The following is a 56,640-nucleotide window of genomic DNA, read 5'->3' as shown; positions in this document are numbered from 1 at the left end:
GGGTGAATCGAAGGTGCAGAACCACAGCCCTGGGGGCACCCTCGACGAGAAAATCCTGGACACCGCGCGGACCGTGTTCGAGACCTACGGCGTGCGCCGCGCGAACATCGAAGACGTCGCCGCGCGCGCCGGGGTGAGCCGCAGCAGCATCTACCGGCGCTTCCCGACCAAGGTCGATTTGTTCGAGCACGTGGTGCGGCGCGAGGCCGAACAATTCTTCGCCACCTTGGACCGGGCCACCGCCGGATGCAACCCGCGGGAGGCCGTGATCGAAGCGTTCGCCCTGGGGGTGCGCCTGATCCAGGACTCGCCGCTGTACTCCCGGATCGTTGAAAGCGAGCCGGAGCTCTTCGGCCTGTTTTCCCGGTCCCACGTCTTCCCGATCCGCCAATTCGCCGACGGCATCGCCCGTACCCTGCGGCGCTGCGGGAGCGACATCCCGGATCCCGACCTGGCCAACATCTCCGACATCCTGCTTCGGGTCGCCCTGGGCATCGTCGTGTTTCCCACCGACCGGCTCGACACGTCGGACCCGGCGGCCGTCCGCGACTACGCCGCCCGCTACCTGGTTCCGATCGTCGGTCGCTAGCGGGCTTCGCCTTGCCTGTGACTTGTCGGGGCGCTGAATTAGCCTGATAGCCGTGCCTGGGTTTTCTGGGACACCGCGAACGCGATACGCCAGCTGCGGCGACACGGACATCGCCTACCAGGTGTTCGGCGACGGACCGATCGACCTGGTGCTGCTGCCCGGGCCGTCCATTCCGATCGACTCGGTCGACGCCGAGCCGTCGATGTACCGCTTTCAGCGGCGGCTGGCCTCGTTCGCCCGGGTGATCCGGCTCGACCAGCGCGGGATCGGGCTGTCGTCGCGGGTGCCGTCGGCGGACGTGATCGGGCCGCGATTCTGGGCCAGGGACGTGATCGCGGTCATGAACGCGGTGGGCTGCGAGCGGGCGACGGTGGTGGCGCCGGGCTTCACGTCCATGACCGGGCTGGTGTTGGCCGCCGAGCACCCCGACCGGGTCCACAGCCTGGTGATCATCAACGGCGCGGCCCGCACCCTGTACGCGCCCGACTACCCGATGGGCAGCCGGGTCGACACCATCGACCTGTACACGACCGTGGGAATCGACCCGGACGCCGTCGACCAGGGCTTCGACATGCTCGGCATCATCGCCCCCAGCGTCGCCCGCGACGACGCGTTCCGCGCGTGGTGGGACGCGGCCGGCAACCGCGCCGCCTCGCCGAGCATGGCCCGCGCGATGATCATGGCCATCCGGCAGGCCGACGTCCGCGAGACGCTGCCGCGCATCACCGCGCCGACGCTGATCCTGCACCGCACCGAATCGGAGTTCACGCCGGTCGCCCACGGCCGTTACCTCGCCGAGCACATCGCCGGATCGCGCCTGGTGGAGCTGCCGGGCGACGACACCCTGTACTGGGTGGGCAACACGGCGCCGATGCTCGACGAGATAGAAGAGTTCATCACCGGCATGCGGGGCGGGTCGGACGCCGAGCGCCTGCTCACCACGATCGTGTTCACCGACATCGTCGGCTCCACCGAGCGGGCCGCCCTGCTCGGCGACGGCCGGTGGCGCGACCTGCTGGACAACCACGACACGATCATTCGCCACGAACTCCAGCGGTATGGCGGGCGCGAAGTGAACACCGCGGGCGACGGTTTCGTGGCCACCTTTTCCAGCCCCAGCGCCGCGCTCGCCTGCGCCGACGACATCGTCGACGCGGTACGCGTGCTGGGCATCGAGGTGCGGGTGGGCATTCACGCCGGCGAGGTCGAGGTGCGCGGCGCCGCGAAAAACGACCTCGCGGGCATGGCGGTGCACATCGGTGCGCGGGTCGGCGCGCTGGCCGCACCCGGCGAGGTGCTGGTGTCCTCGACGGTGCGCGACATCGTGACCGGCTCGCGGCACCGGTTCGCCGACCGCGGCGAGAGCGCGCTCAAGGGCGTGCCCGGCGAGTGGCGGCTGTACTCCCTGGTCCGCGAGCGCGCCGCGGTCCGGCGGTAACGCATCCCACATCCGCGGGCGTCGAGCGGCCCGGCGCCCCGGCGTAGGCTGCCAGCAGGGCGCGTCACAGCCGGACCGGCGCCGTCGCCGCGTTCGATTTCCCTTGTGACGCTTGGCTATTGGACAGAGGAGTGCGCGTGACCGACGTACACGTTTCGCTTTCGCCCGCATTGCGCCGGGCGGTGGACCTGCTCGCCGATCCGCCGGGGGAGCCGGACGTGAGCAAGGGCTACCTGAACCTGCTCGACGACGGATCGGACGAAGAGGCGGTCGCCAAGAACACCGGCCCGATACAGGCGGCGTGGGCATCGCCGATCGGGTCGATGCTCTACGACAACGCCCAGGCCCTGTCGCGCCGGCTGATCAGCGCGTGGCAGCTGCCCATCGAGTGGCTCAGCATCCCGCCCGGTGGCGTCGCGCTGGACGTCGGCTCCGGCCCGGGCAACGTCACCGCGTCCCTGGCGCACGCCGCCGGCCCCGACGGGGTGGCGCTGGGCATCGACATCTCCGAACCCATGCTCGCCCGCGCGGTGCGCAACGAGGCCGGCCCACAGGTCGGCTTCATCAAGGCCGACGCCCAACGACTTCCCCTGCGGGACAAGACGATCGACGCGGTGATCTCCACCGCCGCGCTGCAGCTGATTCCGAACCCCGCGGCGGCTTTGGCCGAGATGGCCCGGGTGCTGCGAGACGGCGGCAGGCTGGCGGTCATGGTGCCCACCGTCGGGTGGGCCGCCCGGCTGTTTCAGCTGCTGCCGAACGTCGGCGCGCACGCGTTCGGCGACGACGAAATCGCAGACATCCTGGAACAAAACGGATTCGTCAGCGTGCGGGTCAAGAACTACGGCACGTTTCAGTGGGTGCGGGGCCGGAAGGGCTGATCATCCCGCCTGGGCCTGCGCGGCGAGCCGGTCGATCGACTCGCGCAACATCTCGGCGGTCGTCGAACGCGCCTTTTCCATCCGCGTGCTGTCGGTCAGCCTCGTCCAGTCGTAGGTGTGGGTCACGCTGGTGAGCGTCGCGTTGATGGGCTGCAGCTCCCAGCGCCACAGATGCCCGGGCGGCTGCTTCTTCGGTTCCGCCGGGCACCAGGCGATCTTGCTGCCCTCGATGAATTCGACGACATGGTTTTCCCGCACCGCGCCATTGGTCAGGGTCGTTTTGAAGATGTCGCCCACCGCGTGAACCCGCTGCCCCGGGGCGGCGGAGGCGAGGTTGTCGTTGCCGTCCCAGCTGGGCTGGCGGGAGGGGTCGGCGATCAGCTCGAAAATGCGCTCGGCGCTTGCCGAGATCACTCGGGTGGCGCTGACGACGCGTTCGTCGCGTTCAGATTGCATGCCGCTATCCAAACACGCGGGCGCCGACGGTGCTCCTACCCCAACCGCAGGGCCTCGACCGGCCCCGACAGGGCGCCCTTGACGTAGCGGGTGTCGGCGTCGGCAAGCACCTCGGCTTCGCCGCGCTCGATGCCGTCGACGATTTGCCGCGCCACGTCCCGAGGGTCGTTCTTGGGCACGTCGAAGTCCGTGGCCATATCGGTTGCGGTGAAGCTCAGGTGCGCCCCGGTGACCGCGGTGCCCTGCTTGTCGAGCTCGATCCGCAGCGAGTTCGTCGCCGACCAGAGCGCGGCCTTGGAGGCGCCGTAGCCGCCGGAGCCGGCGAGCCAGGACAGCACGGAATGGATGTCGACGAGCGACCCGCCGCCGTTGTCGGCCAGGATCGGTGCGAACGCCTTGGCCACGCGCAGCGCGCCGAAGAAGTTCGTCTCGAACACCGCCCGCACCTCCTCGATGTCGCTGCCGAGCAGGTCGCGGGCACCGAAAATGCCCGCATTGTTGACGACGATGTTCGCGTCCGGCGCCGCAAGAGCCAGCGCCGCAACCGAATCCGGTTCGGTGACGTCGAGTTCGACACTCACCACGCGTGGGTCGTCGCTCGGTTTGGGCGCCCGCGCCGTGGCGTACACCTTGGCCGCGCCCCGGCGCAGCAACTCCTCCACGATCGCCTTGCCGAGCCCGCGCTGACCGCCGGTGACCACGACGGTCGACCCCTTGACGTTAACCATGACCGCACTCCTTGACTTAGGTGAAACAACTTTGCCTCTGTCACCGTAGTTGACCGCGGTGACATAAGCAAGTAAATTTTGGCTATGTCTGCTGCATGGCCTGCGTCACAGCGCTACGGGCTCGCCACGGCGCCCGGCGGGCTGGGCCTGGTGCAGGACTTCCTCAACACGCGAGGCATCGGCGACTACGGGCCGGACCTGCTGGCCGACGCCGCCGCCGCGGCGGGCTGGCTGGCCGACGCCGCGCGCGCGTGGTCCTCGCAGCGCGGGCTGGACGTGCAGCCGCCGGCACTCACCGACGCCGACGCGTCGAGGCTCCGCGCCCTGCGGGAGGCGGTCTCGCGGCTGGTCGGCGGCGAACCGCCCACGGGCACCGCGGCGTCGTTTCCGGCGTCGCTGACGCTGTCGAGCTCCGGCGAGGTGATGCTCGAGCCCGCCGGTTCCGGGTGGCGTTGGCTCGCCTCGGCGCTGTGGGGACAGATTCTGCTCGGTCAGCGCGACGGCCTCTGGGAACGGGTCAAGCGGTGCCGCAACCACGAGTGCGGGGCAGTTTTCTACGACCGCTCCAAGAACAACAGCGGGGTGTGGCACGACGCCAAGACGTGCGGCAACGCGGCGAATCTGCGCGCCTCCCGGGCGCGTCGGCGCGAACGCGAGCGGTCGGCGACGGGCCGCTGAGGCGTCATCGTCGGCGGCGCGCCATCAGCAGCGCTCGGCGCCCCTGGGCATGATCCGGTCTTGGGGATTCGCCTGGCGCGGCTTGCCGTTTCTCAGCACCGCGGCCAGCGCGTCGCGGGCACGCACTTTGATCGGGGTGACGACGTCGAGATTGGTTGGGTTCTGGGTGATCCAGGCCTGCAGTGTTGCCACAATCTTCCGTCCTCTTCGGTTCGGCCGAAAAGCCGACCACTCGATTGCACAGCTGTCGCTTTACGGGGTTGCCGCGCCGCGGTAAACATCACGAAAAGCCGGCTGTGTCATGAGGCACATTGTCCGCGGTCAGCGCCGCCCGTCACACCTGCGCAGCGGTTCAGGCCGTCGCGGCGGCTCGCTCGACGTCCAAGAGCTGCTCACCCCGGCGTTCCTCGTCGTAGGCCTTGCGGCCGCCCCGCAGGCCGAACAGCCGTTTGGAGATCAGCAGGTAGACGACGGCGGCCACGTTGATCGTGAACGTGACCAATCGGGTCATCGTGATGCCCTTGGCCAGGTCGTGGATCTCCAGTGGCAAAAACACCGAGGTCGCCACGACCGCGAAGTATTCACCCCAGCGCTTGAGCAACCACAGGCCGACGCCCTCGACGACCTCGATCAGCGCGTAACCGGCCAGCATCAGGGTCAGCAGGGCCAAGGTGGACGGCTTGGTGGCCAGCGCCTTTTCGAGCTCGTGAACGATCGTCATCTGGTCGACCTTGAATCCGGCGGCGCGGAAGATCGGCAGGTCGCGGTCGAGGGTGGCCTGGATCGCCCCGCGCGCGCCGCGGAATTTCCACACGGCGTACGCCGCAAGCGCGATCACCACCGCACGGAGCACGCGTTCGAGCGCCAGCGCGCGGATGATGATCGCCTGGCGTAACGCCTTGCCGCGCAAGATCATCGGCGCGTCCTCGGCGCGGCCGCGGCCGTGCGGCTCCCCCACGGTGAATTCGCCGCAGCGCAGGCATCGCCACACCTGGCCCAGCCCGGTGGAGCCGCTGAGCCGGTCGGCGAGCGCCTGCTCGTCGGGTGCGTAGGTGACGTGCCCCGCCAGCGCGCAGGTGACCAGTTCCCAGCGGTTGATGCCGCGATCTTTGCGCATGGCCGATCATCGGATGCCGCCGGTGCGCGATGCAAGGGGGCGCGCGCAGAGCTCAGAAGCGGGCCTTGCTGCGCGGCCGGGCGGCGGCCGGGCTCACCGCCCCCAGCAGGCCGGCGAGTTCGGCTACCGAAATCTGGTCCAGGCGAGCGACGGCGGCGACGATGTCGGCGCGCAGCGCGGCGTCGCAGAAGGGTTCGGCGAGCCAGTCGAACTTGTCGACGACGCGCTCCCAGGACAGGGGCGTGGTGGGTGACCCCTCGTAATCGGCCTGCTCGCGGCTGAATTCCCGGCCGTCGCGCGTGATCACCCGGACCCGCGCCGCCGTGCGCCGCGGGTAGTCGGCGGTCAGGTCGGCGGCCGGCTCGACGTGCACCCGGGCCAGTAGGTCTTGGACGTCGGAGCGCCGAACCCGTTCGGTCTCAAGCTGTTCGGGGCCCACCCCGCCGTCCAGCAGGGCCACGGCGCTCAAGTATTTGAGGTTGTAGTCGGCCTGCTCCTTGATCAGCGGGTGATTTTTGTCGCCGTAGGCGCCGCCGCCGGCGAAGTCGTATGCGCTTTGGAAGGCTTCCAGGTGCACGCGCGCGACGTCGCCGCCGCGCAGTGCGTGGTCGGCGCGAATCGCCAAGACGGCGTCAATGATGGGTTGGCCGTGGATAAGTGAGCAGTACTGCTTCAAATACGTCTGCTCGACGCACGTGAGTCCCCGGTCGGCGGTGTGAAAGTCGATCGGCTGGTCGAAGAGCTGCGTCAGGCCGTGCGGGCCTTCGAATAGCGACTTGGGGCCGGTGATGCCCCGGGCGGCCAGCATCGTGGCGTACACCGCTCGCATGCCGGTGATCGCCGGGGAGATGCCCTTCCAGTTCGAAACGGGTTCGGCGTGCACGGTGGCCAGCGACACGTTGTCGGCCGCGGCGGCCGCGATGGCGTTGGCGGTGGCCTCGGCGTCCAGTCGCAGCAGCTTGGCCGCGCCCGCCGCGACCGACATCGCCAGTTGCAGCGCGTGGTTGAGCCCGCGCGCCATCACGGGAACCTGTGCGCTGAACCGGCATTGCACCTCGTAGGCAACGGCCAGCGCCAGCAAAAACTCCGCGCCGCCGGCGCCGACGTGCTCGGCGACGGCCAGCACCGCGCCGAAGTTGTCGGCGGGGTGACACAACCCGCCGACCGTGAGATAGGTGTCGAGCAGGTCGGGGTAGCGCACCAGCACCGCGTTGAAGAAGGCCGCCTGGTCGACCGACGCCCGCCCGCCACCGACAAGGGTTGCGGTGGGGATCCCACTGAATTGCGCGGTGTGCTCCCGAGTCGTCGCGACGAGCTCGCCGTCAAGCGAGCCGACCGCGCAGGCCACGCTGTCCAGCACGTTGCGTTTCAGCAACTCCCGGTGCCGGTCGCTCAGGTCGACCTGTCGGGCGCCGACGACGAACTCGGCCAGGTCGTCGACAATATGGTTGTGCGCCATGGCTTTTCGTCCTTCCTCGTACCCCCACTGAAGCGCCGCCGCCCGCCGCTGTCCAGGACCGATCCCTTAGCAGTGCTCGGCCGGGCTTCCTATCGCAGGTCGACGGCCGATTCGAGGACGCCGCGGTGCGGGTCGCCCGCCGGGACCCACCAGCGCTCCGCCGGAGGCGCGAGCCAGCCGCGGCCGCGCGCGACCGCCAGCAGCGCCTCCACCACACCGCCGGCGCCGGCCCGGTCATCGTCTTGGCGGTGCACCAACGACCACGTCCACAGCGGAATCGGTTCGGCGACCGGGCGCCGGCCCAGGCTGGGCGGGATCACCGCGGTGTGGCGCTTCGGCGAGGCGAGCACGGGGGCGCCGATCTTGCGCACATGGGCGTAGAACGCGTCGCCGGTCACGCCCCCGTCGTCGATCTCGACGATGCGCGCGCCGGTGTGGGCGGCGAAGCCTTCGGCGAACCGATTCCATGACGACCATGCCGATTCGTCGGCATCGACGAGCACCCGGAGGTCTTGCGCGGCAACGGGTTCGGCCGAGCCCGCGCCGGGCGCGACCGCGTGTAGGGGCTCGGCGCGCAGCAGGTGTGCCGTCAGTCCACGCCGCTTGACGTGCTCGGCGGTGACCCAGGCCAGGGCGATGTCGAGGGTGCCCTCGGCCACCCGCTCCGCCTGAGTGTGCGACGGCAGCACCCACTCGTCGATCCGCAGCGCCACCGCGGGCCCGGCCAGGCTCTGGATGTCATCGGGCAGCCAACTGACGTAGCCCAATCGCACCGCGGCGCTCAGGGCGGCCGCCCGCCGCAGCCGATGCTTGGCGTCGTCGGCGAGCGACAGGATCCGGCGCGCGTCGCCAAGCAACGACCGTCCGGCTTGGGTGAGTTGAACGCCGCGACGGTCCCGCACCAGGAGCTCGACGCCCAGTTCGCGCTCCAGCGCGATGATTTGCTGCGACAGGGCGGGCCCGGAGATGTGCACTCGCCCCGCCGCGCGCCCGAAATGCAGTTCCTCGGCGACGGCCACGAAGTAGCGCAGCTGCCGCAGTTCCATGTGGTGAGCTTAGGGGCGGCCGCGCTAGACGGCCCGGTCGACCGTCCGTTGCGATTCGGTGATGGCGGCGGTTTGGTCGGTGAGTTTCTTGCCGATGACGCGGATCTGCCGCGCGCTCAACTGGCACAGCGGATGCACGGCGACCATCATGTCGACCCGTTGCCGACGGTCGAAAACCGGTGCGGCGATGGTCACGACGGGCCGTTTGCGGCGGCCCGGGTTGTCGTCGGAAAGAAAGCCGATGGTGGTGAACTCGACGAGCAGTTGGTCGATGATGTGCCGCACCGGGGTCGGCATCTCGTCAATATCCAGCGTGGCGACCATTTGGACGGCCTGGGCCAGCGCGGGCGTTGTCCAGTCGATGTCGAATCCGCGTTCGCGGGTGCGCTCCAGGACGCGCTCGAGGCGCTGGATGCGATCGGTGTCGTCCCCCGCGCCGCGGCGGATCCACGCCCGTTGTTCCTCTTCGGTGTCCCAGGCGGCGAGGGCGACCCCGAACGGCGGGGCATACGGGATCCGGTCGCCCGGGATGCCCGCCGGCTGGGACGCGGGGTCGCCCTCGAACGCGGTGACCACCAACGAATCCCCGAATCGCTCGACCACGGAGGTGGCGTAGCCCACCTCGCGGGACAGCCGCAGCGCCGCGGTACGAGCGGCATGCGCGAGCGGGCGGGCGGTGTCGGTGCGCGCCGCGACCACGCCGAGCGCCGGGCCCAGGCTGAACGTCTTGGCGACGGGGTCGCGGCTGGCCCAGCCACGGTCGCACAGCGTCTTCAGGATCGCGTGCGCCGTCGCCTGCGTCAGGTTCAGCTCGCGCACGATGTCGGAGAAGCGCAGCCGCAAGTTCCCGGACCGCGCCAGGAGCTCGACCACGTCGAGCACCCGGGCGGTCGGCGCTGACGGCGATCCGCGGATGTCTTGACTCCTTCACGACGGGGTTCGTACAGCGACAGCGAGCATTCGAGATCTTATATCGATTATTCGAGACTATAAACGGCGCTGACGCGTTGCGCGTGTTCCGAACCGTTTTCACCGACGACTCCGCCGCGATGGGTCCTGCCGGCTAGCCGGGCGCGCGCCAGGAGACCAGTGCCCGCCCGTAGAGCAGCCGGCGGACGCGTGCCCCGGGCAGCGTCGCCCGGACGTGGGTGCGCAGCTGGTGCAGGGTGTCCGGCGGCGGCCACTTGATCGGCGCCGTGTGTTCCCACTTTCCCTTCACGCGGTTGACGACGCCGCATGCCACCCAACTCGTCAAGTGCCACAAGCCGTTTCGGAGCGCGGGCCGCACGAAGGTGACCACCTCGAGCCTTCCGCCCGCGCCGACCAGGTCCGCCAACCGTTTCAGGGCCGCGCGGGTGTCGTCGAGGTGGTGCAAAGCCGCGTTCGACAGGACGGCGTCGAAACCCGCGCGGGGCAGGTCGGCCGTCATGACATCGCCGTGCAGCCACCGGACGGGCGTCGCGGCGAACCGGTCCCGCGCGCGTCGCAGGACGGGGGCGTCGACATCCACTGCGACGACCTCCTGCACCCGCCGGGCCAGGCGGGCGGCGAGGAACCCGTCGCCGCACCCGACGTCGAGAACTCGCCGGGCACCCGACGGAACCTTCGACTCGAGCAGCGCGTCATAGTGGATGTTGATGTTCCACGGGTGTCCTGCGGGCGGCACGCCCCGAAAATATCCGAACCTTGCCAGCTATCTTTGAACCCGCCCGCGGGGTCCGCCGACGCGCCGCGCGCGGCTCGGATGCCGCTGACGGTGGCGCCGCAAGCGGCCCGAAAACCCCACCACAGGCCACCACAAGGTTTGCCAAAGTTTTGGATGAGCTGGCCCAAACTTTTCCCGTCGCCCGCGCTGGCCAGCAAAGACAGGCGGTGGCACCGTCTCCCTTCGGCCCTGAGCGACGTTGCTGGGTGGCCGATTCGCCGGGTAGCGTTGGAAGGCAATTCGCGACGGCGACCGACCGAAGCAGTCCCCGATTTTTCGGCACCCCTCGATGAGATGAAGGATGACGATGCTGGCCACAGACCGGCCCGCTGCCGCGGTCTCGACGACGTCGCGCGCGCGGCGGCTCACCCTGGCCCGCTCGGCCGTGATCACCGGGACCTTCATCGCACCGGCCGTGGTGATCAGGATCGCCGGCCTGCATCTCGACCCGGTCGCCGCGCTGTTGGTCTTCGGCGCGGCGGTGGTGGCTGCCAGCTTCCTGCTGGCGTGGGCCGCCGAAGCCGCGCAGATCGACGTCTCCGGCGGGCTGGCGATCGCGGTTCTCGCGCTGGTCGCGGTGCTGCCCGAATACGCCGTCGACCTCTACTACGCGTACGTGTCCGGTCACAACCCCGAATACACCCAGTACGCCGCCGCGAACATGACGGGATCCAACCGGCTGCTGATGGGTTTGGGCTGGCCCGTCGTGGTGTTGGTCGCCATCCTGGCGGCCCGCAAGGCGGGCGCCCCCAAACCGACCGGCCTGGCCCTGGAACCCGCCAACCGCGTCGAGCTCGGCTTCCTGGTGATCGCCGGGGTGGGCGCGTTCGTCATACCGGCGAGCGGCGAAATCCACCTGGCGCTCGGTCTGGCGTTGCTGGCCTGGTTCGGCTTCTACCTCTACAAGATCAGCCATGGCGACGTGGAGGAGCCCGAACTCATCGGCACCGCCGCGGCGCTCGGTGAGCTGCCGGATCGTGGCCGGCGCATCGCCGTGGTCGGGCTCTTCGCCGTGTCCGGGGCGGTGATCCTGCTGTGCGCCAAGCCGTTCGCCGACAGCCTGGTCGCCGCGGGTACCGAGCTGGGCATCGACCGATTCCTGCTGGTGCAATGGCTGGCGCCGCTGGCCTCGGAAGCCCCGGAATTCATCATCGCGGTCATCTTCGCCACCCACGGCAAGGGCACCGCCGCGATCGCCACGCTGATCTCCTCGAAGGTCAACCAGTGGACGCTGCTGATCGGCTCGTTGCCGGTGGCTCACTTGCTCGGCGGCGGCGGGTTTTCTCTGGCGCTCGACGCCCGCCAGGTCGAGGAGGTGCTGCTCACCGCCGCCCAGACGCTGATGGGGGTGGCGCTGATCATGGCGCTACGTTTCCCCAGGGGCGCCGCCTGGGCCCTGTTGGGTTTGTTCGTCGTCCAGTTCCCTATCGTCTCGACACCGGGGCGGTTGGTGCTGTGCGGTATTTACGCCGCGGTGGCGATCGCCGGTCTGGTCGTCAACCACCGCTACCTGATCGCCACGGTTCAGGCGCCGTTTGTCGGTCGGGCGATCCGGCGCACCGGCCACCCGCACCACGCGGAAGACGGCCCCTGACCCGGGTCGCGGCCGGCTTGTATAGCATCGCGGGTTAATTAGCCGACTTTCGGATTTGGAGCGCCAGTGGCCCGGGAAGTGCTGACCGTCATCGGCGTGGGCGGCATGGGTCGGGCCATTGCGCGGCGCCTCGGCGCCGGCAAGACCGTGCTGCTGGCCGACTACAACGACGCGGCGCTGGCCTCGGCGGCCGAATCGTTGTCCGCGGACGGCCACCGCGTGGAATGTCGTGGCGTCGACGTCGCCTCGCCGGAATCGGTTCGCGGGCTCGCGAAGTGCGCGGCCGCCCTCGGCGACGTGACGCAGGTGGCGCACACCGCGGGCGTGTCCCCGTCGCAGGCCGCGGCCGACGCGATTTTGGCCGTGGATCTGTTGGGCACGGCGCTGGTGCTCGAAGAATTCGGAGCGGTCGTCGCGGCAGGAGGCGCGGGCGTCGTGATCGCCAGCATGGCCGGGCACTTGTTCCCGCCGCCGACCGCCGAACAGGAACGCGCGCTGGCCCACACCCCGGCCCGTGACCTATTGGGGCTGGACTTCGTCCACGCTCACAAGCTCGCCGAACCCGGCATCGCGTACGGGATCGCCAAGCAGGCCAACCACATTCGCGTTCGCGCCGCGAGCGCCCACTGGGGCCGGCGGGGCGCCCGCATCAATTCGATCAGCCCCGGCGTCATCTCCACGCCGATGGGTCAGCAGGAACTGGCGTCCCCGGTCGGCGACGGCATGCGGGCGATGGTCGCCATGTCCGCGACCGGTCGCCTGGGCACTCCCGACGACATCGCCTCGGCCACCGCGTTTTTGCTCGGTCCCGACGCATCCTTCGTCACCGGTACCGACCTGCTCGTCGACGGCGGCGTCGTCGCGGCGCTCAAGGCCGCCAGCCGGCCCGAGCGCACTCAGACCAGGTAATAGAGCTCGGCGCGCTCGGGCTCCGGCGGGAACGGATGCTTCGGTCCCGGATCGGCAAGCCGGTTGCGCGCGTAGCGCACCGCCTTGAGCGTCGCCGAATACTGCTCGTCTTCTTCGGGGAAGACGTGCTCGGCGGGGAACCACCGTTGGAACCCGACGTTGTTCAGAACGCCCAACGTATCCGGTCGCACCCCGGCGAGCAGGACGGTGACGCCGCGAGCGGCCTGTTCGCGCAGGAAGTGCTCGATGCGCTCGATGCAGACCACGTCCGGATGGCGCACGCGCTTGAGGCGCAACACCGCGAACGCGATGTCGTCGTCGGCGATGCGCCGGTCGATCTCGGACAGGTAGCGTTCCAACTCCGGTGCGGCGCCGAAGAACAGCTCGCCCTCCAGGTCGTAGATGACGATCGCCGGATCGGCCGGATCGCCCGGGATACGTTCGCGGACAACGCGTTCGGGCGCGACGATCAGCTCCGTCGCCCTGAGTTTGGCGGCGCGCGGCACGAACAGCAGGATCGACAGGATCACGCCGAGCAGGACCGACTTGTCGAGATCGATCGCCACCCCGGTGAACGCGGTGACGAGAACCAGGCCGGCGTCGTAGCGCGACGCCTTGAGCGTGTAGATCAGGCGCCTGAAATCGACCAGGCGCGCCGCCGTGACGAGCAGCAGCCCGGCCAGCGCCGCCTGTGGAACGTAGCGCAGCAGGGGCGCGAACAGCAGCAGCGCCGCGGCCACCGTTGCCGCCGAGACGATTCCGGAGAATCGCGTGCGGGCTCCGGATTGGAAGTTGATCGCCGAGCGCGACAGCGAGCCGGAGCCCGGGAGGCTCTGGAAGAAGCCGCCGGCAAGGTTGGCCAGGCCTTCGGCCATGATCTGCCGGTTGTAGTCGATGGCCTGGTGGGTCTGGTGGGCGATGGCTTTGGCGATCGACAGCGCCTCGATGATCCCGACGAAGGCGATGGCCAGGGCGCCGGTCGACAGGTGCGGCAGCCAGTCGGTGTGGACTTCCGGAATGTGCGGCGCGGGCAGGCTTCGCGGGATCTTGGCCGCCACCGACACCGCCGTGCGGCCGTTGGCGCCGAGGACCGACCACCCCGCGACGTAGGCGATGAGCGCGGTGACGATCAACACGGCGAGCATGTCGATCTGCGGCCACCGGAAACGCTGCACCAGCCGGCGCAGGATCACCGCCAGCGCTACCGCGACGGCGCTCAGCGTCAGGGCGCGGTAGTTGACGTGGTCGCCGCGGGTGAGGGTGAGCCAGACGCGATGCAGCACCTGCATGTGGCCGTTGCCTTTGTCCTTGACACCCAGCGCGTTGCCCAGTTGCCCGACGGCGAGCAGAAACGCGGCGGCCGCCATGAATCCGATGATCACCGACTCCGATATGTAGCGGGTAAGGTTGCCCAGCTTGAACAGGCTGATCACGATCTGAAACCCGCCCACCAGCACGGCCAGCAAAAACAGCCCTTCGAAGAGTTCGGTGCTGTTCTCCGAGTCGATGAAGGCCAGCGCCGTGAACACCAGCAGCGAGATGGCGCTCGTCGGGCCGTTGATCAGGTGCGAGGACGACCCGAAGATCGATGCCACGACGGTCACCACGATCGCCGAGTACACCCCGAATCTGGGGTCCACGCCGGCGATCAGCGCATAGGCCATCGCCTGGGGAAACGAGATGGCGGCGACGGTGAGACCGGCGATCACGTCATGCCGGCCCTTGACCGGGTCGTAATGGAAGGCAAGGCCCACGGGGTTGTCGTCTTTCCGCTACGTTCCCGACGCCACCGGCGCCGAGACGGTGTCGAGGATGCCGTTGGTGCCGAAGAACTGCTCGCGCGCGTCGTTCCAGTCCTTGGCGATGGCGCCGATCCCGAACAGCGCCACGGGCGGCAGCCGATCGGCGTGCCGGGCAAGGATTTCGGGCTTGAACGGTCGATAGCCGAATTGCGCGGCCAGCTCCTGCGCCGCATCGGTGAACAAGTAACCGAGGTACGCCCTGGCATAGGCGGCGGTCTTGTCGGTGAGGTTGGCGTCGACCCAGGCCACCGCGGGCTCGGCGAGGATGCTCACCGGCGGGTAGACGAGTTCGAGTTCGTCCCGGTTGGCGGCGACCTCACGCAGCGCCTCGTTCTCCCAAGTCAGTTGCGCGTCACCGATCTTCGCCAGCGCGAAGCTGTCGGCGGCGCTGCGCGCGCCGGCGTCGGAGGCCGCCACGTGGTGCAGCAGGGCCCGCAGGTAGTTCGCCGCCTGGGCCTGGCTGCCGCCGCGGGTGGTGACCGAACCCCAGGCGGCCAGGACGCTGAGCTGGCCGTTGCCCGAGCTGCGCGGGTTCGGCGTCACCACCGCGACGTCGGGCTTGATCAGGTCGGGCCAATCATGGATGTTCTTCGGATTGCCCTTGCGGACGACGAAGACGATGGTCGACGTGTAGGGAACCGAATTGTTCGGCAGGCGCCGTTGCCAGTCAGCCGCGATGAGGCCGCGCTTGCTGAGCGTTTGGACGTCGCTGATCAGCGCCAGCGACACCACGCCGGCCTTTTGGCTGCCGTCCAGCACGCTGCGCAGCTGACGTCCGGATCCGCCGTGAGACTCCTTGATTTCCACGGTGATTCCGGTGCGCGCACGATACTGCGGGACGAACTCGCTGTCGATTGCCGCGTACAGCTCGCGTGTCGGGTCGTAGGACACGTTGAGAATCTGGTTAAAGCCGGGGGCGGGAAGGTTCTTGATCACGACCGCGGTGGTGGCCAGGACGATCGCGACGACACCGATGACGTTGAGCCAGCCGATGCGGGCCGGTAGGCGGAGTCGCTCGAGCGCCGGACGCACTTGTACCATCCGGGCGTCCTCTCGCGGCAATCACTCCAGACGGTTCCCGTCCGGCTCGAACATTTTGGGAGATGGTAACGATCGCGCCGGCTTTCGACAGCCATGAGAATCAGCCTGAAGATAAGTGACCGGTGCCGTAGCCGTGTGACTGCCGGTGCAATGCAGCCACTCCCGCGGCCGCAGCCGCCAGGTGCGCCGGGCGTATTCCAGTTCGGTATAGGGCCATTGGGTCACGATGCGTCCGGTGGGCGAACGGAAATAGCTGTCGCACTGGGTCCATACGGTGCGCTCGAGGTCCGCGGAAAGCCGCTCGTTGTAGCGCTTTTCGGTCTCGGGCCGCACGACGACGTAGCCCCCGCGGCGCGCCACCCGGCTGACCGCGCTGGCGATCAATCGCGCGCCGGCCTCGTGGATGTAGACGATCGAATTGCCGCCCTGATTGGTGTTGGGCCCGTAGAGCATGAAGAAGTTCGGGAACCCGCCGACCGCCACGCCCAGGTAGGCGCTCGGCTCCGCGCCCCAGCGCTCGTGCAGCCGCTGCCCATCCATCCCGATCACCTCGATGCCGGACAGGTAGCGCGCCGCCTCGAACCCGGTCGCCAGCACGATCGCATCGGCGTCGACCGTTCGGCCGGCCGAGGTTTTCACCGACGTCGCACCGATCCGCGAGATGGGCTCGGTCACCAGATCGACGTTGTCTTGCTGCAACGCCCGATAATACTCGTCGCCCAGCAGCACCCGCTTGCAGCGGAAGGGATAGTCCGGGGTGAGGGCGCGACGCAGTCGCTCATCGGCGACGGTGCGCTCCAGAAACGAGGTGGCGACGTGCGTGCGCGCGGCGACCACCGGGTCGTCGGCGAAGGTCGCGGTGTTGTCGTGCTGGAATTTCCAGATCCGCCACCGGGTCAGGCGCGCGGCCAGGGGGTTGCGCCGGAACCGCGCCAATTCCGTTGCCGTATAAGGTCGGTCGTCCTTGGGCACCATCCACGGCGGGGTCCGCTGGAACACGGTCACGCGACGGGCAATCTTGGCCAGTTCCGGAACGACCTGCACGCCGCTGGCGCCGGTCCCGATGACCGCCACGTCCTTGCCGGCCAAATCGACGCGGTGATCCCACCGGGCGGTGTGCAGCAGCGGCCCGGCGAAATCGCCCAGGCCCTCGATGTCGGGCAGCCTCGGCGACCCGAACAACCCGACGGCGCACACGACGACGTCGGCGGCCAGGGTGGCGGGGCGCCCGTCACGGTCCAGCCGGCACTCCCAGGTCCAGGTGTCCGGGTCCCAGCGAACCGTGCGCACCGTGGTGCCCAGCATCAGGTGGCGGCGCAGGTCGAAGTCGTCGGCCACCGACTCGAGGTAGGCCAGGATCTCGGGCTGCCGGGCGTAGGTGCGGCTCCAATGTTTGTTCGGCGCAAACGAATACGAATAAAGGTGGCTCTGGATGTCGCACGCGGCGCCGGGATAGGTGTTGTGCCGCCAGGTGCCGCCCACCCCGTCGGCGCCCTCGATGATCACCAGGTCGTCGATGCCGGCGCGGCGCAACGCCACCGCCGCGCCGAGGCCGCCGAAGCCCGCGCCGATGATCGCAACCTTGGGGGACCCGCGGCGCCGCGTCGCCGCGCGCAGCCGCCCGATCGCGTAGCGCCGGCGGGCTCGCCGGCTCGTCACCTGCGCCCCCGGATCTCGAGACCGTCCAGGTCGCCTTGCGCCCGCCACGCCGCGAGGAGGTCGGCATACTCGGTCGGCGCGCCGATGAAAAAGCTGCCCTGACGGGTCTTGGCGTCCGCCTTGCCTTCCCGGTTGTAGTAGCCCGGGGTGCAGGTGGCGGCCCGCTCGGCGGTCGCCGCCGACCGCGCCACCACCATGTCGACCCACGCGGCTTCGGCGGCGGGCGAGGCCTCGAGCTCGGCGACGCCACGTTCCAGCGCCCACGCGATGATCCACGCGACGTGGCTGGCCTGAACGTCGAGCAGGTACGGGAAGTTCACGGTGAGGCCCGCCTGGGCGATGCTCTCGATGAAGCAATTGGGAAAGCCGTTGGTGCACAAGCCCTGGAACGTCCGGACGCCGTCGCGCCACCGCTCGGTGAGCGTCACGCCGTCGCGGCCGATCAGCTCGAACCCGGTGCGCCGGCAGTAATCGGTGCCCACCTCGAAACCCGTCGCGAAGATCAGGCAGTCGAGCTCGTAGGAAACCCCGTCGACGACCACGCCGGCCGCGGTGATGCGCTGCACGCCGCGCCCTCGGGTGTCGACCAGCGTGACGTTGTCGCGGTTGAACGTCTGCAGGTACGTGTCGTGAAAGCAGGGCCGCTTGCAGAAGTAGCCGTACCAGGGTTTGAGCGCCTCGGCGGTGGCGCGGTCGGCCACCAGCTCGTCGACCCGCGCGCGAATCTCCTCCATCTTGGCGAAGTCGGCCAGCTCCACGTCCTGGGCCGTCGGGCCGGCGCCGTCGTGGCGCATGACGGGAAGCTTGCGCGTGATGCTGGTCCAGGCGTCGGCGACCAGGTCCTCCTCGGCCCGGCCGCCGGCCGTGAGGATCTGGAAGTTCTCAATCCGCCGTCGCTGCCAGCCCGGCCGTAACGCGCTGGCCCACTGGGGATCCGTGGGCCGGTTGGCGCGGACGTCGACGGACGACGGCGTGCGCTGGAAGACGTAGAGATGGCCAGCCGCGGCGGCCAGGTGCGGCACGCACTGGATCGCCGTGGCACCGGTGCCGATGATCCCCACGCGCTGACCGGCCAGCTTTTCCAGGCTCTCGCCGGTGTAGGCGTAGTCCCAGCGGCTGGTGTGAAACGCCGGGCCCCGAAAAGAGCCGAGGCCCTCGATGCCGGGTAGTTTGGGCGTGGCCTGATACCCGTTGGCCATGGACACGAACCTGGCCCGCATCTCGTCGCCATGGTTGGTCCGAATGATCCACCGCGAATCGCCTGGCTCCCAGCGTATCTCGCGCACCTCGGTCTGCAGGCACGCGTCGCGGTAGAGGTCGTAGCGCTCGGCGATGCGCTGGCAGTGGGCGAAGATCTCGGGCCCCTTGGCGTACTTCTCGGTGGGGATGTAGCCCAGCTCTTCCAGCAACGGCATGTACACATAGGACTCGACGTCGCAAGCGATCCCGGGATACCGGTTCCAGTACCACGTGCCACCCACGTCGGCCGCTCGGTCGATCAGCCGCACGCTCGCCACGCCGAGCTCGCGAAGCCGCGCCCCGGTCAACAGCCCGCCGAAGCCGGCGCCGACGATCGCCACATCGACCGAGTCGGTCAGGGGTTCTCGAGCGAAATTCCCGTCCGCCCACGGATCCTCGGCGAATCGGGCGAAGGCGCCCGCCGTCTGCACGTATTGCGCGATCCCGTCGGGCCGCAGCCGCCGCGCCCGCTCTTCGGCGTACTTCCGGCGCAGCGCTTCGACGTCGAACGCCGCTCCCACGGTTTCGGTCAAGGTCTCGGCTTTCTGCTCGTGAGGAGCACTCTATAATCAATCACTTGATCACATCAAGCTGGACCGCGCCCGCCGGCGCATCGACGCTGCGTTCAGCGCGCCGACCGGCGCCGCGGCCGCGCGCTGGGAGCAGTCTCGACGGTCGGGGCTCCCAGCAGCGTCCCGCGCACCAGGCGCTTGGCCGACCCGAGCGCCGCGTGATACTCCTCGGGAGGCAGCGTGGCCGCCAGCTCGGTGAGCCCATAGACCAGCGCATAGACCGCTTCCACCGCTCCCCGGCCCTCGGCGTCCCCGACGATGCCCTCGATGATCTCGCGGAACGCCTGGAAGTCCGCGCCGCCCACCGGCCGGGAGTCGACAGCCGGCGCGTTCTCCGCGCGGATCGCCCACTCGAACGCGGCCAGGTCGGGATATTCCCGCATCAGCCGGCCGGATTCGTCGAGTACGGCTTCGATCCGTTCGACGGCGCCGCCGGGACCGCCGGCGGCCGCGCGCAGCCGCGGCAGGGCGACGTCGGTTCTGGCCGCGACCGCCGCCTCGATCAGCTCGGCCTTGGTCGGAAAGTAGTTGTACAGGCTGGCGCTGGTGACCTTGGCGGTGCGCGCGATCTCCCGGATCGTCGCCCGGGGGTAGCCCACCCGGGCCACGCAGCTCATGGTGGCGGCGATGATGCGCCGGCGGGTCTCCTCGCCGCTCGCGCCGACGGGGCGGCCCCGCTGTGCCCGCGTCATCGTGCAGTACCCACTCCTCGTTGTCCGGAGACGGCCGGGCCGCCGCGGCCTCGAGTATATGATCGTGCGATCGATTACTCGGGCCGCCCGCGCGCAAGCGCGCGGCGGGTGACGCGGTGACCGCCGCGCCGTTGGGGCGCCCGGTGGGGGCCGACGGCGAGCAGACCCGCGTCCGGATCACCGAAGCGGCGATGCGCTGCGTCGCCGAAGTGGGGTATTCGCGGGCCACGATCCGCGCGATCGCGCGGGCGGCCGGCATGACGAGCGGCAGCCTGTACCACTACTTCCCGACCAAGTCCGCGTTGCTCAATGCCACCGTCTCCGGCATCGACGCGCTTGCGCGGCCACGCCTGCGCGCCGCCGCGGCACGGGCCGACGACGCGGTGGGCCGGCTCGAGGCGGTGCTGGACGAATGGGACCGGTTGATGCGCGAGTATCCGTACCTGGCCGCGTTCGACCGGGCGATGCGCGCCGAGAGCACCGCGCGCACCCGCGGCGGGCGCCCCCGATACCCGGGACTAAAAGCGTTGCGCGACATCGTCGACGAGATCGTCGGCGACGCCGCGGCCCGCCAGGCGTTGCCACCCGACACCGATCCCCGCGCGGCGGTCGACGCGATCCACGCGCTGATCCGCGGCCTGACCGAGCAGGCGGCCAGCCTGGCGCCGGCCGCCTACGCGGCCACGCTGCGCTCGGCCAAGGAGTTGATCAGGGGCACGCTGTTCGCGCCTTGAGCGAATCCCCCAGCGTCCACAGCGCCACGCCGATCAACACGAGATCCTTAAGCAGGAACTGGCCGGGCAGCGCCGACAACACCGGAACGCCGACCGCCGACGCGCGGGGCCACAGCGGCCGCACCGCAATGAGAAGCGCCGCAACGATTTCCATCGTTCCCAGCCCGCGCGCGACAGTGCTGACGCTGAAGACGTGATAGATCCAGCTCATCAGGGGGCTGTGCTCGATGAGCACGCGGGATTCCATCTTCGCGTACTTGCCGAAGCCGATCCAGGCCAACACGACCACCAGGCCGCAGCGACGGATCAGGTGTCCGGATGCGTTCGGCAAGTCGGCCGCGCGGATGTCGGGACAGCCGCTCGGCGAGGAGGCGCGTCCCCGCCGTCGCGGAGATGTCGGAGCGGGAAAACCGCGTGGTCATCCGCTGTCGGCCGTACGCGAGCTACGCGTCGCCGCCGCGCCACCTGCATCGCAACGACCAGGTCGACCAGCTGTCCCACCGGGTCTCGGGTGTAATCGCCTGGGACGCCGACGATCCGTCATGACCGCGCGTAGCGGTCGCGCAGCTTGGACAGCGTCGCCTCAATGCCCGCGGCGTTGGCCTTGCTGAAGCCCATCAGGTCGTAATACCTCAGCGCGTTCTTGACGGCGCCGGCGTCGCGGTAGTCGAACGTCTCGGTGACGCGTGTGCGGGTGGGCGACAGCGACTCGAATCGCCACCGCCAGCGATGCCCCAGCGGGTGGCGCCATTCGACCAGTTCGTTCGGCTTCAGCTCGGTCACCGTGCTGGTGATGCGGTAGGGCAGGCCGAACATCTTCATGCTCGTCGAAAACTTCGCTCCGACAGCCATTTCCGCCGGGGCCTTGACGTTGCTGACGACGGTGCCCGACCCGTCCAATTCGCTGTGGCGCCGCGGATCGGCGGCCATCGCATAAAGCTCGGCGGCCGGCGCGTCGACTTCGACCGACCGACTCACTTGGCGGGGGCCCGCGTCGACGACGGTGACGGTCATGTCTGGCTCCTTCCGGCAGTTCGGCAGTTCGGCAGTTCGGGGCCGACGCTACGCCTCGCCGAGTCGCGCTGTGCGCCGATTTCGGGGTGGGCCACCTCTGACCGGAGCCTGACCGGATCTGACGCGTTCTCGCCGCTCAGGCAGAATCGTGTTGCCCGTGCGCGGCGACGACCTGACGGGAACCCCCAGGGAAACGCGTATCGAGGACGCCTATGTGCGAGTGGCCTGCGGAAAGGAGCGTCGTGACCACGAGCGAGTACCAGGTGAGCGGGATGAGTTGCGGGCACTGCGAGGCCGCCGTCCGATCCGAGGTGGCGCGGATCGCCGGTGTGCACGCGGTGGACGTCAGCGCGCAAACCGGCAGGCTCGTCGTCACGAGCTCGGCGCCGATCGAGCAGGAGGCGGTGCTGGGAGCGGTCGACGAAGCCGGCTTCGCCGCGGTCCCGGTCGCGTAACCCGAAGCGGACCCCTCCCCCGACGACCGCCCCATGAACAGCATCGAGCTCGAGATCGCGGGGATGACGTGCGCCTCGTGCGCCGCGCGCATCGAGCGGAAGCTGAACCGGCTCGACGGGGTCGACGCGAGGGTCAACTACGCGACGGAAAAGGCCACCGTGACGGTGCCGTCCGGGTACGACGCGCGGGCGCTGATCGCCGAGGTCGAAAAGGTCGGCTACACCGCGGCGCTGCCGCGAGGTCGTCCCGAGGCGCCCGACGACGCCGAGCTGGCGTCGCTGCGCTCGCGGCTGGTCGTCGCGGCCCTGCTCGCCGGCCCCGTGATCCTGACGGCGATGGTCCCCGGCCTGCAATTCCGCTACTGGCAATGGGCGTCGCTGGCCCTGGCCGCGCCGGTCGTGCTGTGGGCGGGGCGGCCGTTTCACGCCGCCGCCTGGGTCAACCTCAAACACGGCGTCGCGACGATGGACACGTTGGTCTCGATCGGGACGCTGTCGGCGTTCCTGTGGTCGGTGTACGCCCTGTGCTGGGGCGCCGCCGGGCGGCCGGGCCTGCACCACGGCTTTCGGCTGACCGCCGCGCCCGGTGACGGCGCGTGCCACGTCTACCTGGAGGTGGCCGCCGGCGTGACCCTGTTCGTCCTGGCCGGCCGGTACTTCGAGAAGCGCGCCAAGCGGCGGGCGGGCGCCGCGCTGCGCGCCCTGCTCGAGCTCGGCGCCAAGGACGTCGCGGTCCTGCGGGACGGCGCCGAGACGCGCATCCCCGCGACAGAGCTTGCCGTCGGCGACGAGTTCGTGGTGCGCCCCGGCGAGAGGATCGCCACCGACGGGACGGTGCTCGTCGGCTCGTCGGCGGTCGACGCGTCGATGGTGACCGGGGAGGCGGTCCCGGTCGAGGTCGGGGCCGGCGACGCCGTCATTGGCGCCACCGTGAACGCGGGCGGGCGGTTGGTCGTGCGCGCCACCCGGGTCGGCGACGACACCCAGCTCGCCCAGATGGCCCGGCTCGTCGAGGCGGCCCAATCGGGCAAGGCCGACGCGCAGCGGCTGGCGGACCGCATCGCCGCGGTGTTCGTTCCTATCGTTCTCGCCGTCGCCGCGGCCACCCTCGCGGCGTGGCTGGCCGCCGGACAGCCCGTGACTCTAGCCCTGACGGCCGCCGTGGCGGTGCTCATCGTCGCCTGTCCGTGCGCCATGGGCCTGGCGACGCCGACGGCGCTGCTGGTGGGGACCGGCCGCGCGGCCCAGCTCGGCGTGCTGATCAAGGGACCGGAAGTGCTCGAGTCGACCCGCAAGGTCGACACGATCGTGCTCGACAAGACCGGCACGGTGACGACCGGCCGGATGACCCTCGTCGACGTCGTTACCGCGCCGGGCACCGACCGCGCGACGCTGCTGCGCTACGCCGGGGCGCTGGAGGATGCCTCCGAGCACCCCGTCGCGCGGGCGATCGCCGAGGCCGCGACCGCCGAGGAGGGGACGCTGCCCGCGGTGCTGGACTTCGTGGCCGTGCCCGGTGAGGGCGTTCGCGGCCGCGTCGAGGGCCGCGCCGTCGCCGTCGGCCGGGAGAGCCTGCTCGCCACCTGCGCCGCCGACCCCGCATTGTCGGCGGCCAAGGCCCGCGCCGAAGCGGAGGGTAAGACCGTGGTCGTCGCCGGGTGGGACGGCCGCGCCCGGGGGATCCTGGTGATCGGCGACACCGTCAAACCCACCAGCGCCGAAGCCGTCCGGCAGTTCGAGCTGCTGGGGTTGACGCCGGTGTTGCTGACCGGCGACAACGCCGCCGCGGCGCGGCACGTCGCCGCCGAGGTCGGCATCGGACGGATCCTCGCGGAGGTCACCCCCGCCGGCAAGGCCGCCGCGATCGCGGGCCTGCGGTCCGAGGGCAGGGTCGTCGCCATGGTCGGCGACGGGGTCAACGACGCCGCGGCGCTGGCCGCCGCCGATCTCGGGCTGGCGATCGGCACCGGCACCGATGTCGCGATCGAATCCGCCGACCTGACCCTGGTGCGCGGCGACCTGCGCGCCGCGGCGGACGCGATCCGGCTTTCCCGCCGGACGCTGCGCACCATCAAGACGAACCTGTTGTGGGCCTTCGGCTACAACGTCGCCGCGATCCCGGTGGCCGCCCTCGGCCTGCTCAACCCGATGCTCGCCGGCGCCGCGATGGCGTGCTCGAGCGTGTTCGTCGTCGGCAACAGCCTGCGGCTGCGGGCCTTCGCTCGCACGACTGGCTTTGATCCTGTGGGATAGTTTGATCTGGCTTGCCCTCGCCATAGGTAAGCGCCACCAGTCAGCCTCGCGGAACGAATCGGATTTAGCGAAGGTCACGACCGTTGCCCCACTTCGTCGAACAGCTGTCACTGCTGCACGGCTGGCTGCCGCTGACCCTGCAGGCGCTCACGCTGCTGGTGGTCCTGGCCGCGATCGGGTGGCGCCGGCGGCGCTGGCGCGGCTGGCCCCTGGCGGTGGCGCTGGGCGCCGCGGCCGCGATGACGGGGCTGGCGTATTGGTACATCACGTCGATCGGTGTGGCCGGGGATCCCGCGCCGGTGTCGCTGTGGCTGTGGATCGCGACGAGCGGGCTGGCGCTCGCCGTGCTGTTGCTGGGCTGGCCGGGCGCCCGATGGTGGCGACGGTGCCTCGCGGTGCTGGCCGTCCCGCTGTGCGTGCTCTGCGCGGCCCTGTCGCTGAACGCCTGGGTCGGTTACTTCCCGACCGTGCTGGCCGCGTGGAACCAGCTGACCTCCGCGCCGCTGCCCGACCAGATCGATCGCCTGCGGGTCACGGCGATGCAGCTCAAGGGCACCAAGCCGACCAAGGGCGTCGTGGTGCCGGTGACGATCAGCCCCGACGCGTCGCACTTCCCCCACCGCGAGGAACTGGTGTACCTGCCCCCGGCGTGGTTCAGCAGCAATCCGCCGCCCCGGCTCCCGGCCGTGATGATGATCGGTTCGGCGTTCAACACCCCCGCCGACTGGCTGCGCCCCGGCGGCGCCTTCACCACCATCGACGACTTCGCCGCCCGCCACCACGGCTTCGCCCCGGTGCTGGTCTTCGTCGATGCCACCGGCACCTTCGACAACGACACCGAATGCGTCAACGGCGCACGCGGCAACGCTGCCGACCACCTGACGAAAGACGTTGTCCCCTTTGTGATTTCGAACTTCGGGGTGAGCGCCGACCGGGCCAATTGGGGCGTCGCCGGATGGTCGATGGGCGGCACCTGCGCCGTCGACTTGACCGTCATGCACCCGGAGATGTTCAGCGCGTTCGTGGACATCGCCGGCGACGTCCGCCCCACCGTGGGGGGCAGCAAGGAGCAAACCCTTGCCCGCCTGTTCGGCGGCAACACCGATGCGTGGGCCGCGTTCGACCCGGCGACCGTCATGACCCGCCACGGCCGCTACACCGGGGTCTCGGGTTGGTTCGACGTGCCGGCGTCCTCCGGCGCGCGCAACGTCGCCGAGGAAGCCAATTCGACCCTCAGCGCCCCGACCACCGACCCGATCGCCAACCCCGAGGGCCAGGACGCCGCCGCGACCTCGCTGTGCGCCGTGGCGACGGCCAACGGGATCGCCTGCGCGGTGGTGACACAGCCCGGCAAGCACGACTGGCCGTTTGCGGCGCAGGCGTTCGCCGCGTCGCTGCCGTGGCTCGCCTCGACGCTGGGAACCCCCTACGCCGAGCCCGTCAGTTTGCCGCAATATCGCCCCGGGGCGCCGCATTGAGGTATGCCTGACCGTTACCTTTTCGAGGCCGAGTTCACAGCTGACGCTGCCGTGACAGATCCTGCACATCCGGGGTGCTGGTGATACCGTTCGCTGCTGTGACGACGGAGTTTGGCTGCGGCGGTGTCCGGGGTGCCGGATCGCGTGTGCCGACGTCGCACCGCAAACGGTCCGCCCACAGACGCGGCGGGTTTTTCGTCCCCCCGTTCACGTCCCCGTTCGGGGGTGCCTCCGACCGAGGTGCGCCGGAGCTGAGCCGGCGTCGCTTTCTCGGCGCGCTGGCCGCGGCCACCGTCGCCGGGGTGGGCGCCGCGCGTGTGGTGGTCGACCCGCAGCCCCGGACGTTCGCGCAGGCTCCGCCGGCCGGCGCGGCGGCAGCCGCCGGTCCGACGGCGCCGTCGGCCTTGCTGGGGCCGCCGCCGCCGAGCGCCCGCATCCCGCTGCCCGGCGGCGGCGCGCTGACCAAGATCCCCGGCGATGGCGACCTGCTGGCGTTGACGGTCGACGACGGCGTCAACAGCGAGGTGGTGCGCGCCTACACGCAGTTCGCCAAGGACACCGGGGTGCGGCTGACGTTCTTCGTCAACGGCGTCTACGACTCCTGGACCGAAAACCGGGCGATGCTTCGGCCGCTCGTCGACTCCGGACAGATCCAGCTGGGCAACCACACCTGGTCACACCCGGACCTGACCACCCTGTCGAAAGGCGAGATCGCCCAACAGCTCAGCCGCAACGACGATTTCCTGAAGAAGACCTACGGCATCGGCGCGAAGCCGTACTGGCGCCCGCCGTACGCCAAGCGCAATGCCGCCGTCGACGCGGTCGCCGCCGACCTCGGATACACGGTCCCGACGCTGTGGTCGGGGTCGTTGTCGGATTCCACGCTGATCACCGAGGAATACATCCTGAAGATGGCCGACGAGTACTTCACCCCGCAGTCCATCGTCATCGGGCACCTCAACCACCTGCCCGTCACGCACGTCTATCCGCAACTCGTCGAGATCATCCGGGAACGAAACCTGCGCACGGTCACCCTCAACGACGTCTTTCTCAAGACCCCGTAGCCGGGCTACAGGGAATCGACGACCTCTTTGGCCTCGCGCAGCCCCGCGCCGGTCATCTCGCGGAACAGCTTGATGGCCGCGATCGCGTTGCCGGCGCGGGCCAGGGCGACGACTTCGGCCGGGACCCCGCCTTCCAGAGGCGCGGGCGCGGTGTCGCTGCCGAATATCGGGCATTCGACGCCGACCCGTTCGGACAGCAGGCGCACCTGCTGCTCGAGCAGCGCAAGACGGCGGTAGAGGTGGGCGTCTTCGATCACTCGACGATTATGTCGTCACGCGCTCCGCAGCGCTCCCTATCCGGCCGGCAGGATGTTCTGGTTGATGCGAAACACGTTGCCCGGGTCGTATTGCGCCTTGATCTCGCTGAGCCGCTGATAGTTCGGACCGTAGGTCGCCCGGACCCGCTCTTGCCCCTCGTCCATCATGAAGTTGACGTACGCGCCGCCGGCCGAGTACGGGTGGATGGCGTCCCAGTAGTCGACCGCCCATCGCTTCACTGATTCCGCGCTCGCCGGGTCGGGGTCGACACCCGCGATGACCTGGGAGAAGGTGACGTCCCGGTACGCCCACGGGGTGTCGGTCCGGCCGACGCGATGGACCGCGCCGTCGATCGGGTAGAGGTGCATCGTCGAGTGCATCGTCGGTAGCTCGGCGGTGAAGTGGGCGTGGGCGTCGACGGCGGCGTCCGGCACGGTCCGGATGAAGTCGCCGCGCCAATACCATTGCAGCCCTTTGGGATACAGGTCGTCGAAGGTTGACTGCAGCGCCGGATACGGGGCGGCGACGAGGCCATCGAACGCCGGCTGCATCTGCCGGACCGGGGCGAACGCCTCGTGCGCCCGGTCGGGATCGCCAATGTAGCACCACATCACGGCGCACGCCTTCTGGAGGTGGAACGCCTCGGGGAACGGCGCGGCCGGCGGGACGGTCATGCTCGCGAAGAACCCGTAGAGGTCGTCATCCTGGGCGGGCAGGAAGTCGCGGTACCACCGCAGGATGTCGGCGGTGGCCGACGCCGGCCAGGCGGTCGGACCGCAGATCACGGTGTGCACCGGGTGCAGCCGGAACGTGAAAGACACCACCACGCCGAAGTTTCCGCCGCCGCCGCGCAGCGCCCAGAACAGGTCGGGGTGCTCGGCCTCCGACGCCGTCACCACCCGGCCGTCGGCCAGCACCACCTCGGCGCCCAGCAGGTTGTCGATGGTCAGGCCGTGCTTGCGCGTGAGGTAGCCGTGGCCGCCGCCCAGGGTGAGGCCGCCAACCCCGGTGCTGGAGATGATGCCGGCCGGCGTCGCCAGGCCGTGGGCGTGGGTCGCGCGGTCCACCTCTGCCCACGTCGCGCCGCCCTGCACGCGGGCGGTGCGCCGGTCGGGGTCGACGTCGACGCGGTTCATCGGCGCGAGGTCGACGACGAGGCCGCCGTCGACGGAACCGAACCCGGGCCCATTGTGGCCGCCCCCGCGCACGGCGACCGCCAGGTTGCGGCCGCGCGCGAATTCCAGCGCGCCCGCCACGTCGGCGGCCGATGCGCAGCGCACGATCACCGCGGGCCGCTTGTCGATCATCGCGTTGTGCAGCGCCCGGGCGTCGTCGTATCCGGGATCGCCGGGCAGGATGGCTTTGGCCCCGAATCGGCCGCGCATGTCCTCGGTTGCGGTGGTCAGGCTCATGGCCGGCACCTCCTCTAGCTGCGTCGCGGGTCTTGCTGCCGCAACGCTACGAGGCGCCGAGCCGCCGCGTCATGACCACAAAAAGGCATTTCCGAGGTCCCCCAACGATAGTCAGTTCTGACTATCGACCGGCCAGACGTGCGCGATTACGGTGATCCCATGGCTGATCCCACGGCCCAGTGGGTGCCGCCACCGCTTCCGGCGGAATTGCTGGCACGTCGCCGCGGCCCGCTGGTCGGGCGCGACGCGGAGCTGGCCGCGTTCGAACGCGCCTGGGAGCGCGTCGAGGGCGGCAACCGCCAGGCCGTGTTCATCGGGGGTGAGCCCGGGGCCGGCAAGACCCGCCTGGCCGCCGAGGTGGCCGGAACGCTGGCCGACCACGGCGTCGCCGTGCTCGTCGGCAGGTCGACGGCCGACGAGGACGTTCCCTACGCGCCGTTCGCCGAGGCGCTGGACCGCCTGCTGAGCGCCGCCCCGCCGGCTTCGATGGCCGGCCCGCTGGCCGGCGTGGGACCGCAGCTGCGGCGGCTGTCCCCGCACGTCGACCGGCATCTGCCCGACAGCGAGCCCGTGGCGGAGGTCGGCTCGCCGCGGCAGGCTCTCTTCGACGCCCTGACCGGCTTCCTGCGCCGGCTGGCCGCCGACCGGCCGCTAGCGCTCGTCCTCGACGACCTGCACTGGGCGCAGCTGCCCACGCTGGCGATGCTCGAGCACGTGCTGACCGCGTGCGCCGACGTCCGGATGCTGGTGGTGTCCACGTTCCGAACCACCCAGCCCGACCGCTCCGACGAGCTCGCCACCCGGCTCGCCGAGCTGCACCGGTTCGACGGGGTGCGGCGGCTAGACCTCGCGGGCCTGGACACCGAGGCGATCGCCGAATTCGTGGGCCGCACCCAACAACTGGCGCCCGCATCGGCGCGCACGGCCGCGGCCCTGCTGCGCGACAAGACCGGCGGCAACCCGTTCTTTTTGACCGAGCTCGTCAACGACCTGGAAATGCGGGGCGGGTTGGCCATGCTGAGCGTGCAGCGCACCGTCCCGGCGTCGATCGGCGATGCCATCGCCCTGCGGCTCGCCGGGCTGGGCGCCGGCGTCCGGGCGGTGATCGAGCAGGCGGCGGTGCTCGGCGAAACGTTCGACCTGCCCGCGCTGATCGCGACCTGCGAGGGCGACCTGACCGCGACGCTGGCCGCGATCGATTCGGCCGAGGCCGTCGGGCTGGTGCGGGCGGTTCAGGACTCCGACGGCGAGTTCGCGTTCGTGCACGCGCTCACCCGCGAGGCCGTGCTCGGCGGGCTGGCGGCGTCCCGGCTCCGGATCCTGCATGCGCGCGCCGCCGACGCGCTCGAGGGCCGGACGGACCCGTCGGTCGTTCCCCGCCTGGCCAACCACTACCTGCGGGCGCACGTGCTCGGCTACCACGCGCAGGCGCTGCGGTACGCGCACCAGGCCGCCCGGATGGCCGAACAAAGCCTGGCCTACGAGGACGCGGCCAGGTGGTTCGAGCGGGCGTCGTCGCTGCCCGAGATCAGCCGCACCGATCGGGCCCGGCTCGACCTCGATGCGGCGGCCAACCACGTGCGCGCCGGCGACTTCGCGCGGTCGCACGCCATCTACGAACGCCTCAGCACGATGGACGAGCCGCTGATCCGACTGGGGGCGGCCATCGGTTACGAGGAGGCGAATTGGCGTCGCGGGCAGTCCGATTCGCGGGCGGCCGACCTGCTGGCGTCGGCGCTGGAATCCTGCGGACTGGATGTCGACGACCCGCACTACGTGCAGGCGCTCGGCAGTTTCGGGCGCGCGCTGGCCTTCGCCGGCGAGGCTTCCCGGGCGCGCGAGGTCAGCAACCAGGCGATCGACCTCGCGCGAGGCGCCAACGATCCGGCGGTGCTGATGCACACCCTCAAGACCAGCCTGTGGCACGGGCTCACGCCGGAGCTGTGCGAGGTCCAGGCGGAGCGTTCGGCCGAGGTGTCGCGAATGGCGTTGGCGCGCCGCGATTACGAGGTGCTGGGGGCGGCCGCGCACTTTCGCGCCATGGTCAGCTATCTGGCCGGCCGGCCCGACGACCTGGCCGCGTCGACCGCCGACATGCGCCGCGCGGGGCAGGCCTGCGGACAACCGGTGTTCGGTTTCGTCGGCGCGTGCGTCGAGCAGGCGCTGGCCTACCTGCGCGGCGATTTCGCCGGGGCCGAACGGTGGGCCGACATCGCGTTGCGCACCGGCGATACGTTCGACGCGGATGACACCGAGGGCTCCAACGGGGTGCAGATGTTCATGATCCGACGCGAAACGGCGGACCTGAGCCGATTCGCCGGATTCGTCGACGGCACCGAGACGTTCGCGGGCCGCTGGGTGCCCGGGCTGCTCGCGCTGTATACCGAGCTCGACTGCGAAGCCGGCATGACGCGCGCGCTCAATCACCTGCTCAACCGCAACCTCGGCGACCGGACCAACGAGGCCCAGTGGCCCATGGAGCTGGTCTTCATGGTCGAGGCGGCGCTGGAGCTGGGCAACCGGGAGGCGCTGCGCGCGCTGCGCCCGTTCGTCGCCCGCTACGCCGGCAAGAACCTGGTGGCCGGGCAGTTCGTCGCGCTGTTCGGCAGCGCCGACCGGTATCTGGCGAGGATGGCGGCGCTCGACGGGGACGGCGACGCGGCCGAGCGTTGGTTCGGCGCGGCGCTCGAGATGGATCGCCGGATGGGCTCGGTGGTTCACGTCAGCGAGACGCTGGCCCGTTACGCGTTGTTCGCGGCGTCGCGGGGCCGCACCGAGGAGGCCCGGCGCCTGGCCGACGAGGCCCACGCCGTCGCGGCGCCGATCGGCCAGAAACGCGTTGTGGCACTGGTCGATTCGTTGCCGGCGGCGGGTGCCGAGGGCCCGGACGGTTTGACCGAGCGGGAGGTCGAGGTGCTGCGGCTGCTCGCCGAGGGGCTGAGCAACCGGGCGATCGGCGAACGCCTCTTCATCAGCACGAACACGGCCGCCAACCACGTGCGCAACATCCTGGTCAAAACGGGCGCCGCGAACCGCACCCAGGCGGCGATGTATGCGGCCGACCACGAGCTGCTGGGCTGAGCTCCTCAGATGTCGGACAGGGCGCCGTCGGGCGTGACGCGGTCGCTCATCTCGATGACGACGTCCGCGGGCAGGCCGGCGCGCGCGGCGGCGGTCCGGATGGCCTCCGGCGACGGCGCCTCGTAGAGGCAGTACGTCTTTCGTTTGTCCGCCGACAAAAACGAATACAGCCAGCGGACGCCCACCTGGTCGTTGATCCGATTGATGCCGTCGGCGATCTCGAAGTTCGGCTCCAGTTCCTCGGCGAATGTTCGCTCGACCATGAATATGGGCACGACGGACTCCTCTTCATTGCCTTGGGGTCGAACCTACGCCGTCCGCTTCCGATGTTTCGCTGGAGAGTAGTGCCTGCAAGGTCTCGCGCAGCTCGCCCAGTCGCTTCCGCCCCAGGACCCGTTCCCACCGTCTCTCCAAATCGATTGCATTGGAACGCATGACGCGCAGCGCTTGCCGGCCGCGCGGGGTCAGCTCGATGATCCGGGCGCGGGCGTCGACGGGATCGGGCACCCGCGTGACGTAGCCATGCCGCTCCAGCGCCGCCACCGCCTGGGCCACCGCCTGCCGACTCACGCCCAGCCGGTCGGCCAGGTCCGACGCGTGCAGGCCCCCGCCCACCAGCGGCACCAGGGCGACGGCCTGTGCCGGGCGGATCCCGTCGAGGCCGGCAGCGGCGAAGGCCGCCCGCAACCGGGGCGCCCCGGACGCGGCCACCAGATTGACCAGCGCCGGGACGGTCGGTTCCCACTCGGCGTCCGCAAGCCGTCTCATGGTCATGAGTGTGCCACCCCGCGCCACTTTGACAAGTTGCTTGTCAAAGTGGGCCGCGGCTGCCACGATGGCCTCATGCGATCTCGCTTCGCTCGTTTACTGGTCGCCTGCCTGCTGCCGATACTGGCCGTCACGGTCGGCGGCTGCCTCGGCGGCAGGTACGCGTCGGGAGCCCCTGGCGCGCAACCGATCCCGGACGGCCAGTCCACCCAGACCATCCAGGTCGGTGGGGTCGGCAGGACGTTTCACCTGTACCGCCCGCGGGGGCTGAGCGATGCGGTGCCACTCGTGGTGATGCTGCACGGCGGCTTCGGCAGCGGCGCGCAGGCCGAGCGTGCCTACCACTGGGACAGCTAGGCGGACACCGGGCGCTTCCTGGTCGCCTATCCCGACGGCCTCAACCGCGCCTGGAACGCCGGCACGTGCTGTGGCCAACCGCAGCGCGACGACGTCGACGACGTCGGGTTCATCACCGCCATGGTCGGCGCCATCGAGCAGGAGATGCCCGTCGATCGCGCGCGTGTCTATGCCACCGGCATGTCCAACGGCGCCATGATGGCGCTCCGGCTGGGATGCCAGACCGACACCTTCGCCGCGATCGCCCCGGTGGCCGGCACGCTGCTGACCGACTGCTCCCACGCGCGGCCCACCTCGGTGCTGCAGATCCACGGCACCGCCGACGACCGCGTCCCCTACAACGGCGGACCCGGGAAAGCGTTCGCGATCAACGGCAATCCGCGCGTGGACGGCCCGTCGGTGGAATCGGTCAACGCCACCTGGCGGTCGATCGACGCGTGCGGTCCGCCGACCTCGAACACCGCCGGCAGCGTGACCACCCAGGCGGCCGGGTGCCCGGAGGGGCGCACCGTGGAGCTGATCTCGGTGGCCGGCGCGGGCCATCAGTGGCCGGGCGGCGAGCCCAGCCCGCTGACGGAGGTCGCGGGGATCCCCGCCCCCTCGACGGCCCTGAACGCCACCGACACGATCTGGGCGTTCTTCACCCAGAACCACCGCTGAGCGACGCGCGCCCGATCAGCGTTCGCTCAGCATCGCGTCGATGAGCCGGTGCAGCACCTCGCCGGTCTCCCGGCGGGCACGTTTCGGGTCGTCGGCGGTGGCGATGGCCATGGCCGCCTCGTCTAAAGCGCCGATCAGGACGTGGGCCAGCGGCCGAACCGGCTGATCGGCCAGCTGGCCCGCCTTGATGGCCTCGGCCAGCAGCTGTTCGGTCATGCCCAGGCTGTAGCGCTGGGCGACGTCGCGGAAGGCGGCCCAGCCCAGCACGCTGGGCGCGTCGAGCAGGATCAGCTGACGCACCTCGGGGTCGCCGGAAACCTCGAGCCAGGCGTCGACCGCGGCGCGGATCGCGTCGGCGGGCGAGCCCGCCCCCGACCGGGCCACGATGCCGGCCATCCGGGCCATCACGTCCTGCTCCACGGCCTCGACGACCGCCCCGAAAAGCGTTGCCTTGTCGGCGAATTGGTGATACATGGCGCCGCGGGTGACACCCGCGGCCGCCGCGATCTCGGGCGTGCCCACCTCGGCGTAGCCCCGCGCGCCCCAAAGCTTGCGCGCGGACGAGATCAGCGCGTCACGCGTCGCCGCGGAGCGCTCTTCCTGGGTCCGTCTCTTGCTTTCCATGCATCCTGTTGGTAACTTACGAACAGACAGCCTGTTTTTAAGTGTATCTCGAAAGTGAGAGCAGCTATGTCGACGATCGACATTAATGCCGGAACCATCCATTACGAAGCAACCGGCCCCGAGGACGGCAGGCCCGTCGTCTTCGTGCACGGATACATGATGGGCGGCCAGCTGTGGCGCAAGGTCAGCCGGCTACTGGCCGATCGTGGCCTGCGCTGCATCGCCCCGACCTGGCCGCTGGGCGCGCACCCACAAGCGCTGCGCCCCGCCGCCGACCGAACCATCGCCGGGGTGGCCGGCATCGTCGCCGACACACTGGCGGCGCTCGACCTCGAGGACGTCGTGCTCGTCGGCAACGACACCGGCGGGGTCGTCACTCAGCTGGTGGCCGTGCACCATCCCGAGCGGCTCGGCGCGCTCGTGCTCACCAGTTGCGATGCCTTCGAACACTTTCCGCCGCCCATCCTCAAGCCGGTGATTTTGGCGGCCAAGTCCAAGGCCGTGTTCCGGACGGTGGCCCAGGCGATGCGGGCACCGGCCGCGCGTAAGCGCGCGTTCGACGGCCTGGCGCACAGCAACATCGACGCGCTCACCGAGGAGTGGGTGCGCCCGGGCCTGTCCGATCCGGCCATCGCCGAAGACCTGCGCCAATTCACGCTGTCGCTGCGCACCGAGGTCACCACCGGCGTCGCCGCCCGGCTGCCCGAATTCGTCAAGCCCACCCTCGTGGCCTGGTCGGCCGACGACGTGTTCTTCCAACTCGGGGATGGCGAACGGTTGGCGGCCGCCATCCCGAACGCGCGCCTCGAGGTCATCCAGGGAGCGCGGACGTTCTCCATGCTGGACCAGCCGGAGCGGCTGGCCGACCTGCTTTCGACGATCGCGGTGCCCGCCTGACGACCCCGAGGGCCAAGGCCAGAGGGCAGCTGCGGGCCGACCAACCGCCGACGGAGGATTTCGTCAAGGCGTTGGTGCACTGCATTTTTCACGGTGCCGGCGCGCGCGCCGCTGAAACCGCGGCGGCCGTGCTCATGCGGCGATGCTGCCGCCGCCGTCCACGCGCAGTATCTGACCGGTGATGTATCCGGCGCGCTCGTCGAGCAGAAAGCAGACGGCGTGCGCGATCTCGGCCGGCGTGGCAACCCGCTGGAGCGGGATGCTGGCCAGCAGCCCGGCCTCGCGCTCGGAGCCCACGGGGCTGCGCTGGCGGTACATCTCGGTTTCGGTGGGCCCCGGGGCCACCGCGTTGACGGTGATCCCGGTCGAGGCCAGTTCCTTGGCCCAGATCCGGGTGCACGCCTCGAGTGCGGCCTTCGCGGCGGCGTACGGCGTGCGCTCGGGTGTGCCCAAGGTGGTCAGGCTCGTCACGTTGACGATGCGCCCCCAGCCCGCGGCGCGCATGCCCGGCAGCGCGGCCTGGGTGACCTGAACCGCGGTGCGCACGTTGAGGTCATAGGTGCTGAAGAGGTCGTTCTCGTCGATCGAACCGATGACCCCGAAGCGGGCGAAACCGGCGTTGTTCACCACCGCGTCGACCCGGCCGGCGTCGATGACGCTCTGCAACGTCGCTGCCGTGGCCGCGCGGTCGGCCAAGTCGACCTGATGAAAGGGCCCGGGGAAGTCGGGCCGAGCGGTCCGGGCGATGCCGATCGGCTCATAGCCTTCGGTGGCAAGCCGGTCGGCGACCGCGCGGCCAATGCCCTTCGATGCACCGGTGATCAACACTCGTCGCGATCCCATCAAAGTCCCTTCCGTGTGGCGATGAAACTGGTAGGCGGGTCTTGCCGCCGCGAGATCCAACATCCGGGTGATCCGCGCAGTTCCGGTTCATCAGCCGTATTTCCCACAAAAAGCGACGCCAGCGAAACGCCGCGGCGACGGGTCGGGCGGCATTCCTCGGTCGCGTTAGGCTCGCGATCATGCAAGACGCGCTGCAAGGCCGACGGATCCTGGTCACCGGCGGGGCCAGCGGTATCGGCGCGGCCGCCGTCGGGGCCCTTGCCGCGGCCGGGGCCGAGGTCGCGGCCACCTACCACCGGACTCCACCGCCGGACGGCCTGGAGGCCGCGTGGCTGCGGTGCGACGTGCGCGACGCGGACGCGGTCTCGGCCATGGTGCGCCAAGCGGTCGAGCACCTGGGCGGCCTGGACGTCCTGGTGCACGCCGCCGGCCTGTGGCAGGCGGGGATACCGGGCCACATCGGCGTCGATGACATCTCGTTTCTGTTGGACACCAACGTCAAGGCGACGATCTTGACCAATCAGGCCGCCTACGCCGTGATGAAGGACCAAGACCCCAAGGGTGGCAAGATCATCAACTTCGGGTCCTCGGAAGCCGTTATGGGCAGCCCGATTTCGGCTGTCTACGCCGCGACCAAGGGCGCGGTGCAGGCGTGGACCCGATCCGCCGCCAAGGCCTGGGGCGCCGACAACGTGACGGTCAACGCCCTGGCCCCGGCGGTGCAGACGGCCGGCGCCGAGCGACTGCGGGAATTTCTCGGTCCGGAGGCCGGCGCCCTGATCGACCAGCAGATGCAGATGATGATCCCGCTGGGCGGGACGCTGGGTGACCCCGCCCGCGACCTCGGACCGATGCTCGTCTTTTTGGCCGGGCCGGGCTCCGGCTTCATCACCGGCCAGCTGTTGGCGGTCGACGGCGGCCTGATGATGGTCGGCGGATGACCGGCGACACGATCCAGGCGCTGCTGCGAAAGCGCTTGTCCGACCCCGCGGTTGCCGTGGTGCACGAGGACCTGCGCTGGACCTGGCGCGAGTACCTGGCGAAGTCGACGGCGCGGGCCGCCGCTTTGCTTGCGGCCGCCGACACAGACCGGCCGATGCACGTCGGCGCCCTGCTCGGCAACACCCCCGAGATGCTGGCCCAGATGGCGGCGGCGGGCCTCGGCGGCTACGTGTTGTGCGGGCTGAACACCACCCGGCGCGGTGCGGCGCTGGCCGCCGACGTGCGGCGAGCGGATTGCCAGTTCGTCGTGACCGACGCCGAACATCGGGGGCTTCTCGAGGGTTTGGACCTCGGGCAAGCGCGGATCCTGGACACCTCCGCACCGGAATGGTCCGGGTTCGTCGCGGGCGCCGGCGACCTGGCCCCCCATCGCGGGGTCACCGCGACCGACGCGTTCATGATGATCTTCACCTCGGGAACCAGCGGAAACCCCAAGGCGGTGCAGGTGTCCCACCTGATGGCCACCATCGCCGGGGTCAGCCTGGTCGGGCGCTTCGGGCTCACCGAGCGCGACGTCTGCTACGTGTCGATGCCGCTGTTCCACTCCAACGCCGTGGTCGCCGGTTGGGCGCCGGCGGTGGCCTCCGGTGCCGCGATCGTGCCGGCGAAATTCTCGGCGAGCAACTTCCTCGCCGACATCCGCCGTTACGGCGCCACCTACATGAACTACGTCGGCAAGCCGCTGGCCTACATACTCGGCACCCCCGAACGAGACGACGACGCGGACAACCCGCTGCGGGTGGCCTTCGGTAATGAGGCCAACGACAAGGACATTGAGGAGTTCGCGCGCCGTTTCGGCGTTCAGGTCGAGGACGGGTTCGGCTCGACCGAGAACGCCGTCATCGTGATCAGGGAACCCGGAACCCCGAAGGGCTCGATCGGGCGGGGCGCCGAGGGTGTCGCGGTGTACGACAGCGAGACCGTCACCGAGTGCGCCGTCGCGCGCTTCGACGCCAACGGGGCGCTGCTCAACGCCGACGAGGCCGTGGGCGAATTGGTCAACACGGCCGGATCGGGCTTCTTCACCGGCTACTACAACGATCCCGAAGCGAACGCCGAGCGCATGCGGCACGGCATGTACTGGTCGGGCGACCTCGCCTACCGCGACGCCGACGGGTGGATCTACCTGGCCGGCCGCACCGCCGACTGGATGCGGGTGGACGGCGAGAACCTGGCGGCGGCGCCGATCGAGCGAATCCTGTTGCGCCACGGCGCGATCAACCGCGCGGCGGTCTATGCCGTCCCCGACGAGCGGGTCGGTGATCAGGTGATGGCCGCGATCGTCCTCAACGACGGCGGCACGCTCGATGCCGATGAATTCGAAGCGTTCCTCGACGCGCAGCCCGACCTGTCACCCAAGGCCCGCCCGCGCTACGTCCGCATCGCCGCCGACCTGCCCACCACGGCGACCCACAAGGTGCTCAAGCGCCAGCTGATCGCCGAGGGCACGGCGGTGGGCCCGAGCGAAATCCTTTGGGAGCGCGCGGAACGCGGCACCGCATACCGGATCGCTAGCCCGGGCCTCGCGGTGCCCGGCGCCGAATCTGCCCCTTCGCCCGCCGCACCCGCGTGACGGGATCCCTCGCTGTGCCTTTGGCGATCTCGTCGCGCAGCTGGGCGATGTTGGAGATTTCCGCATACAGTCCGCGGATGGCGTAGTCGAGGACGGCGAGCGGAAAACGCTGGCCCGGGTCGTCGACGATGCCGAGGTCCCGGGACCGCTGCCGCGACCACAGCGCCTCGTCGAGCCGCGCCCGGGTCGCCTCGAGATGCCGGTCCAGCGTGTCGATGACCCGCTCGGGATCCTCGCCGCGGGACAGCCAGGTCTTGAGGATGACCGGATGCTTGATGACGACCCGGTCCTGACCGGGAAAGTGTTGGACCCACCGGCGCAGCGCGTCGATCCCGGAATCCGTTGTCTCGTATAGGGTGATGGCGCGCTTGCCCGATTGCGCCGCGGTCTGGCTGACCATCCCCCGCGCCAGCAGCCGGTTCAGTTCGCGCCGCACGTGACTCACCGAGGGCGACCAGTAGAAGTGGCCGACCGACAGCTCGGCGCGCATCTTGATCTCGCCGGCGGTGAGCCGTTCGTCGGTGGCCGCCAGCACGCCCAGGACGAGGTAGGCGGTGATCGGCAGGGCGTTGCCGGTGCGGGCGGAACTCATGGGATGGCTACTTCGACGCGGTGAAATACGGCAGGGCCAGATCGCCGTCGACGGCGTGGAATTGCACGCGCACGCGCATTCCGATCGCCAGCTCCTCCGGGGCCACGCCGACGATGTTGGTCAGCATCTGGTGGCCCTCGTCCAGGGTGACGATCGCCGGCGCGTAGGGGGGCGAGAACCCGGCCGTCACCGGCCGGTGCACCACGGTCCAGCTGTAGACCTCGCCCACACCGCCGCTGCGCGTCCACCGCAAGTCGGCCGAGAGGCATTGGCGGCAGTGCTCCGTCGGCGGAAAGTTGGCCGAGCCGCACGTCTCGCAGCGTTGGTACCGCAGTTCGCCGGATCGGCAGCCCTGCCAGAACGGGAGGCTGAGCGCCGTGCTGGCGTGGGGCACGGGACCGCTCTGGGGCCGCAACGGCGAACTCATCGTGGCTGGTCCCCGAGGATCAGCACCGTGGTGAACAGCGCGCCCGCCCCGCCGTTGCTGCACAGCGCCACATGCGCGTCGGGCACCTGCAAATCACCGGCCTGGCCGCGCAACTGCTGGACGGCTCGAATCGCTCGCTGCATCATCTGCGGGTTGGACCCCGCGTGGCTGAACGACATCGTGCCTCCGTCGGTGGTGATCGGGTGGCTGCCCCCGATGGCGATGTGGCCGTCGGCGACGAAGGGTCCGCCCTCGCCGTCGCCGCAAAACCCGAAAGCCTCTAGTTGGCGGATGATTTCGAAGGAGAACGGATCGTAGAGCTCCAGCACGTCCACGTCGTCTCGGCGCAGCCCGGCGTGGGCGAACGCCCGATCGGCGGCCCGGCGGCCGACCACCCCGTTCACGTGATCGCCGCGGCGACCGGCGAGGTCCCACCCCGGGGGGTGCTGGTAGGACGGGCCGTGAAAGTCCGCGCCGCCGCCCAACACGTAGACCGGCCGGCTCGCGACGTCCACCTTGTCGAGGTTGGCCACGACCAGGGCGCAGCCGCCCTCGGAGGTGGTGGCGCAGTCGAGCAGATGAAACGGGTCGGCGATGGGCCGGGACGCGGTGATGTCGTCGGGTGTGAACGGCCCGCGTTGGTAGTAAACGGCTTCCGGATTGCGCGAACCGTTGTTGCGGATGGTCGCGGCGACGACGGAAAGCTGTTCGCGCGTCGTTCCGTAGACGTGCATGTGTCGCCGGGCGATCAGCGCGAACTCGGCGGCGGTGAACATTCCCCAGGGCGCGACGAATTCGTTCTCGGGTCTGGTCCACGGCGCGGTGGCCTCGTGATCGCGGTATTCGCCCGCTTGGGCTGCGACCAGCACGACGACGTCGGCCATGCCGTGCTCGATCGCGGCGGCGGCCTCGGTGATCATGCCCAGCCCGAAGGCCACGCCCTGCCAGGCGGGGCCGAGGCGCAGGTCGTAGATCAGCGCGGTGGACATCGGGGCGGCGCTGATCCCGTCGACGTCGTCGAGGGTCAGGCCGGCGTCGTCGAGGGCGCCCCGAATGGCGTTGAGCGCCAGGCTTTGTGAGGTTTCGCCGTCGAGACGGCGCGCCTGCCGGGTGTTGTGCACGCCGACGATGGCCGCGGTGGGCGTCCGGCGACTGGTTCGCGGGCTAGTTTTCGGGCTAGTTTCCGGGCTAGTTTCCGGGCTAGTTTTCATAGGCCACCACCCCGAGATAGGTGCCCACGACGTCTAATTCGCGCCCGTCGCGTTCGACGGTTCCGATCCTGGTGGCCCGCGGGTCGGCGCGCGGAGCGCCCGCCTCGACGACGTCGATGCGCACGTCGATCGGCCGCGCCGTCTGGGGATCGGTGATCTCGACGAGCATCGCCACCGCGCGTTCCGCCTCGTCCCACTCGACGCCGGTGATGCGGTGGCGGGCCGTCAGCTCCATCACCACGGAATCTTGTCGCACCAGAAAGCGGACCGGCGCGCACAGCTCGCCGGCGCGGGGTGGCACGCACAGCGTGACCGCCATGTCACAGCCCCGCCGGCCGCGCGCCGGTGACGCCCGCGGCGCGCAACCGGGCCAGGTCGTCGTGGCCGCGTCCCAGAAGGCCGGTCAGCACCTCGCCGGTGTGCTGGCCGTACAGCGGCGGCACCCGGTGAATCCAGCGCCGCGGCCTGCCGGCGAACGCGAAGGGCATCCCGGTGCACAAGAACGAGCCGGCGACGGGATGGTCGACCCGTTCCCAGAACCCGCGCGCCACCAGTTGCGGGTCGGTCAGCAGCGCCGCCGGCGCGGTGACGCGCGCCGCCGCCACCCCGCTCGAGCGCAAGGCGTCCACCGCCGCGGCCACCGGGCGTCGCGCGGCCCAGTCCGCGATGAGCTTGTCGATCTCGTCGGCCCTTTCGCGCCACGCCGACTCGTCCGGGCCGCAGGCGGGGGCGCCGAGCAGCCCGCCCAGCGCGGCGCGGGCGGCGTCGTCCATCGCGGCCAGCGCCACCCATTCGTCGTCGCCCTGACACGCGTAGACGCCCTGGGGACTGGCGCCGGGGCCGCGGTTTCCGTTGCGGCGCAGCTCGATTCCGTTGCGCGAGTACTCCACCACCATCTCGGCGGCCACGTTGAGCGCCGACTCGACCATGGTCGACTCGACGTGCATGCCGGTCCCGGTGCGGTCGCGGATCGCCAGCGCCGCGATCGCGGCGAACGCGGCATGCAGGCCGGCGATCGGGTCGCACACGCCCCTCGGGATCACCGGTGGCCCATCGGCATGGCCGGTCATCCACGCCATTCCCGTCGCCTGCTCCATAGTCTGCGCGAAGCCGACGCGGTCGCGCCAGGGGCCGTCGAGCCCGAACGCCGGCATCCGCACCATGATGGCGCGCGGGTTGGCCGCGGTCACGGCGTCCCAGGTCAGCCCGAAGTTGCCCATCACCCGCGGTGAGAAGTTCTCGATGACCAGATCGCTTGCGGCGATGAGCTCTAACGCGACGTCCCGCCCCGCGTTCGTGCTCAGTTCGACGCTGATGCCGCGCTTGTTGTTGTTGCTGCACAAGAACACCGGTCCCCACTCCCACCACTGATCCCAGTCCGGTGGGCGGCCCGCGGAGAACCTCATGCCGTCGGGGCGGCGCACGCCCTCGACCTTGATGACGTCGGCCCCCAGGGCGCCGAGGAATTGAGTGGCGACCGGGCCGGCCCAAAACGCGGTGAGGTCGGTTATCCGTATGTCGGACAGGGGAAGTCCGTCGGCGGCCGACTCGGCGGCGGACCGCGGCCGGGCCGGCCAGTGGACGCACCCGTTGTCCGCGCCGAGCGCTGGCGGCCGGCCGGGTGGGCGGGTCGCGATGGCGTCGCTGCGATACGGCACCCGCGGCTGCAGCACCCCCGGCTCCGATTCGACGAACACGCCGCGCTGCACGAAGTGGTCGACCTTCGGCAGCGTTGCCGGGGCGCCGATGGGGGCGACCGGGATGCGGAACGCCACCGCGAGGTCGACGATCTCGCCCGTGGTGCGCGATCGGGTCCATTGCGTGACCATGCCGAGGAACTCGTCGCGGCGCGCGACGCGGCCGGTGAACGACGCCAGCTCGGCGTCGTCGACCAAATCGGCGCGATCGATCATCACCAGGAAGTCGGAGAACTGCTGCGCGGTGATGGTGCAGAAGCCGACCATGCCGTCGGCGGTGGGAACGATCGACGGCAGCTCCAGGCTGCGTTGGTACAGAAGGGAATCCGCGCCCAGCACGCTGGCCGACATGGTCGACAGGCCACCCATCGCGATGACCATCGCCTCGAACGTCGAGACGTCGACGACCTCGCCGCGGCCGGTCCGGAAGGCGTGCCGAGCGGTCGCGGCGGCGACCGCCGCGGCGACGGTGCCCGCCAGCCATTCGCCGAGCCGCCCACCCGCCTGGACGGGCTCGTCGTCGGGCCATCCCCGCCCCGCGATCGACCCGCACAACGCCTGCAGGATGAACTCGTTGGCGACCACCTTCTCGTCGACGTATGGACCGGTGGTCCCGAACGGCGTCACCGCGACGACCACCGCCGAGGAGGCGGTGTGGCTCGTGATGCCGTCGAGGCTCCAGCCGTCGGTCAGGTCGGTGACGACGATGTCCGCGCCGGCCAGCAGCGCCGCGGTCTGCGCGGGGTCGTTCACCGACCTCTTGCCCGCCGCCAGGTAGCCGAACAGCGCACCGGCCGGTCCGCCGGCCGACCAGCGCCGCATCGAATCACCCTGCGCGGATTCGGCTTTCACGACGTCGGCGCCGGCGTCGACGAACATCTTGCCGCAGTAGGACGCCGCGATCCCGTTCGACAGCTCCAGCACCCGCCAGTCCGCGAACGGCGCCCGGGCGACCACGCTCAGTTGCCCAGGGTGGTCGCACGTCCGGCGATGCCGGCAACCTCGGCCGTCACCTGCGCCTGCTGCGCGAACTGCGTCATCCGCGTCCAGGCGTCGCGGTCACGCTGGCCGGCCCGGCGGCCGACATGGGTGACGACGTCGACGTCGGTGGCTTGGGAGCGCAGGTACCCGGCGCGCGCGTGCTCCTTGGGGATGTACCGGAACGGGTCGAACGAGTATGCCGCCATGGCGTTTTCGTAGGTGATCTTGTCGATGACCGAGTCGTCGAGATGCCCCATGGTCTCGATGACGTCCTCGGGGGCGAACGGCCAATTGCTGTCCGAGTGGGGGAAGTCGGATTCCCAGCACAGCATGTCCTCGTTGAACCAGTCCATGTTTTTCACGCCGACCTTGTCGCTGATGAAGCAGGTGTAGAAGTGGCGCCGGAACACGTCGCTGGGGCCGCTGTAGCCGGGCGGGAACTTCGCCAAAGTCCAGCCCGAGTGCCGGTTGTAGACGTGCTCGGCGCGCCACAGGAAGTACGGAATCCAGCCGACGTCGCCCTCGGTGAGCGAGAACTTGAGTTGGGGGAAATCCGCCCAGAACTCGGCCCAGATCAGCTCGGTGAACGTGAACATGCTCATCATCGACGACGCCGTCATCTGCACGCTGGGCGGCGCGTCGGTGGACACCTGGGGGGACCGCGACGCCGAGCCGACGTGGGTGCACAGCACCGTGTTGTTCTCGCAGACCGCCTCGAACAGCGGATACCAATACCTGGTGTGGATGCTGGGCATCTGCAAGGCTTCCGGGTTCTCGGAGAACGTCACCGCGTGGCAGCCCTTGCCGGCCAGCCGTTTGACTTCCTTGGCCGCCTCGGCCACGTCGAAGAGCGGCAGGATGCCGCACGGGATGAAGCGGCCCGGGTAGGCCGCGCACCATTCGTCGACGTGCCAGTCGTTGTAGGCCTTGATCATGACGAGGTTGACGTCGCGGTCGAGACCCTGGTTGAGCACCTGACCCGAGAAGCCGGTGAAGTTCGGGAAGTTCAGACCCGCCAGCTGCCCACCCGCGTTCATGTCGCGGATCCGCTCGTCGACGTTGAAGCAGCCCGGCCGCATCTCGTCGTACCGTGAGGCGTCGATGTTGTACATCTCGCGGGGCTTTCCCGCCACGGCGTTGAGCCCCATGTTGCGCCCGCGGACCTCGCCGTAGTACCACTGCTGGACCCCGTCGGGCTCGATCACCACCCGGGGCGCGAGGTGCTTGTACTTGGCGGGGACGTGCGCGTCGAACATGTCGGCGGGCTCGGCGATGTGGTCGTCCACGCTGATCAGGATCAGCTCGTCCTTGTTCATGCCGCACTTCCCTCGGTTCGAGGACTAGTAGACAATGGTCTACGTCACAGTGTCAACGCCGGCGTGCCGGCGTTCGGGGCGGTTCGTACCGCGGCGGAAGCCGATTTCGCAGCCGGCTTCGGGTAGTCGTGCGTAGATCCCGAAACGAGAACGAAGCCGACCGAGGCCCAGCATCGGCCCCGCATTTACTGACTATTAGTCCATTTGTCCCGTGCCCCGACGGGCGCGGCGCGCAGGGGCCGCGATTCTCGTTCAATCCCCGCTTATCGTCGCTTCTCGACGACAACGCGAGAACGCACCGACGACGCCTTACTTTCGGGGCAGCCCGAGGATCATCTGGGCGATGATGTTGAGCTGGATCTCCCTGGTGCCGCCACCGAGGAGCTCGGCGGGCAGGTGCAGGTACGGCTCCACGATCGGCGGATCGGTGTCGGCGACCATCGCCGCCCGCCCGGTGAGCTCGAGCGTGGCCTTGAACGTGCGGCGCAGCAGCACGTTCATCGCCACCTTGGCTATGCTGGACGCCGGCCCGGACGCTTGGCCGTCGAGCAACCGGATGGTCTCCCGCACGCCGAGGGCCTTGATGGCGTTGGCGTAGGCGTCGAGCTCGCCGAGCGCGCGCTGCGCGTCGTCACGTTCCGGCCCCGGCTCCCTCGCGAGTGCGCGCAGCGCGACCGCCCGGTCGAATTTGACGTATCCGCTGATGGCCGAACGCTCTTCGGCCATGGTCGCGATGGCGAGGTTCCAGCCGTCGGTCGGGGCGCCCAGCAGCATGTGGTCGGGGACGAAGACGTCGTGGAGGAAGACCTCGTTGAAGTGCGCCGCACCGGTCGCGGTCTTGATCGGCTGGACCTCGATGCCGGGCGATCGCATGTCGATGATGAAGTAGCCGATGCCGCGATGCTTGCTGGCGCTGGGGTCGGTGCGCGCCAGCAGCGCGCCATAGTCGGCGCGGTGGGCGGCCGACGTCCAGATCTTGTGGCCGTTAATCGTCCAGCCGCCGTCGACCTTGGTCGCGCGGGTGGTCAACGCCGCGAGGTCGGATCCCGCGCCCGGCTCGCTGAACAGCTGGCACCACGCCAGCTCGCCGCGCTGCGTCGGCGGAATCAGGCGCTCCTGCAATTCCTTTGGCGCGGCGCGGAGCACCGAAGGCAGGATCCACTCCGCGATGCCCAAGGACGGCCGGACCAGGGCGGGCCGCTTGCCAAATTCCTCGTCGATGATCAGCTGTCGCAGGGGACCCGCATCGATGCCCCACGGCGAGGGCCAATGCGGCGCAATCAACCCGGCGGCGGCGATCGCGGTGCGCTGCGGTCCGGTGGCGAACTCTTCGTAGTCGCCCTGCCGGCCCGGTTGGTCGTTGCGGAGCGTCAGCGCCGAATCCAGCGTCTCGGCAACCCACGCGCGAAATCCCGATTCGGCGTCGCCGAGGTCGACGGACATGTCGCGTTGCCGGGTGCAGCTCAGTTGGCCCAGGCGTCGCGCCCATCGGCTTGCCGGGCCGACGGACGCGGCCAGGCTGGTCGCCCGCCTCCAGTACAGGTGCACGTCGTGTTCCCAGGTGAAGCCGATGGCGCCGAACATGGTGAGCGCGTCGAGCACCAGCTCGGGCGCCGGCGAGATCGCCATCACCGCCGCCCCGGCGGCGGCGAGCCGGTGCTGGTCGAGGGTTTCATCGGCGGCGCGCACCGCGTCCCAGGCGGCCGCGGCGGCCAACTCGCTGTTGACCAAAAGCATTGCGGCGCTGTGCTGTAACGCCTGGAAGGTGCCGATCACCTTGCCGAACTGTTCGCGGATCCGCAGGTGCTCGGTGACCGCCTCGACGCACCACTGCACGATGCCGGCCGTCGTGCTGGCCACCAGCGCGACGGCGACGCAGGCGGCGCGCTCCGCGTCGATGCCGACGAGCACTTCGGACTCGGTGGCGCGGTATTCGTCGAGTCGCAGGGTCCCGACGTCGGTCACCAGATCGGTTCCGAATACGGATTCCACTGTGGCCGTGGGCCGCCCGGTTTCGACGAGCACCCACACCAAGTCATCGCCCGGGGTGCGGGCCGGGGCCAGGATCACCCGGGCCGAACGCGCGCCGGCGGTGACGTCGGAGGCGCCGCTGACCACCCAGCGCTGCCCATCGGCGCGCGCGTGGAAGTCGCCGCCGTCGGGAAGCACGACCGCGGCCGGCGCGCCGGCTGCGAGATCGCGCACCAGTGATTCGACCGCCGGCGTCGGATCCGCCAGCAGGGCAACGGCTCCCGCCGTCACCGTCGGAAGCAACGGTCCGGGCAGCAGCGCCTTGCCCGCGGACTCCAGCACGCACGCCGCGTCCAGCAGGCGCCCGCCCTGGCCGCCGAGGTGTTCCGGCAGGTGCACGGCATGAAACCCGTTGGTCACCAGCGCATCCCACCACTGGGGGAGCCGGCCGTTGGCTAGCGCGTCGAAACTGTCGCGGGTCGCGGCGATCGGCGCGTGCCGGCCCGCGAACTTGGCTACGGCGTCACTGAGGTCCCGCTGCTCTGCGGTCAGGCCCAGCGGCATGACGGCCTCCCGGCGCGGTCGCGCCGCCTCAGCCGGCGACGGAGGCGTCGTAGATGGACTGGATCGCCTTGTCCAGCGTGGCGTTGAACTGCTCGTCGGACTGGTCGACCGTGAGTCCCTCGGTGAGCGCGCGGCTGAAGCTGGCGATCAACCCGGTGTTTTTGGCCAGCAGCTCGTTGGCCTCCTCGCGGGAGTAGCCGCCCGAGAGGGCGACCACCCGCATCACCTTCGGGTGCTCGATGAGGGGACGGTAGAAGTTCACCTCGGTGGGCAGGCTCAGCTTGAGCATGACCCGCTGACCGTCGGGCACGTTTTCGAGCTGTTGGGTGATCTCGTCGCGCAGAATGTTCTCGGCCGCCGCCTTGTCCGAGATCGAGATGGTGACCTCGGGTTCGATGATGGGCACCAGGCCGTGGGAGAGCACCTGATGGGCCAGCTCGAACTGCTGGGCCACCACCGCGGCGATGCCCTTGCGGTTGGCCCCACCGATCACCGAGCGCTCCTTGGTGCCGAACACGCCCTTGCTCACGGCCCGCTTTAGCAGCTCGTCCAGGCCCGGTATCGGCTTCATCAGCTGCACGTCGTCGGACGACTCCGCCAGTCCCTTGTCGATCTTGAGGATGGGCACCACGCCCTTGGTTTCCCACAGGTAGCTGGTCGACGGCACGCCCGCGATCTCCCGGTCCATCGTCTGCTCGAACAGGATCGCGGCCAGCACCCGGTCGCCGGTGAACGCCGGCGAGGTGATGATGCGCGACCGCATCTGGTGGATGAGGTCGAACATCTCCTCCTCCGAGGAGTAGGCGCCGTCCTCGATGCCGTACAAGCGCAGTGCCTTCGGCGTCGAGCCGCCGCTCTGGTCGAGCGCTGCGATGAACCCCTTGCCCGACGTCATCCGGTCGGCTTGCTGCTGGTTCGGCATGGAACTTCCCCACTCCCTCGTGGCACTGTCGGTGACGGTGCACCGTCAAGCTCGAATCGTGCCGATCATATTCGTCCGATCGCGGCAGCAAACAGGTGCCCGGTCACTCGACGCCAACCTCCGGCCGTCCGACCGCGTCGCTGATCCCCGTGGCGCCCAGGCGCTCGCCCAAGCCGCAGGTCGCGAAGGCCGCGAACAGCATGTTCAGACGCTACCGCTGTTGGCGCAGCGCGTCGACGACTTCGTCCGCGGTGAGGATGGCACTGGCGTAGTTCGGGATGTTGACCTCGAGCGCGGCGTGCATCTCGGTGTCGGAGTAGCTCGCGGTCGCGTCCCTGACCACAGTGACGTCGTAGCCAAGCTCGGCGCCGAAGCGGACGGTCGCCTCCAGGCAGGTGTGCGCTATCAGGCCCATGGCGATGAGCCGCCGGACGCCGTGCCTCTTGAGCAGCAGATCCAAGTCGGTGTTGGCGAAACCACTGGAACACCAGTGCTCCTGGGCGACGATGTCGCCCGGTTGCGGCTGGAAGTCGGGATGCAGCTCGCCGCCCCAGGTCCCGTATTCGAACGTCCTGCGCGACCACGCCGCCCTCTGAATCGGCGCGACGTACTTCCAGGCCTCGTAGTCGCCGGGGCGATAACGGCGGTGCAACGCGTAGAACACCCGGATGCCGGACCCGCGCGCGGCATCGAGGACCTGGCGCATGTGCGGCACGCACCGGTTGGCCTCGGCGACGCCCTTCAGGCGATCCCACACTTTCCCGCCCTCGGAGATGAAGTCGTTGTACGGGTCGATGACCACAAGACCGGTCGGGTCGTTCGGGTACGTCACGTGGGTCATGTTCGCATGACACCCGGGTGCAAACGACTACGAAAACCCCGGGCGGCCCCTAGCGGTCCAGCCGCCAAAGCGAAGGGGAGCCCCGGCGCCTGCGGCAGCGAGCGGGGCGCGCCGGGATTTTCAGGCCTGGGCTTCGTCACGTTGCTGCGGGCCACCGGGTGTGGTGGGCCACAGGGCCATGCGATCGAGGAGCCGGTCACGCAGGCCGAGGGTATGGAAGAGCACCGCGCAGACGTGCGCGGTGAAGGTCAGAAAAAGCAGCAGGGCGCCGACGTCGTGGGCCCGGCGCAGCGCCCCATACACGTCGACGTCGTGCGGGGCGATGCCGGGCAGTTGCAGGGGTCCGGCCAGGATGACCGGAAACCGCGCCGCCGACAGCATCGCCCACCCGATCAGGGGCTGCGCGAGCAACAGGGCGTAGAGCAGGTACTCCGACCAGGTCGCGATGCGGCGTTCGGCGCGGCCCATGGTGGCCAAAAAGGGCGGCAGCCGGTGCGTCAACCGGTTCGCCAAGCGCACCGCCGCGAACACCAGGATCACGATGCCCAGCGGCCGGTGGATGGCCAGCAGCAGCGGGTGGTAGGTCAGCGACGCGATCATGATCACCCCGATGAGCAGCTGCGCGATCACCATCGGCGCCATCAACCAGTGCAGGATCCGCGACGGCAGGGCGAAACGCGTTGGGGTGGTGGGCGTTTCGTTTGTCTGGTTGGTCATGACAGCACCCGCGCCACGTTGACCGCGCTCGGCGACTTGGGTTCTTCGGCGCGGCGCGTGAAGGAGCGGGCGTACACCGCCGACCGCGCCGCGGGCAGGGGATCGTCGGACGGCGTGATGCCGTCGGGCAGCACCAGCGGGTCGAAGTTGATGTCGCGCGCGTTGCCCTCTTCCTCGGTGTGCACGGCCGTGATGGTGACGGTCCCGGCGTCGATGGTGCGCCGCGATCGCGGCCACGGTTTGGTGGCGTCATGGGTCGGGTCGCCGGGCTCACCCACCGTCAGAATCAGCCGCCACTTGAGCGGGCGCTGGGCCAGCGTGCGGATCAGGTCGTCGAAAAGAAAGTCCTTGCCGCGGGACGGCCCCGGCGCACCGGCGCCGCCGGCGTCCTGCGGAACCACGGCCCAGCGCACGGGCACGGTGGCGCCGGCGCTGTTGGTGAACCAGAAGGCGTTCAGCCCGTAAAACGTGCTGTCCGCAAACCCCGCGCTCGGCGGCGACTGCTTGATGATCTTCATCGCCGCGGCGGTCTCGGGATGGCGATCGAGAAACGCGGCCATCTTCTGCGGGTCGGGCTTCCCGGTCCCCGGGACGGGTTTGGACGCGAGCAGGCGTTCGTAGAACCCCTCTGGCGTGCTGTCGGTGAAGACCGGCACGTTGACCATTGCGGTGCGCCATTGCTGGGCGCCCGCGTCGAACAGCAATCCGAAGCCGCGGACGGTCTCGGGTTTGTCCGCCTGGTCCGGCAGGCCGCCACCGAGCGAAAACCTGCCGACGACGTCGACGGTGCCCTCCCGGAAGACCGCCGCCCGGCAGATGGCCGCGCCCGCGCCGGTGCTCGCGAACGATCCCGTGGCGCTGAGCCCCTTGGCGTGATTTCGCCGGAAACCGGCGTGGCGGCCGTATACGTGTTCGAAACGGTCGGCGAACCGCGGCGGCGTGAGCGGGTTGTCGGGCCGCAGCCACCCGCCCGCGTAGGCGAATCCACCGACGTCCACCGCGGCGAATCCGGCGACCGCGCCCATGCCGAGCAACGCGTTCCTCCGGGTCAACGCGAAGCGGCGGGGATGTTCGGTGCCGCCTGGTGTTTCGTCCTGTTGGCCATCCTGATCAACGGGCTCCATGCCCACCGTCCTCTCCGGCGTTTTCGGGGCCAAGCCGCGCAGCCCGGAACGAACTCGGCGGAGGCGATTCACCCACGGGCTGGTGGCGCGCGCAACTCTGGCGGCGACCGTCGCGCACGCCCGGACCACGGGGCGGGGGGCGAGTTGGTTCAGTCGGATTACCCGCCGCGGGCGCGACGCCGCCCGGACCGCGCGCCCAGGCCGGGCCCACTGCCGCATGTGCCTATTTCCGCGTGACTTACCATCGAGTAAACACGCGCGGCTAACCACCTTCGCCCGGCGGTGCAGAATCGATGGATTGGTTCCGCGGTACGAAGCGCCTTTTGTGGGTTGAGTCAACAGCCCGGGCCCAACCATCGGCCGTCTGACGTGTCGGTGACCGACAAGGGATGAATGTGAGTAAGCATGGTCGAACAATCCGGTGACGCGGTCGACCCGACGGCCTTCGAGGTTGGGAAACACCAGGTAGACCAGGCGGTCGTACTGAGCGTCTCGGGTGAAGTGGACATGCTCAGCGCGCCGCAGCTGGCCGAGGCCATCCAGACGGCGTCGACCGCCGCGCCCCCGGCGCTGATCGTCGACCTGTCCGACGTGGGCTTTCTCGCCTCGGCCGGCATGACCGTCTTGGTGACGGCGCAGGCCGAGGTCACCCCGCCCACCAAGTTCGCGGTGGTCGCCAACGGCGCGGCCACCAGCAGGCCGATCAAGCTCATGGGCTTGGACAGCGTCCTGTCGATCTACAGCTCTCTCGACGACGCGCTGAGCGGCATCGCCGATCAGTAGCGACGTCCGACTGGCGCCCGGCGGCACCTGCTGTCGCGGCTGTTCTTGAAAATTCGGCCGAACCTATTGCCCTGCCCGCGGCAGGAGTTACGCTACTCCAAGTAGCGTAATCCGGCGCGGCGGCGGCAAGGAGAGTTTTATGTTCGACCTGAAGATCATCGGTGGAACCGTCGTCGACGGCACGGGCGCGGAGCGCTATCGCGCCGACATCGGCATCAAAGACGGCAAGATCGCCGACATCGCCCGCCGCGCCGCCGGCGACCCGGAGATGGCGGGCGAGGCGGCCGAAACCATCGACGCCACAGGGCATGTGGTGGCCCCGGGCTTCGTCGACATCCATACTCACTACGACGGCCAGGTGACCTGGGACGGTTTGCTGGAGCCGTCCAGCGGCCACGGCGTCACCACGATCGTCACCGGCAACTGCGGCGTGGGCTTCGCCCCGGTGCGGCCCGGCACCGAGCAGTGGCTGATCGAACTGATGGAGGGCGTCGAGGACATCCCCGGCACCGCCCTGACCGAGGGCATCACCTGGGGCTGGGAGACCTACCCCGAGTACCTCGACGCGATCGGCAAGCAGAAGTTCGCGGTCGACGTCGGCAGCCAGGTCGCCCACGGCGCCATCCGCGCCTACGCGATGGGGGAGCGCGGCGCCCGCAACGAGCCCGCGACCCCCGAGGACATCGAGGCGATGGGCCGGTTGGTCACCGAGGCGATCGAGGCTGGGGCGCTGGGCTTTTCGACGTCGCGCACGATGGGGCACCGCGCGATGGACGGCGAGCCGGTACCCGGCACGTTCGCGGCCGAGGACGAGCTGTTCGGGCTCGGGCGGGCGATGGCCGCCGGCGGTCAGGCGGTGTTCGAGCTGGCGCCGCAAGGCGCGGCGGGCGAGGACATCATCGGCCCTAAGAAGGAACTGGACTGGATGCGCCGGTTGAGCGGCGAAATCGACCGGCCGGTGTCGTTCGCCCTGATCCAGGTCGACGCCGACCCCACGCTGTGGCGCGAAATGATGGACCTTTCCGCCGAGGCGCATGCGGCCGGCAGCCGGTTGTATCCGCAGGTCGCGGCCCGGCCGTTCGGCATGATGATCGGATTTCAGGGCCATCACGGCTTCACCCACCGGCCCACCTATCGCAGGCTGCAGGCCGAATGCGGCCGCGAGGAGCTGGCGGAGCGCCTCGCCGACCCGGCGGTGAAGGCCGCGATCCTGTCCGAGGACGACCTGCCCGCCGACCCGACGCTGTTATTCGACGGGATGTTCGCCCTGGTGCAGCACTCGCTGGGGCGGCTGTACGCGCTCGGTGATCCGCCCGACTACGAGCCCACCCCCGACCGCACCGTGGCGGCCATCGCCGAAGCCCGCGGCGAAGACCCGTTGTCGACGCTGTACGACCTGATGCTCGAGCGGAACGCGACGGCCATGCTGATGCTGCCGCTGTACAACTGCGCCGACGGCAACTGCGACGCGATCCGGGAAATGCTGACGCACCCGGCCGGCGTGCTGGGCCTGTCCGACGGCGGCGCCCACTGCGGAATGATCTGCGACGCTTCGTATCCCACCTTCCTGCTGACGCATTGGGCGCGCGACCGCAAGCGCGGCGAGAAGCTGTCGCTGGAACACGTGATCCGCAAGCAATCCCGCGACACCGCCCACCTGTTCGGCCTGACCGACCGGGGCACGATCGAGGTCGGCAAGAAGGCCGACCTCAACGTGATCGACATGGACGCCCTGCGGCTGCACCCCGCGGCGATGGCCTTCGACCTGCCGGCCGGCGGGCGCCGCATCTTGCAGGGCGCGAGCGGCTACGCGGCCACCATTGTCAGCGGAACGGTGACCCGCCGCCACGATGCCGACACCGGGGCCCGTCCGGGCCGGCTGGTGCGCGGAGCGCGTTAGGGCACCGCCGGTGAACGCGCCCGTCGGCAACCCGGCCCGCACCGGCCCCCATGCCCAACAGGACGCGATCGGCGCCCCGCCCCCCTCGCCGACCCTGGTGCCGGCCGAACGCTACTACTCCCCCGAGTTCGCTCGGCTCGAGATGGAACGAATGTGGCCGAGGGTGTGGCAGCTCGCCTGCATGGTCGACCACGTCGCCCAACCGGGGGACTATTTCGAGTACCGCTGCGGCCCGTACGGGGTGCTGATCGTTCGCGGGGACGACGGCGTGCTGCGCGCCTTCCAGAACGCCTGCCGGCATCGCGGCAATTCGGTGTGCGTGGGTTCGGGTGCGGGCCTGCGCGAGCTCAAGTGCGGCTACCACGGGTGGACCTGGGACCTGGCCGGCACGCTCAAACGGGTGCCTGACCGCAAGGGCTTCGGCTCGCTGCGTATGTCGGACTTTCCGCTCGTTCCGGTCCGGGTCGACGCCTGGGCGGGGCTCGTCTTCGTCAACCTCGACGTCGACGCGATGCCGTTGCTGCAGTACCTCGAGGCGGTCCCCGACGACATCGCCTGGTGCCGGCTGGAAGACTTCCGCTGCTACGCCACGCTAACCGTCGACGTCGAGGCCAACTGGAAGACGATCGCCGACGGCTACAGCGAGACCTATCACATTCAGACGCTGCATCCGGAGCTGTTGCGCTGCGTGGACGATATCCATGCGCCGCAACAGATCTGGGGCCATACCGGCAAGTCCGACCAGCCTTACGGCGTGCCGAGCCCACGCTTCGACGGCGCGCTGAGCGACGAAGAGGTCTGGGACGCCTACGTCTCCACGCAGGGCGCGCTGATGGGCGCGGCCGAGGGCGCCCCGTTCCCCGCCGACGAGCGCCGGCCCGGGCAGACCGTGCAGGATTTGATCGCGGCGCGCACGCGGGAGTTCGCGGCCAGCCGCGGGGTGAACCTCGGTTGGGCCGACACCGACCGGATCACCCGGCTGCACCAGTACAACGTGTTCCCCAACATGACGTTGCTGGCCAACGCCGATCACCTGACCGTCATGTGCTCGCGCCCCGGCCCCGATCCCGATCACGGCGAGATGGTCATCTTCCTGACGACGCGCATGGCGCCCGGTGCCGCGCGCAACAGGCCAACCGATGTGCGCACCACCGCCGGGCAAGCCGAGCCGGGCCTAGTGCTCACCCAGGACATCCGCTTGCTCGCGGGCCTGCAGCGAGGCCTACACCAGCCCGGCTTCACCCACTTGGTGCTCTCCAGCGAAGAGCGGCGCGTGATCAACATGCACCGCAACCTCGAGCGCTACCTCGACTTGCCGGACCGCGAACGGATCCGCGGCGGCGCGCCCGGCTAAGTCGGACCAACATAATTGGCTCAGACCTCCCGAAATCCCGCCAAAGCGAACTAAGATCCCGCTTGTGGCGAGCCCGTCAAACCCCTGGGGCGACGAACGACGGCATCTCTCGTATCAGGTGCAGATGCGATGTCAGGCGCTTGGCCGGAGGCGGGCGCGGCGGCTCTGTCAGCGTTTTCAGCGGGTCGGGGTCCACACCGCCCCCGAGCGCCTGCGGCAGATGGCGGCGGGCGCGCCCGCCGCCTACCGCGAGGTGACGGACGTCAATTTCGCCTTGATCGCGCTCCAGCTGAACCATGAGTCGCGCGCCGCCAAGTACAAACGCCTCAAACGCCGGGGCACCCGTTCGCTGATCTTCGCGGGCATGGTTCTCGTCGTGCTGAACTTTCTTTTCTGCGTGGCTTACGTGCTGCTGAACCTGGCGCAACAGGGCGCGCCGATGTGACGTCGCGTGAGCGGCGTCGGCCGCCCCGCGCGTCGACGCTTCTACTCGATCGCTTCGCTTCCCAACACGGTGGTGCGCAGCAACTCCCGCGGTGAGTCGGGGTCGTAGGGGGCCGCGCGGTGCAGCACGCCCTGGTTGTCCCAGATGACGGTGTCGCCGACCGACCAGCGGTGGCTGTAAATCATGTCCGGACTCGTTGCGCGGCCCAGCAATTCGTCCAGCAGCGCCCGGCCCGCGCCGCGGTCCATGCCGACGACGTAGTCCGCGGACGCGCCCAAAACAAGCGACCTGCGCCCGCTACGGTGCGTCCACACCAGGGGATGTTCGTGGGTGCGTCGCTGCCGCCAGCGCCGCAGTTGCTCCGGCGTGGGGTCGGGGGTGACGCGACGCTGTGACGCTTCCAGCGAGTGCACCACTCGCAGCGAGCCGAACCGCCGCTTCTCCTCGTCGGTCAACGCCTCGTACGCCGCATAGGAATTGGCGAACTCCGTTTCGCCGCCGCGCTGCGCGACCGCGACGGCCGACAGCACGGTGGCCTTCTGCGGGCACTCGTCGCCGACGGGGGTGCAGCCGTCGATGTGCCAGTCGAAGGTGGCCCGCAGATACGCCGCCGAGGAATTCTTCGACGTGTCCAGCGTGATCGGGTAGATGCCCGGCACCGGATGGTGCCCGTCAGAGGAGTGGTCGACTTCGCCGAGCCGGCGGCAGAACTCCACCTGCGCTCGCGGCGTTAGGCCCAACCCGCGGAACACCAGGACGCCGTTATCTTCCAGCGCCTGCAGCACCGCGTCGCCGAGCAAGTCATCGGAGGCCAGGCGGTCGGCGTCGACGCCCAGGACCTCGGCGCCGACCGAGGCGGTGAGTTTGTTGATGGTGAGCAGACTCATCGCCTGTCCTTCCTGACGAGGGTCACGGCACCGGTTCACCGATGCGATCGAGGACGGCGTCCGCGGCGTCGGTGGGCTTGACCTGGCCGAAGACCTCGACGGCCATCGCCACCATCACCAGCGAGTAGACGAGGTGCAGCAGGTGCAGCGCGTCCTCGGGCATGTCGTCGAGGCTGAACCTGTCGCAGTAGTCGATCGCCTCCTCCAGGCGGGGGAAGAAGGCGTTGTAGAACTCACGCATCTCGGGCATGCTGCTGGCCATGCGCTGGTTCCAGCGTTCGGCTTCGGTTGCCAGACACCAGGTTCGCGCGAACCCCTCCAGTTCGGCGAACGCGCTGGGCAGCAGGGCTTCATCTTTCCCGGGGGCCACGGCTCACACCCCCACAGGCTGTCGTTGGGTTTCGCGCTGGTATTGCTCGACCCACTCGACGACCTCTTTGTGCAAATGGCGCACCAGGATCTCCTGGTCGTTGAGGGGGAATTCGTCGACGATTCCGGTTTCCAGAGCCGCCTGGGTGCCGCCGAGCATCCCGGCGTCCTGCAGGGCGAACTCCTTGAGCACCACCGCGGCCACTTCGTGCTCGATGCGCTCGCGCACCGTGCGGGCCGGATGGAAGGCGGTGTAGGCCTCGAACCGGTGGGTGTTGTGGGACGTCGGCCAGTACCGGTACAGCAAATACCAGCCGCCGTAGATGAGGATCTCCAGGTTGGGGAAGATCTGGAAGTTGCTGATGCCCCAGGGCTCGATGCCCCCCGGGTTGAGCCCGGGTGGCAGCTCCCCGATGTCGGGAGTGCGCCACGGCCCGACAAGGCCGCTGCGCGTGGCCCTT

54 protein-coding genes and 2 pseudogenes (1 of these 56 running past the window's edge) are annotated in these 56,640 nt (G+C 69.8%); 21 read left to right on the top strand and 35 right to left on the bottom strand.

Annotation, left to right across the window (positions count from 1 at the left end; translation table 11 throughout):
* Nucleotides 1–13: 13 nt before the first annotated feature.
* The 3 genes from AWC19_RS23730 (at nt 14) to AWC19_RS23720 (ending at nt 2,908) form a co-directional block, all read left to right on the top strand.
* The gene (locus AWC19_RS23730; RefSeq protein ID WP_085080531.1) at nt 14–589 is read left to right on the top strand and encodes a TetR/AcrR family transcriptional regulator; all 576 of its coding nucleotides are present in this window, start codon (nt 14–16) and stop codon (nt 587–589) included.
* Between the two features lie 52 nt (nt 590–641).
* Nucleotides 642–2,027, top strand: a complete 1,386-nt coding sequence (locus tag AWC19_RS23725) for an adenylate/guanylate cyclase domain-containing protein (protein ID WP_085080530.1) — start codon at nt 642–644, stop codon at nt 2,025–2,027.
* Between the two features lie 137 nt (nt 2,028–2,164).
* On the top strand, nt 2,165–2,908 hold the full coding sequence (locus AWC19_RS23720; protein WP_085080678.1) for a class I SAM-dependent methyltransferase: 744 nt from the start codon (nt 2,165–2,167) through the stop codon (nt 2,906–2,908).
* Here AWC19_RS23720 and AWC19_RS23715 read toward each other — a convergent pair whose 3' ends face one another.
* A complete protein-coding gene (locus tag AWC19_RS23715) occupies nt 2,909–3,364 on the bottom strand; it encodes an SRPBCC family protein (RefSeq protein WP_085080529.1) in 456 nt (151 codons plus the stop codon). It lies immediately after the preceding gene.
* Nucleotides 3,365–3,399: 35 nt separating this feature from the next.
* Nucleotides 3,400–4,092, bottom strand: coding sequence for an SDR family oxidoreductase (locus AWC19_RS23710; protein WP_085080528.1), 693 nt, complete (start codon nt 4,090–4,092; stop codon nt 3,400–3,402).
* A gap of 84 nt (nt 4,093–4,176) precedes the next feature.
* On the opposite strand from AWC19_RS23710, the gene AWC19_RS23705 reads away from it, so the two are divergent.
* Complete coding sequence (locus tag AWC19_RS23705; RefSeq protein WP_169718147.1) at nt 4,177–4,770, top strand: CGNR zinc finger domain-containing protein; 594 nt, start codon at nt 4,177–4,179, stop codon at nt 4,768–4,770.
* A 24-nt stretch (nt 4,771–4,794) separates the two neighbouring features.
* Here the strand turns inward: AWC19_RS23705 and AWC19_RS29960 are convergent, their stop codons facing one another.
* The 6 genes from AWC19_RS29960 to AWC19_RS23680 all read right to left on the bottom strand — a co-directional run bounded on the left by AWC19_RS29960 (nt 4,795) and on the right by AWC19_RS23680 (nt 10,058).
* Nucleotides 4,795–4,962: a hypothetical protein gene (locus tag AWC19_RS29960; protein WP_169718146.1), complete on the bottom strand. Its 168-nt coding sequence runs from the start codon at nt 4,960–4,962 to the stop codon at nt 4,795–4,797.
* 160 nt (nt 4,963–5,122) lie between these two features.
* A complete protein-coding gene (locus AWC19_RS23700; protein WP_085080527.1) occupies nt 5,123–5,887 on the bottom strand; it encodes a DUF2127 domain-containing protein in 765 nt (254 codons plus the stop codon).
* 52 nt (nt 5,888–5,939) lie between these two features.
* Nucleotides 5,940–7,346, bottom strand: coding sequence for an MmgE/PrpD family protein (locus tag AWC19_RS23695; RefSeq protein WP_085080526.1), 1,407 nt, complete (start codon nt 7,344–7,346; stop codon nt 5,940–5,942).
* A gap of 89 nt (nt 7,347–7,435) precedes the next feature.
* Entirely contained in the window at nt 7,436–8,392 is a 957-nt protein-coding gene (locus tag AWC19_RS31305) for a LysR family transcriptional regulator (RefSeq protein WP_085080525.1), read from the bottom strand.
* 24 nt (nt 8,393–8,416) lie between these two features.
* Nucleotides 8,417–9,274 (bottom strand): helix-turn-helix domain-containing protein, encoded by an 858-nt coding sequence (locus tag AWC19_RS23685; RefSeq protein ID WP_085080524.1) that lies wholly within the window; start codon nt 9,272–9,274, stop codon nt 8,417–8,419.
* Between the two features lie 181 nt (nt 9,275–9,455).
* Nucleotides 9,456–10,058 (bottom strand): class I SAM-dependent methyltransferase, encoded by a 603-nt coding sequence (locus AWC19_RS23680; RefSeq protein WP_085080523.1) that lies wholly within the window; start codon nt 10,056–10,058, stop codon nt 9,456–9,458.
* Between the two features lie 340 nt (nt 10,059–10,398).
* Here AWC19_RS23680 and AWC19_RS23675 point away from each other — a divergent pair, with 340 nt between their 5' ends.
* Nucleotides 10,399–11,691: a sodium/calcium exchanger protein gene (locus AWC19_RS23675; protein ID WP_085080522.1), complete on the top strand. Its 1,293-nt coding sequence runs from the start codon at nt 10,399–10,401 to the stop codon at nt 11,689–11,691.
* Nucleotides 11,692–11,757: 66 nt separating this feature from the next.
* Complete coding sequence (locus tag AWC19_RS23670) at nt 11,758–12,600, top strand: SDR family oxidoreductase (protein WP_085080521.1); 843 nt, start codon at nt 11,758–11,760, stop codon at nt 12,598–12,600.
* Here the strand turns inward: AWC19_RS23670 and AWC19_RS23665 are convergent.
* The 5 genes from AWC19_RS23665 to AWC19_RS23645 form a co-directional block, all read right to left on the bottom strand.
* Complete coding sequence (locus AWC19_RS23665) at nt 12,588–14,354, bottom strand: SulP family inorganic anion transporter (protein ID WP_085080520.1); 1,767 nt, start codon at nt 14,352–14,354, stop codon at nt 12,588–12,590. The genes AWC19_RS23670 and AWC19_RS23665 overlap by 13 nt on opposite strands.
* An 18-nt stretch (nt 14,355–14,372) precedes the next feature.
* Complete coding sequence (locus AWC19_RS23660; RefSeq protein ID WP_085080519.1) at nt 14,373–15,464, bottom strand: sulfate ABC transporter substrate-binding protein; 1,092 nt, start codon at nt 15,462–15,464, stop codon at nt 14,373–14,375.
* Entirely contained in the window at nt 15,465–17,102 is a 1,638-nt protein-coding gene (locus tag AWC19_RS23655; protein ID WP_085080518.1) for a flavin-containing monooxygenase, read from the bottom strand.
* The gene (locus AWC19_RS23650; protein ID WP_085080517.1) at nt 17,099–18,874 is read right to left on the bottom strand and encodes a flavin-containing monooxygenase; all 1,776 of its coding nucleotides are present in this window, start codon (nt 18,872–18,874) and stop codon (nt 17,099–17,101) included. The genes AWC19_RS23655 and AWC19_RS23650 overlap by 4 nt, the downstream gene beginning before the upstream one ends.
* 92 nt (nt 18,875–18,966) lie before the next feature.
* Complete coding sequence (locus AWC19_RS23645) at nt 18,967–19,605, bottom strand: TetR/AcrR family transcriptional regulator (protein WP_085080516.1); 639 nt, start codon at nt 19,603–19,605, stop codon at nt 18,967–18,969.
* Between the two features lie 116 nt (nt 19,606–19,721).
* On the opposite strand from AWC19_RS23645, the gene AWC19_RS23640 reads away from it, so the two are divergent.
* Nucleotides 19,722–20,339 carry a TetR/AcrR family transcriptional regulator gene (locus AWC19_RS23640; protein WP_245849283.1) on the top strand — a complete coding sequence of 206 codons (618 nt, stop codon included), beginning with the start codon at nt 19,722–19,724 and terminating at the stop codon, nt 20,337–20,339.
* Here AWC19_RS23640 and AWC19_RS23635 read toward each other — a convergent pair.
* The gene (locus AWC19_RS23635; protein ID WP_142281376.1) at nt 20,314–20,670 is read right to left on the bottom strand and encodes a DUF417 family protein; all 357 of its coding nucleotides are present in this window, start codon (nt 20,668–20,670) and stop codon (nt 20,314–20,316) included. The genes AWC19_RS23640 and AWC19_RS23635 overlap by 26 nt on opposite strands.
* A 4-nt stretch (nt 20,671–20,674) precedes the next feature.
* On the opposite strand from AWC19_RS23635, the pseudogene AWC19_RS23630 reads away from it, so the two are divergent.
* Nucleotides 20,675–20,885: pseudogene (locus AWC19_RS23630) on the top strand (pyridoxamine 5'-phosphate oxidase family protein); the annotation flags it as partial.
* Here the strand turns inward: AWC19_RS23630 and AWC19_RS23625 are convergent.
* Nucleotides 20,880–21,353: an SRPBCC family protein gene (locus AWC19_RS23625; RefSeq protein WP_085080515.1), complete on the bottom strand. Its 474-nt coding sequence runs from the start codon at nt 21,351–21,353 to the stop codon at nt 20,880–20,882. The pseudogene AWC19_RS23630 and the gene AWC19_RS23625 overlap by 6 nt on opposite strands.
* A 242-nt stretch (nt 21,354–21,595) precedes the next feature.
* Between AWC19_RS23625 and AWC19_RS23620 the strand changes: the two genes are divergently transcribed.
* The 4 genes from AWC19_RS23620 to AWC19_RS23605 all read left to right on the top strand — a co-directional run bounded on the left by AWC19_RS23620 (nt 21,596) and on the right by AWC19_RS23605 (nt 26,603).
* Nucleotides 21,596–21,808, top strand: coding sequence for a heavy-metal-associated domain-containing protein (locus AWC19_RS23620; protein WP_085080674.1), 213 nt, complete (start codon nt 21,596–21,598; stop codon nt 21,806–21,808).
* Nucleotides 21,809–21,841: 33 nt separating this feature from the next.
* A complete protein-coding gene (locus AWC19_RS23615) occupies nt 21,842–24,061 on the top strand; it encodes a heavy metal translocating P-type ATPase (RefSeq protein ID WP_085080514.1) in 2,220 nt (739 codons plus the stop codon).
* 83 nt (nt 24,062–24,144) lie between these two features.
* Complete coding sequence (locus AWC19_RS23610) at nt 24,145–25,539, top strand: alpha/beta hydrolase (protein WP_085080513.1); 1,395 nt, start codon at nt 24,145–24,147, stop codon at nt 25,537–25,539.
* Between the two features lie 251 nt (nt 25,540–25,790).
* Nucleotides 25,791–26,603 carry a polysaccharide deacetylase family protein gene (locus tag AWC19_RS23605; protein WP_085080673.1) on the top strand — a complete coding sequence of 271 codons (813 nt, stop codon included), beginning with the start codon at nt 25,791–25,793 and terminating at the stop codon, nt 26,601–26,603.
* Nucleotides 26,604–26,608: 5 nt separating this feature from the next.
* On the opposite strand, the gene AWC19_RS23600 is transcribed toward AWC19_RS23605, so the two are convergent.
* Together AWC19_RS23600 and AWC19_RS23595 are read right to left on the bottom strand one after the other, a co-directional pair.
* Nucleotides 26,609–26,860 (bottom strand): ribosomal protein L7/L12, encoded by a 252-nt coding sequence (locus AWC19_RS23600; RefSeq protein ID WP_085080512.1) that lies wholly within the window; start codon nt 26,858–26,860, stop codon nt 26,609–26,611.
* Between the two features lie 36 nt (nt 26,861–26,896).
* Nucleotides 26,897–28,273, bottom strand: a complete 1,377-nt coding sequence (locus tag AWC19_RS23595) for an FAD-binding oxidoreductase (protein ID WP_085080511.1) — start codon at nt 28,271–28,273, stop codon at nt 26,897–26,899.
* A gap of 159 nt (nt 28,274–28,432) precedes the next feature.
* Here AWC19_RS23595 and AWC19_RS31300 point away from each other — a divergent pair, with 159 nt between their 5' ends.
* Nucleotides 28,433–31,354: a helix-turn-helix transcriptional regulator gene (locus AWC19_RS31300; RefSeq protein ID WP_085080510.1), complete on the top strand. Its 2,922-nt coding sequence runs from the start codon at nt 28,433–28,435 to the stop codon at nt 31,352–31,354.
* A 5-nt stretch (nt 31,355–31,359) separates the two neighbouring features.
* On the opposite strand, the gene AWC19_RS23585 is transcribed toward AWC19_RS31300, so the two are convergent.
* Nucleotides 31,360–31,629 carry a DUF4242 domain-containing protein gene (locus AWC19_RS23585; protein WP_085080509.1) on the bottom strand — a complete coding sequence of 90 codons (270 nt, stop codon included), beginning with the start codon at nt 31,627–31,629 and terminating at the stop codon, nt 31,360–31,362.
* Nucleotides 31,630–31,642: 13 nt separating this feature from the next.
* Nucleotides 31,643–32,122: a MarR family winged helix-turn-helix transcriptional regulator gene (locus AWC19_RS23580; protein WP_085080672.1), complete on the bottom strand. Its 480-nt coding sequence runs from the start codon at nt 32,120–32,122 to the stop codon at nt 31,643–31,645.
* Between the two features lie 75 nt (nt 32,123–32,197).
* Here AWC19_RS23580 and AWC19_RS23575 point away from each other — a divergent pair.
* Nucleotides 32,198–33,139 (top strand): annotated as a pseudogene (locus AWC19_RS23575) (CE1 family esterase).
* A gap of 15 nt (nt 33,140–33,154) precedes the next feature.
* Here the strand turns inward: AWC19_RS23575 and AWC19_RS23570 are convergent.
* Nucleotides 33,155–33,763, bottom strand: coding sequence for a TetR/AcrR family transcriptional regulator (locus tag AWC19_RS23570; protein WP_085080508.1), 609 nt, complete (start codon nt 33,761–33,763; stop codon nt 33,155–33,157).
* Between the two features lie 66 nt (nt 33,764–33,829).
* Between AWC19_RS23570 and AWC19_RS23565 the strand changes: the two genes are divergently transcribed.
* Complete coding sequence (locus AWC19_RS23565; RefSeq protein WP_085080507.1) at nt 33,830–34,660, top strand: alpha/beta fold hydrolase; 831 nt, start codon at nt 33,830–33,832, stop codon at nt 34,658–34,660.
* A 132-nt stretch (nt 34,661–34,792) separates the two neighbouring features.
* Here the strand turns inward: AWC19_RS23565 and AWC19_RS23560 are convergent, their stop codons facing one another.
* Nucleotides 34,793–35,503, bottom strand: coding sequence for an SDR family oxidoreductase (locus tag AWC19_RS23560; protein ID WP_085080506.1), 711 nt, complete (start codon nt 35,501–35,503; stop codon nt 34,793–34,795).
* A 179-nt stretch (nt 35,504–35,682) separates the two neighbouring features.
* Between AWC19_RS23560 and AWC19_RS23555 the strand changes: the two genes are divergently transcribed.
* Both AWC19_RS23555 and fadD1 read left to right on the top strand, forming a co-directional pair.
* Nucleotides 35,683–36,444 (top strand): SDR family NAD(P)-dependent oxidoreductase, encoded by a 762-nt coding sequence (locus AWC19_RS23555; protein WP_085080505.1) that lies wholly within the window; start codon nt 35,683–35,685, stop codon nt 36,442–36,444.
* Nucleotides 36,441–38,078 carry a fatty-acid--CoA ligase FadD1 gene (gene fadD1 / locus AWC19_RS23550; protein ID WP_085080504.1) on the top strand — a complete coding sequence of 546 codons (1,638 nt, stop codon included), beginning with the start codon at nt 36,441–36,443 and terminating at the stop codon, nt 38,076–38,078. The genes AWC19_RS23555 and fadD1 overlap by 4 nt, the downstream gene beginning before the upstream one ends.
* Here fadD1 and AWC19_RS23545 read toward each other — a convergent pair.
* The 11 genes from AWC19_RS23545 to AWC19_RS23495 form a co-directional block, all read right to left on the bottom strand.
* The gene (locus AWC19_RS23545) at nt 38,017–38,670 is read right to left on the bottom strand and encodes a MarR family transcriptional regulator (RefSeq protein ID WP_085080503.1); all 654 of its coding nucleotides are present in this window, start codon (nt 38,668–38,670) and stop codon (nt 38,017–38,019) included. The genes fadD1 and AWC19_RS23545 overlap by 62 nt on opposite strands.
* A gap of 7 nt (nt 38,671–38,677) precedes the next feature.
* Nucleotides 38,678–39,097, bottom strand: coding sequence for a Zn-ribbon domain-containing OB-fold protein (locus AWC19_RS23540; RefSeq protein ID WP_085080502.1), 420 nt, complete (start codon nt 39,095–39,097; stop codon nt 38,678–38,680).
* A complete protein-coding gene (locus AWC19_RS23535; protein WP_085080501.1) occupies nt 39,094–40,218 on the bottom strand; it encodes a thiolase family protein in 1,125 nt (374 codons plus the stop codon). Before AWC19_RS23535 ends, AWC19_RS23540 begins: the two co-directional genes overlap by 4 nt.
* A gap of 79 nt (nt 40,219–40,297) precedes the next feature.
* Complete coding sequence (locus AWC19_RS23530; protein WP_085080500.1) at nt 40,298–40,627, bottom strand: hypothetical protein; 330 nt, start codon at nt 40,625–40,627, stop codon at nt 40,298–40,300.
* Between the two features lies 1 nt (nt 40,628).
* Nucleotides 40,629–42,962, bottom strand: coding sequence for a CaiB/BaiF CoA-transferase family protein (locus AWC19_RS23525; protein WP_085080499.1), 2,334 nt, complete (start codon nt 42,960–42,962; stop codon nt 40,629–40,631).
* A gap of 2 nt (nt 42,963–42,964) precedes the next feature.
* Nucleotides 42,965–44,302 (bottom strand): amidohydrolase family protein, encoded by a 1,338-nt coding sequence (locus AWC19_RS23520; protein ID WP_085080498.1) that lies wholly within the window; start codon nt 44,300–44,302, stop codon nt 42,965–42,967.
* A gap of 309 nt (nt 44,303–44,611) precedes the next feature.
* Nucleotides 44,612–46,837: an acyl-CoA dehydrogenase family protein gene (locus tag AWC19_RS23515; RefSeq protein WP_085080497.1), complete on the bottom strand. Its 2,226-nt coding sequence runs from the start codon at nt 46,835–46,837 to the stop codon at nt 44,612–44,614.
* A gap of 28 nt (nt 46,838–46,865) precedes the next feature.
* Nucleotides 46,866–47,759, bottom strand: a complete 894-nt coding sequence (locus AWC19_RS23510) for a fructose bisphosphate aldolase (protein ID WP_085080496.1) — start codon at nt 47,757–47,759, stop codon at nt 46,866–46,868.
* Nucleotides 47,760–47,970: 211 nt separating this feature from the next.
* Complete coding sequence (locus tag AWC19_RS23505) at nt 47,971–48,600, bottom strand: cysteine hydrolase family protein (protein WP_085080495.1); 630 nt, start codon at nt 48,598–48,600, stop codon at nt 47,971–47,973.
* A gap of 120 nt (nt 48,601–48,720) precedes the next feature.
* Complete coding sequence (locus AWC19_RS23500; protein WP_085080494.1) at nt 48,721–49,317, bottom strand: cytochrome b; 597 nt, start codon at nt 49,315–49,317, stop codon at nt 48,721–48,723.
* Entirely contained in the window at nt 49,314–50,441 is a 1,128-nt protein-coding gene (locus AWC19_RS23495) for a catalase family peroxidase (RefSeq protein WP_276043439.1), read from the bottom strand. Before AWC19_RS23495 ends, AWC19_RS23500 begins: the two co-directional genes overlap by 4 nt.
* 405 nt (nt 50,442–50,846) lie before the next feature.
* On the opposite strand from AWC19_RS23495, the gene AWC19_RS23490 reads away from it, so the two are divergent.
* The 4 genes from AWC19_RS23490 (at nt 50,847) to AWC19_RS23475 (ending at nt 54,923) form a co-directional block, all read left to right on the top strand.
* A complete protein-coding gene (locus AWC19_RS23490) occupies nt 50,847–51,224 on the top strand; it encodes an STAS domain-containing protein (protein ID WP_085080492.1) in 378 nt (125 codons plus the stop codon).
* A gap of 139 nt (nt 51,225–51,363) precedes the next feature.
* Entirely contained in the window at nt 51,364–53,124 is a 1,761-nt protein-coding gene (locus AWC19_RS23485; protein WP_085080491.1) for an N-acyl-D-amino-acid deacylase family protein, read from the top strand.
* A gap of 10 nt (nt 53,125–53,134) precedes the next feature.
* On the top strand, nt 53,135–54,478 hold the full coding sequence (locus AWC19_RS23480; RefSeq protein ID WP_085080671.1) for an aromatic ring-hydroxylating oxygenase subunit alpha: 1,344 nt from the start codon (nt 53,135–53,137) through the stop codon (nt 54,476–54,478).
* Nucleotides 54,479–54,542: 64 nt separating this feature from the next.
* Nucleotides 54,543–54,923 carry a hypothetical protein gene (locus AWC19_RS23475; protein WP_245849280.1) on the top strand — a complete coding sequence of 127 codons (381 nt, stop codon included), beginning with the start codon at nt 54,543–54,545 and terminating at the stop codon, nt 54,921–54,923.
* 41 nt (nt 54,924–54,964) lie between these two features.
* Here AWC19_RS23475 and AWC19_RS23470 read toward each other — a convergent pair whose 3' ends face one another.
* The 3 genes in view from AWC19_RS23470 to AWC19_RS23460 are tightly spaced (at most 27 nt apart) and all read right to left on the bottom strand, a layout consistent with a single transcriptional unit that may run on beyond the window.
* Nucleotides 54,965–55,810: a TauD/TfdA dioxygenase family protein gene (locus AWC19_RS23470; protein ID WP_085080490.1), complete on the bottom strand. Its 846-nt coding sequence runs from the start codon at nt 55,808–55,810 to the stop codon at nt 54,965–54,967.
* 22 nt (nt 55,811–55,832) lie between these two features.
* Nucleotides 55,833–56,156 (bottom strand): hypothetical protein, encoded by a 324-nt coding sequence (locus tag AWC19_RS23465; protein ID WP_085080669.1) that lies wholly within the window; start codon nt 56,154–56,156, stop codon nt 55,833–55,835.
* Nucleotides 56,157–56,183: 27 nt separating this feature from the next.
* Nucleotides 56,184–56,640, bottom strand: partial view of an aromatic ring-hydroxylating oxygenase subunit alpha gene (locus AWC19_RS23460; RefSeq protein ID WP_085080668.1) — the 3' end only. 812 nt of this gene lie beyond the right edge of the window; 457 of the gene's 1,269 nt are visible here — the last part of the coding sequence; its start codon lies beyond the right edge, outside the window; the stop codon is at nt 56,184–56,186.

Origin of the sequence: Mycobacterium palustre, from assembly GCF_002101785.1 — a bacterium.
Lineage (GTDB): Bacteria > Actinomycetota > Actinomycetes > Mycobacteriales > Mycobacteriaceae > Mycobacterium > Mycobacterium palustre.
Note: the sequence above shows the minus strand (reverse complement) of the source record. Positions and strands in the feature narration are given on the sequence as shown.

What these genes read in the sequence shown, in the direction of transcription:
- AWC19_RS23715 (WP_085080529.1), bottom strand. Translation starts at nt 3,364, where the DNA reads ATGCAATCTGAACGCGACGAACGCGTCGTCAGCGCCACCCGAGTGATC.
- AWC19_RS23710 (WP_085080528.1), bottom strand. Translation starts at nt 4,092, where the DNA reads ATGGTTAACGTCAAGGGGTCGACCGTCGTGGTCACCGGCGGTCAGCGC.
- AWC19_RS23705 (WP_169718147.1), top strand. Translation starts at nt 4,177, where the DNA reads ATGTCTGCTGCATGGCCTGCGTCACAGCGCTACGGGCTCGCCACGGCG.
- AWC19_RS23700 (WP_085080527.1), bottom strand. Translation starts at nt 5,887, where the DNA reads ATGCGCAAAGATCGCGGCATCAACCGCTGGGAACTGGTCACCTGCGCG.
- AWC19_RS23695 (WP_085080526.1), bottom strand. Translation starts at nt 7,346, where the DNA reads ATGGCGCACAACCATATTGTCGACGACCTGGCCGAGTTCGTCGTCGGC.
- AWC19_RS31305 (WP_085080525.1), bottom strand. Translation starts at nt 8,392, where the DNA reads ATGGAACTGCGGCAGCTGCGCTACTTCGTGGCCGTCGCCGAGGAACTG.
- AWC19_RS23675 (WP_085080522.1), top strand. Translation starts at nt 10,399, where the DNA reads ATGACGATGCTGGCCACAGACCGGCCCGCTGCCGCGGTCTCGACGACG.
- AWC19_RS23645 (WP_085080516.1), bottom strand. Translation starts at nt 19,605, where the DNA reads ATGACGCGGGCACAGCGGGGCCGCCCCGTCGGCGCGAGCGGCGAGGAG.
- AWC19_RS23625 (WP_085080515.1), bottom strand. Translation starts at nt 21,353, where the DNA reads ATGACCGTCACCGTCGTCGACGCGGGCCCCCGCCAAGTGAGTCGGTCG.
- AWC19_RS23615 (WP_085080514.1), top strand. Translation starts at nt 21,842, where the DNA reads ATGAACAGCATCGAGCTCGAGATCGCGGGGATGACGTGCGCCTCGTGC.
- AWC19_RS23595 (WP_085080511.1), bottom strand. Translation starts at nt 28,273, where the DNA reads ATGAGCCTGACCACCGCAACCGAGGACATGCGCGGCCGATTCGGGGCC.
- AWC19_RS31300 (WP_085080510.1), top strand. Translation starts at nt 28,433, where the DNA reads ATGGCTGATCCCACGGCCCAGTGGGTGCCGCCACCGCTTCCGGCGGAA.
- AWC19_RS23580 (WP_085080672.1), bottom strand. Translation starts at nt 32,122, where the DNA reads ATGAGACGGCTTGCGGACGCCGAGTGGGAACCGACCGTCCCGGCGCTG.
- AWC19_RS23570 (WP_085080508.1), bottom strand. Translation starts at nt 33,763, where the DNA reads ATGGAAAGCAAGAGACGGACCCAGGAAGAGCGCTCCGCGGCGACGCGT.
- AWC19_RS23565 (WP_085080507.1), top strand. Translation starts at nt 33,830, where the DNA reads ATGTCGACGATCGACATTAATGCCGGAACCATCCATTACGAAGCAACC.
- AWC19_RS23560 (WP_085080506.1), bottom strand. Translation starts at nt 35,503, where the DNA reads ATGGGATCGCGACGAGTGTTGATCACCGGTGCATCGAAGGGCATTGGC.
- AWC19_RS23555 (WP_085080505.1), top strand. Translation starts at nt 35,683, where the DNA reads ATGCAAGACGCGCTGCAAGGCCGACGGATCCTGGTCACCGGCGGGGCC.
- fadD1 (WP_085080504.1), top strand. Translation starts at nt 36,441, where the DNA reads ATGACCGGCGACACGATCCAGGCGCTGCTGCGAAAGCGCTTGTCCGAC.
- AWC19_RS23545 (WP_085080503.1), bottom strand. Translation starts at nt 38,670, where the DNA reads ATGAGTTCCGCCCGCACCGGCAACGCCCTGCCGATCACCGCCTACCTC.
- AWC19_RS23540 (WP_085080502.1), bottom strand. Translation starts at nt 39,097, where the DNA reads ATGAGTTCGCCGTTGCGGCCCCAGAGCGGTCCCGTGCCCCACGCCAGC.
- AWC19_RS23530 (WP_085080500.1), bottom strand. Translation starts at nt 40,627, where the DNA reads ATGGCGGTCACGCTGTGCGTGCCACCCCGCGCCGGCGAGCTGTGCGCG.
- AWC19_RS23520 (WP_085080498.1), bottom strand. Translation starts at nt 44,302, where the DNA reads ATGAACAAGGACGAGCTGATCCTGATCAGCGTGGACGACCACATCGCC.
- AWC19_RS23515 (WP_085080497.1), bottom strand. Translation starts at nt 46,837, where the DNA reads ATGCCGCTGGGCCTGACCGCAGAGCAGCGGGACCTCAGTGACGCCGTA.
- AWC19_RS23510 (WP_085080496.1), bottom strand. Translation starts at nt 47,759, where the DNA reads ATGCCGAACCAGCAGCAAGCCGACCGGATGACGTCGGGCAAGGGGTTC.
- AWC19_RS23505 (WP_085080495.1), bottom strand. Translation starts at nt 48,600, where the DNA reads ATGACCCACGTGACGTACCCGAACGACCCGACCGGTCTTGTGGTCATC.
- AWC19_RS23500 (WP_085080494.1), bottom strand. Translation starts at nt 49,317, where the DNA reads ATGACCAACCAGACAAACGAAACGCCCACCACCCCAACGCGTTTCGCC.
- AWC19_RS23495 (WP_276043439.1), bottom strand. Translation starts at nt 50,441, where the DNA reads ATGGAGCCCGTTGATCAGGATGGCCAACAGGACGAAACACCAGGCGGC.
- AWC19_RS23490 (WP_085080492.1), top strand. Translation starts at nt 50,847, where the DNA reads ATGGTCGAACAATCCGGTGACGCGGTCGACCCGACGGCCTTCGAGGTT.
- AWC19_RS23485 (WP_085080491.1), top strand. Translation starts at nt 51,364, where the DNA reads ATGTTCGACCTGAAGATCATCGGTGGAACCGTCGTCGACGGCACGGGC.
- AWC19_RS23470 (WP_085080490.1), bottom strand. Translation starts at nt 55,810, where the DNA reads ATGAGTCTGCTCACCATCAACAAACTCACCGCCTCGGTCGGCGCCGAG.